Source organism: Escherichia sp. MOD1-EC6819 (genome assembly GCF_002965765.1).
Lineage (GTDB): Bacteria > Pseudomonadota > Gammaproteobacteria > Enterobacterales > Enterobacteriaceae > Escherichia > Escherichia ruysiae.
The window spans coordinates 1-56,425 of the sequence record NZ_PTRG01000011.1 but is presented as its reverse complement, the minus strand read 5'-3'; the positions used below and the strand labels follow the sequence as shown (position 1 = coordinate 56,425).

Below are 56,425 nucleotides of genomic sequence, written 5' to 3'. Positions count from 1 at the left end.
TTTTCGCCAAACAATCCCCAACGACGCGGCGTACCACGCAGACAGTGGATCTCCCGCAAGGATGATTTTGCCGGTGGCGCAAATAGCCCCCACAGACCTGCGCCCAACAGCAGTATCGCGCCGCCAGCCAGCCACGGGACAAATACATCCGGAGTAATCAGGCAGAAAAAGAACATCAGGAAGGAGGCGACAATCAGCAACGCTTCGCGCAGCCCGCGCGGCCGACTAAGCGCATACTCTTCGTGTGTTTCTTTGCGAATATTGAGCAGTTCGATTTGTTCGCTTTCTTCGCCGCGAATCGACGCCTGCGTTGACGGAACAGGCTGCAACGCATAGCCACGAGTTTCCTGAATGTACTCTTGCAGCGTATGACCGTTGAGAGAAATAACCAGCGGCAGCGAATCGGTATGGATCAGTTCAACGCTATTTTCATCGTTGATGTACTGCTCCCAGAACGGGGGCAGGTGGACTTCCACCGAATCGAGATAATAACGCCATTTGTTAGGATCGTCGGTTGAAATGCCATAACGCGTGATGGCATGTGTCAGCATCATGACGTTGTTGCTTTCCGCGTTCAGCGTCAGTGATACGGGGGCCGTGCTGGCGCCCGTCGGACCAGGAACCTGCAAAACCTGCGTCAGGCTGTCGAGATAATTTTCAACGGCGTTACGTTCTTCAGGCATGAGTTTGCGCGTTTGCGCATCAGCGAAGGCGTTAGTCCAGGGCAGTTGACGCCGTCTGGAGCGCACTTTTATCAGCCATCCCGCAAGTAGTGAGCAGGCCAGCAAAGCAGCTATAAAAATTACAATGGTGCTCATGCTTTCCCCATCTTACTTAATTTGTCAGGTGTGATTAGTCGCATCCTAGACACAATATAGGATCCTGCGGTTGGCTATCGGCAAGCGTGGAGTTGAACTTGAGCATCATTAAGCGCATCCCAGTAACCGGTGATCATAGCAAACCCTCTGAGGGCGGAATATCAGCAAATTCCTGGAGTTATTTCAACCTATTGACTTTTAATTTGATTTGAGAATGATTATTTATTAAGTTGCGTAAATGTAAATAACATGCAATTCACATTGCCGAATGCGTGTCCGATATCGCACAATAACTGCTGATTTCACAGCATAGATTCCACGATGAGCAAATCATTACAAAAACCCACCATTCTGAATGTTGAAACTGTAGCCCGTTCCCGATTGTTTACCATCGAAAGCGTGGATCTGGAGTTCAGCAACGGCGTGCGGCGTGTTTATGAACGAATGCGTCCAACCAACCGGGAAGCCGTGATGATTGTGCCGATTGTGGACGATCACCTGATTTTGATCCGCGAATACGCGGTGGGAACTGAATCCTACGAATTAGGTTTTTCGAAAGGATTAATTGATCCCGGTGAAAGTGTTTATGAAGCAGCAAACCGCGAACTCAAAGAAGAAGTGGGATTTGGCGCAAGGGATCTGACTTTTTTGAAGAAACTCAGCATGGCACCGTCTTACTTTTCCAGCAAAATGAATATCGTGGTGGCGCAAGATCTCTACCCTGAATCGCTGGAAGGCGATGAACCAGAGCCACTACCTCAGGTGCGCTGGCCACTGACGCATATGATGGATTTGCTCGAAGATCCTGACTTCAACGAAGCGCGTAATGTCAGCGCGTTGTTTCTGGTGCGCGAGTGGTTGAAGGGGCAGGGACGGTTGTAAATACGTGGAGCTTGCCTGATGCGCTACGCTTATCAGGCCTACGTGGTTCCTGCAATATATTGAGTTTCGACGATTTTGTTGGCTGGATAAGGCGTTCACGCCGCATCCAGCATGAACAACGCGCACTTTGTCTGCAAACTGAAAAGGCGCCGAAGCGCCTTTTTAATCAGAACAATTCCTGAGCCTCACCATTATCGATGATGGTTGTCCCTACCTCGCATACTGCTTGCTGTGTAGGCTGCGTACCTTCGATGAAATACTCTTCGCGGCTGTTACCACCGTTGGCCAGTTGCCCGGTGCTGCGATCGATATTCACCGTCACAATACCCGGCGGCGGCGTCAGCGGTTGTTCCGGTACACCTTCCAGAACGGCTTTCATATAAGCATCCCAGGCTGGCTGGGCGCTCTTCGCACCGCCTTCGTAACCGGAGATCTGATCTTTAATCGCCCCGGAAGCCGTAGTGTGACCGAGATTACGGCGGTGATCATCAAAGCCAATCCATACCGATGTCACAACGCCCGGTCCGTAACCCGAAAACCATGCATCCTTCGAACTGTTGGTCGTCCCTGTTTTCCCGCCGATATCATGACGTTGCAAATCACGACCTGCGCGCCAGCCAGTGCCCTGCCAGCCAGGTTCACCAAAGATATTGGTGTTCAGGGCGCTCTTAATCAGGAACGCCAGCGGTGTGCTGATGACGTGTGGTGCGTATTCTGGCGCACCAGTCTTCGCCACTAATGCCTGATTAGCCTGCTCCAGTTGTGGCATTGGCACAGAAACATTCTGCTGTTCGCGAGAGATAGCCACGTCTTCAACGTCGCTGTTTTCCAGCACGTTCGATTTTTGCGTATCACCGTAAATCACCGGAATATCACATTCCGGGCAGGCTACTTTCGGTTTCGCTTCGAAAATCACGCCGCCCTGATCGTTTTCAATTTTGCTGATAAACCAGGGGTCGACCAGGAAGCCACCATTAGCCATCACTGCGTACCCGCGCGCCACCTGTAACGGCGTGAAGGAAGCGGAACCCAGTGCCAGCGATTCAGTGTGGACAATATTTTGTGCCGGGAAGCCGAAGCGTTGCAAATACTCTGCGGCATAGTCCACGCCCATTGCTCGCATTGCGCGTACCATTACCACGTTTTTCGACTGGCCCAACCCCTGACGTAAACGGATTGGACCGGCGTACTGCGGCGGTGAGTTTTTCGGCTGCCAGTCAGAACCCGCGCCTGCGTCCCAGCGGGAAATTGGCACATCGTTCAGCATACTTGCCAGCGTCAGACCTTTATCCATCGCTGCGGTGTAGAGGAACGGCTTGATATTCGAACCCACCTGACGCAGTGCCTGGGTGGCGCGGTTAAACTTGCTCTGATTGAAATCAAAACCACCGACCAGCGCCATAACTGCGCCGTTTTGCGGATTGATCGATACCAGCGCCGAGTTCACTTCCGGCACCTGTGCCAGCCACCAGGCATCGCCCACCTGGCGAACCCAGATTTGCTGACCTGTTTGCACAACATCGGTCACTTTACGCGGCGTCGGTCCCTGCTGTGTATCGGAGCGATAAGGCCGTGCCCAGCGAATCCCTTCCATACGCAGCGTCACAGATGTTCCGTCCGCCAGCATTGCTGTTGCTTCCTGCGGGTTGGCGCGGGTGACTGCGGCAGGTAGCAGCGGACCATAGGTTGGCAGCGCCTTCAGCGTATCGGTAATCTTTTTGTCATCCCACGCTGATTCACCTACTTTCCACAGCACATTGGCCGGGCCGCGATAGCCGTGACGCATGTCGTAGTCCAGTACGTTATTACGCACGGCTTGCTGTGCGGCCTGCTGCACTTTGCGGGTAATGGTAGTGTAAATGCGATAGCCGTCTTCATAAGCGTTTTCGCCGTAACGGTTATACATCTCCTGACGTACCATTTCGGTGAGATATGGCGCTGAGAAGGCGATCTCCGGTGCGTGATAGTTGGCGTTAATCGCTTCGGTGCGTGTCTCATCGAGCTGCTGTCGGGTGATATACCCTTCGTCCAGCATTCGCGACAGCACGACGTTACGCCGCGCGACGGCTCGATCCATTGAATAGAGCGGGTTGAAGGTGGAAGGGGCTTTAGGCAGCCCGGCAATCACCGCCATTTCGTTCAGTGTCAATTGGTCGACGGTTTTACCGAAATAGACTTGTGCCGCAGCACCGACACCATAGGCGCGGTAACCGAGGTAAATCTTGTTCAGATAAAGCTCGAGGATCTCGTCTTTCGTCAGCAACTGTTCAATACGAATTGCGAGGAAGACTTCCTTAATTTTACGCATTAGCGTGCGTTCTGGACTCAGGAAGAAGTTTCTCGCCAGTTGTTGGGTGATGGTGCTCGCCCCTTGCGATGCGTGACCGGAGAACAGCGCCACGCTTGCCGCACGGAAGATCCCCACTGGGTCAACGCCGTGATGCTCGTAGAAGCGGCTGTCTTCCGTCGCAATAAAGGCTTTCACCATCTCCGGCGGGATTTGATCCAATGTAACCGGAATACGACGTTTTTCACCGTATTGAGCAATCAGCTCGCCATCGGCGCTGTAAATCTGCATCGGAATTTGCAGGCGAACATCTTTTAATGTCGCCACATCCGGCAGTTGTGGCTCGATGTAGCGGTAGAGGCCATAAATCGAGCCTGCTCCCAGCAGAATGCAACAGACTGCAAGGATCAATAAATACTTTACGAACTTCACTGGAAATTTCCCATTTAGTTTCATTTGGGCAGTTTATAAACAAACGCGCGGTAGTATAAAGGCAAGCCAGACGCATTGATATACCCGTCAGAGTGACGGGGGATAAGGAGATCATCACAATGGCATTTAAGACCTGGCAAATTGGTTTGCATTTACAACAGCAAGAAGCGGTGGCGGTTGCTATCGTGCGTGGCGCGAAAGAATGCTTTTTGCAACGCTGGTGGCGTTTGCCGCTGGCGACCGACATTATCAAAGATGGGCGCATTATTGACGCGGAACGGCTGACTAAAACGTTGTTACCGTGGAGTCGTGAACTGCCACACCGTCATCACATTATGTTGGCATTTCCCGCTAGCCGAACGTTACAAAGGGCATTTCCGCGTCCGGCAATGTCCCTGGGCGAACGGGAGCAAATGGCCTGGTTGACAGGTACGATGGCTCGCGAGCTGGATATGGAACCGGACTCCCTGCGCTTTGATTACAGCGAAGATTCGCTAAGTCCCGCTTATAACGTGACCGCCGCGCAAAGCAAAGAGCTGGCAACGCTGCTTAGCCTGGCAGAAAGATTGCGTATTCACGTTAGTGCGATTACCCCAGACGCCTGCGCTTTGCAGCGATTCCTGCCTTTTTTACCTTCTCATCAGCAATGTCTGGCCTGGCGTGATAACGAACAGTGGTTATGGGCGACGCGTTATAGCTGGGGACGCAAACTGGCGGTGGGGATGACAAGCACGAATGAACTGGCCGCGACGTTAGCCATTAATTCTGAAAGTCTCGCGATATGCGGCGAAGGCGGATTTGACCCCTGGAATGCGGTTTCTGTGCGTCAGCCGCCACTACCGCCACCAGGTGGAAACTTTGCTATCGCGCTGGGGCTGGCGCTTGGGGAGGGGTACTGATGAATCCGCCAATCAATTTTTTGCCCTGGCGAGAGCAACGCCGGACGGCCTTTCTTCGCTTCTGGTTGCTGATGTTCGTTGCTCCTCTGCTGCTGGCTGTCGGGATAACGCTCATGCTGCGTTTGACAACCAACGCTGAAGTACGCGTTGACGCTGTTTTGCTTCAGGCGGAACAACAACGCGCCAGCACCCTACAAACCAGTAAACCACGTTTGCTGGAACGGCAACAATTACGCGAACAGCGTTTGCAACGTCAGCGCCAGCGACAATTTACCCGCGACTGGCAATCTTCGCTGGAGTCACTGGCGGCACTTTTACCCGAACACGCCTGGCTGACAACGATAAGCTGGCAGCAGGAAACGCTGGAGGTAAAGGGATTTGCGACGAACATTACTGCGTTAAACGCACTGGAAAAAGCACTCCGCCAGGATACTTCTTTTCAGCTCAACCAGCGCGGAGCCACGCAGCAGGATGCTCAAGGTCGCTGGCAATTTGAGTATCAGTTAACAAGGACGGTTAACGATGAACACTCTTTTTGACTGGTGGTTCGCGACATCACTCCGTATCCGCCAGTTTTGCTGGGCAGTCTGGTTGCTGATGTTAGTTACGCTCATTTTTCTTTCCTCGGCACACCAGGAAGAGAGTGACGCATTAATTCGACTGCGGGCAAGTCATCACCAGCAATGGACTGCACTTTATCGCCTGGTAGACACCACTCCCATCAGCGAAGAAAAAACGCTGTCCTTTTCGCCACTGGATTTTCAGTTGCCCGGCGCGCAACTGCTTTACTGGCATCCATCCGCTCAGGGAGGCGAGTTGGCGTTGAAAACGTTCTGGGAAGCGGTGCCGTCGGCATTTACACGGCTGGCAGAGCGCAACGTCAGCGTGAGCCGTTTTTCATTAAGCGTGGAAGGTGATGATCTTTTGTTCACGCTACAACTGGAGATGCCGCATGAGGGTTAAACGCGGGTTGTTGGCAGGTATTGCCTTGTGCCTTTTAACCGGTATGCGTGACCCTTTTAAGCCGCCGGAAGATCTATGCCGGATTAGCGAACTTACCCAGTGGCGTTATCAGGGGATGGTAGGGCGAGGCGAGCGCGTTATTGGCGTAATAAAAGATGGGCAAAAAAAATGGCGACGGGTGGAGCAAAACGATGTGCTGGAGAATGGCTGGACAATTTTACAACTGACGCCAGAAACATTAACGCTGGGAACTGGAAAAAACTGCGAACCGCCACAGTGGTTGTGGCAACGGCAAGGAGATAAAAATGAAGCAATGGATAGCCGCACTACTGTTGATGATGATACCCAGCGTACAGGCGGCAAAGCCGCAAAAAGTGACGCTGATGGTGGATGACGTTCCGGTGGCTCAGGTGTTACAGGCGCTGGCTGAACAGGAGAAGTTAAACCTGGTGGTTTCGCCAGACGTCAATGGTACGGTGTCGTTACATCTCACTGACGTTTCCTGGAAACAGGCACTACAAACCGTAGTGAAAAGCGCCGGGCTGATAACGCGCCAGGAAGGCAACATTCTTTCAGTGCATTCTGTTGCCTGGCAGAATGACAATATCGCCCGTCAGGAGGCTGAACAGGCGCGGGTGCAGGCAAATCTGCCGCTGGAAAATCGCAATATTACTCTGCAATACGCCGACGCCGGAGAGCTGGCGAAAGCAGGAGAAAAGCTACTTAGCGCCAAAGGCAGCATGACTGTCGATAAACGTACTAATCGCCTTTTGCTGCGTGATAACAAAACGGCGTTAAGCGCACTGGAGCAGTGGGTAGCGCAAATGGATTTGCCGGTCGGGCAGGTTGAACTGTTGGCGCACATTGTCACCATTAATGAAAAAAGTCTGCGCGAGTTAGGCGTGAAATGGACGCTGGCCGATGCGCAACAAACCGGCGGCGTTGGGCAAGTGACCACGCTCGGCGGCGATCTCTCTGTGGCAACGGCAACGACGCATATCGGTTTTAACATTGGGCGTATCAACGGGCGTTTACTGGATCTGGAGCTTTCCGCGCTCGAACAAAAACAGCAACTGGATATTATCGCCAGCCCGCGTCTGCTGGCCTCACATCTCCAGCCTGCCAGCATTAAACAGGGAAGCGAGATCCCGTATCAGGTTTCCAGTGGTGAAAGCGGCGCGACGTCGGTGGAATTTAAAGAGGCCGTACTGGGAATGGAAGTCACGCCCACGGTGTTACAAAAAGGTCGCATCCGACTGAAATTACACATCAGCCAGAACGTTCCGGGACAGGTGCTACAACAAGCTGATGGCGAAGTGCTGGCGATTGATAAGCAGGAGATCGAAACGCAGGTTGAAGTAAAAAGCGGAGAAACGCTGGCACTGGGTGGTATTTTTACCCGTAAAAATAAATCGGGTCAGGATAGCGTACCGCTGTTGGGCGACATCCCCTGGTTCGGGCAATTATTTCGTCATGACGGAAAAGAAGATGAACGACGCGAGTTAGTGGTATTTATCACGCCACGGTTGGTTTCCAGTGAGTAAACTGCCGCAAAAACGGCGATGTTTTCATGCTGAACATGTTTCATCTATTTGACGTGCGCAGGTATTTAGCATACAAGGAGTACCGATTTGAGAGTCGGTGCTCTTTGTTACCTGCGTTTTATGATGGTGATTTATCTTTCACGCGGCATTTTGCTGTCTTTTTTACGCTAATCTTACCCGGTGATTTATCGCCAGAGCGGTGATAGCAAGGCAGTGCACCTGCAGCGACCAGATATGCAGAGGGATGGGCAATTTATTCAGTTGCCAAACCCGCTGGAGTATTGAGATAATTTTCAGTCTGACTCTCGCAATATTTTATGAGGTTTCAGTTCATGTCCTGCGGCGCTCTCTGAGCGAAGCGGGTTTATCATTAACGAATAGTCTTAGTAGTACCGAAAAAATGGCAGAGAAACGCAATATCTTTCTGGTTGGGCCTATGGGTGCCGGAAAAAGCACTATTGGGCGCCAGTTAGCTCAACAACTCAATATGGAATTTTACGATTCCGATCAAGAGATTGAGAAACGAACCGGAGCTGATGTGGGCTGGGTTTTCGATTTAGAAGGCGAAGAAGGCTTCCGCGATCGCGAAGAAAAGGTCATCAATGAGTTGACCGAGAAACAGGGTATTGTGCTGGCTACTGGCGGCGGCTCTGTGAAATCCCGCGAAACGCGTAACCGTCTTTCCGCACGTGGCGTTGTCGTTTATCTTGAAACGACCATCGAAAAGCAACTTGCGCGCACGCAGCGTGATAAAAAACGCCCGTTGCTGCACGTTGAAACACCGCCGCGTGAAGTTCTGGAAGCATTGGCTAATGAACGCAATCCGCTGTATGAAGAGATTGCCGACGTGACCATTCGTACTGATGATCAAAGCGCCAAAGTGGTCGCAAACCAGATTATTCACATGCTGGAAAGCAACTAATTCTGGCTTTATATACACTCGTCTGCGGGTACAGTAATTAAGGTGGATGTCGCGTTATGGAGAGGATAGTCGTCACTCTCGGGGAACGTAGTTACCCAATTACCATCGCATCTGGTTTGTTTAACGAACCAGCTTCATTCTTACCGCTGAAATCGGGTGAGCAGGTGATGTTGGTCACCAACGAAACCCTGGCTCCTCTGTATCTCGATAAGGTTCGCAGCGTACTTGAACAGGCGGGTGTTAACGTCGATAGCGTTATCCTCCCTGACGGCGAGCAGTATAAAAGCCTGGCAGTACTCGACACCGTTTTTACGGCGTTGTTGCAAAAACCGCACGGTCGCGATACGACGCTGGTGGCGCTTGGCGGCGGCGTAGTAGGCGATCTTACCGGTTTTGCAGCGGCGAGCTATCAGCGCGGCGTTCGCTTCATTCAAGTCCCGACGACATTGCTGTCGCAGGTGGACTCTTCCGTTGGCGGAAAAACCGCAGTCAACCATCCCCTCGGTAAAAATATGATTGGCGCTTTTTATCAGCCAGCATCAGTGGTGGTGGATCTCGACTGTCTGAAAACGCTTCCTCCGAGAGAGTTAGCATCGGGGCTGGCGGAAGTCATCAAATACGGCATTATTCTTGACGGTGAGTTTTTCAACTGGCTGGAAGATAATCTGGATGCGCTGCTCAATCTGGATGGTCCGGCAATGGCGTACTGTATTCGTCGTTGCTGTGAGCTGAAAGCAGAAGTTGTCGCTGCCGACGAGCGCGAATCCGGCTTACGTGCTTTACTGAATCTGGGACATACCTTTGGTCATGCTATTGAAGCGGAAATGGGGTATGGCAATTGGTTGCACGGTGAAGCAGTCGCGGCGGGTATGGTGATGGCGGCGCGGACGTCGGAACGTCTCGGGCAGTTTAGTTCTGCCGAAACGCAGCGTATTATTACCCTGCTTACGCGGGCTGGATTACCGGTTAATGGGCCGCGCGAAATGTCCGCGCAGGCGTATTTACCGCATATGCTGCGTGACAAGAAAGTCCTTGCGGGAGAGATGCGCTTAATTCTTCCGCTGGCAATTGGTAAGAGTGAAGTTCGCGGCGGCGTATCGCACGAACTTGTTCTTAACGCTATTACCGATTGTCAATCAGCGTAACAACAAGAAAGGTCCGGCCGCTTATCAGCGGTCTATTAGCTTCAGGTTAATTGCAACGTGGTAAGCATTAACCTTTTAGTGGGGTGTTAAATGGATGAATTCAAACCAGAAGACGAGCTGAAACCCGATCCCAGCGATCGTCGTACTGGTCGTTCTCGTCAATCTTCTGAGCGTTCAGAACGTACTGAACGTGGCGAACCGCAGATCAATTTTGATGATATTGAACTTGATGAAACTGACGATCGCCGTCCGACTCGTGCGCAAAAAGAGCGCAATGAGGAACCGGAAATCGAAGAAGAAATTGATGATTCCGAAGATGACGCTGTGGATGAAGAGCGTGTAGAGCGTCGTCCGCGTAAGCGCAAAAAAGCAGCCAGCAAACCGGCTTCTCGTCAGTATATGATGATGGGCGTCGGTATTCTGGTTCTGCTGCTGTTGATCATCGGTATCGGTTCTGCGCTAAAAGCCCCCTCGACCTCTTCCAGCGATCAAACCGCGTCTGGTGAGAAGAGTATTGATCTTGCTGGCAATGCGACTGATCAGGCAAATGGCGTGCAGCCAGCGCCGGGAACCACGTCTGCGGAAAATACCCAGCAGGATGTTTCTCTGCCGCCGATTTCTTCTACGCCGACCCAGGGGCAAACCCCGGCGGCAACGGATGGTCAACAACGTGTTGAAGTGCAGGGTGACCTGAATAACGCGCTGACCCAGCCGCAAAATCAGCAACAGCTGAACAATGTGGCGGTGAACTCTACGCTGCCGACTGAACCCGCGACTGTAGCGCCAGTTCGTAATGGCAACGCATCGCGTGATACGGCGAAAGCGCAAACCGCTGAACGTCCGGCCACTACGCGTCCGGCACGTCAGCAGGCGGTGATTGAACCGAAAAAACCACAAGCAACTGTGAAAACGGAACCGAAGCCGGTAGCACAGACGCCGAAGCGTACTGAACCGGCTGCACCTGTGGCGAGCACAAAGGCACCGGCTGCGACTTCTACGCAAGCCACAACGCCAGCAGCACCAAAAGAGACGGCGACTACGGCTCCAGTACAGACGGCATCTCCGGCGCAAACCACGGCAACACCAGCCGCTGGAGCGAAGACCGCAGGTAATGTTGGTTCGTTGAAATCGGCACCGTCCAGCCATTACACTCTGCAGCTGAGCAGTTCTTCTAACTACGACAACCTGAACGGTTGGGCGAAGAAAGAGAATCTGAAAAACTACGTTGTCTATGAAACGACGCGTAATGGTCAGCCGTGGTATGTACTGGTTTCTGGCGTGTACGCTTCGAAAGAAGAGGCGAAAAAAGCGGTATCTACATTGCCAGCAGATGTTCAGGCCAAAAACCCGTGGGCGAAACCGCTGCGTCAGGTACAGGCCGATCTGAAGTAATCAAGGTTATCTCCCGCAATGGTTTATCGTTGCGGGAGTTGCCTGAAGCGCTGGATGCTGTCGGAGCTTTCTCCACAGCCGGAGAAGGTGTAATTAGTTAGTCAGCATGAAGAAAAATCGCGCTTTTTTGAAGTGGGCAGGGGGCAAATATCCCTTGCTTGATGATATTAAACGGCATTTGCCTAAGGGTGAATGTCTGGTTGAACCTTTTGTGGGTGCCGGGTCGGTGTTTCTCAACACCGACTTTTCTCGTTATATCCTTGCCGATATCAATAGCGACCTGATTAGTCTCTACAACATTGTGAAGATGCGTACTGATGAGTACGTACAGGCTGCCCGCGAGCTGTTTGTTCCTGAGACAAATTGCGCCGAGGTTTACTATCAGTTCCGCGAAGAGTTCAACAAAAGCCAGGATCCGTTCCGTCGGGCGGTACTGTTTTTATATTTGAACCGCTACGGTTACAACGGCCTGTGTCGTTACAATCTGCGCGGTGAGTTTAACGTGCCGTTTGGCCGCTACAAAAAACCCTATTTCCCGGAAGCTGAGTTGTATCACTTCGCTGAAAAAGCGCAGAATGCCTTTTTCTATTGTGAGTCTTATGCCGATAGCATGGCGCGCGCAGATGATGCATCTGTCGTCTATTGCGATCCGCCTTATGCACCACTATCTGCGACCGCCAACTTTACGGCGTATCACACAAACAGTTTTACTCTTGAACAACAGGCGCATCTGGCGGAGATCGCCGAAGGTCTGGTTAACCGTCAGATCCCGGTACTGATTTCTAACCATGATACGGCGCTAACGCGCGAGTGGTATCAACGCGCAAAATTGCATGTCGTCAAAGTTCGACGCAGTATAAGCAGCAACGGCGGCACACGTAAAAAGGTGGACGAACTGCTGGCTTTGTACAAACCAGGAGTCGTTTCACCCGCGAAAAAATAATTCTCAAGGAGAAGCGGATGAAACAGTATTTGATTGCCCCCTCAATTCTGTCGGCTGATTTTGCCCGCCTGGGTGAAGATACCGCAAAGGCCCTGGCAGCTGGCGCTGATGTCGTGCATTTTGACGTCATGGATAACCACTATGTTCCCAACCTGACGATTGGACCAATGGTGCTGAAATCCTTGCGTAATTACGGCATTACCGCCCCTATCGATGTACATCTGATGGTGAAACCGGTTGATCGCATTGTGCCGGATTTCGCCGCCGCAGGTGCCAGCATCATTACCTTTCATCCTGAAGCCTCCGAGCATGTTGATCGCACGCTGCAACTGATTAAAGAAAATGGCTGTAAAGCGGGGCTGGTATTTAACCCGGCGACACCGCTGAGCTATCTGGATTACGTGATGGACAAACTGGATGTGATCCTGCTGATGTCCGTCAACCCTGGTTTTGGCGGTCAGTCTTTCATTCCACAAACGTTAGATAAACTGCGCGAAGTACGTCGTCGTATCGACGAGTCTGGCTTCGACATTCGACTGGAAGTGGACGGTGGCGTGAAGGTGAACAATATTGGCGAAATCGCTGCGGCGGGCGCGGATATGTTTGTCGCTGGCTCCGCTATTTTCGACCAGCCAGACTATAAAAAAGTCATTGATGAAATGCGCAGTGAACTGGCAAAGGTAAGTCATGAGTAAGTTTGAAGATATTCGCGGCGTTGCCTTCGATCTCGATGGCACGCTGGTTGACAGTGCTCCCGGTCTGGCTGCTGCGGTAGATATGGCGCTGTATGCGCTGGAGTTGCCCGTTGCAGGCGAAGAGCGTGTTATTACCTGGATTGGTAATGGCGCAGATGCGCTGATGGAGCGGGCATTGACCTGGGCGCGTCAGGAACGTGCGACGCTGCGTAAAACGATGGGCAAACCGCCCGTTGATGACGATATTCCGGCAGAAGAACAAGTACGTATTCTGCGTAAGCTGTTTGATCGTTACTATGGCGAAGTTGCTGAAGAAGGCACGTTTTTGTTCCCGCACGTTGCCGATACGCTGGGCGCATTGCAGGCTAAAGGCCTGCCGCTAGGTCTGGTTACCAACAAACCAACGCCGTTCGTCGCCCCGCTGCTGGAAGCCTTAGATATCGCAAAATACTTTAGCGTGGTTATCGGCGGCGATGACGTACAAAACAAAAAACCCCACCCGGATCCGCTGCTACTGGTGGCTGAACGTATGGGCATTGCCCCGCAACAGATGCTGTTTGTCGGCGATTCTCGCAATGATATTCAGGCAGCAAAAGCAGCCGGTTGCCCTTCAGTTGGCTTAACCTACGGATATAACTACGGCGAGGCTATCGATCTCAGCCAGCCTGATGTAATTTATCACTCTATAAATGACCTTCTGCCCGCATTAGGGCTTCCGCAAAGCGAAAATCAGGAATCGAAAAATGACTAAGCCCATCGTTTTTAGTGGCGCACAGCCTTCAGGTGAATTGACCATTGGTAACTACATGGGTGCGCTGCGTCAGTGGGTAAACATGCAGGATGATTACCATTGCATTTACTGCATCGTTGACCAACACGCCATCACCGTTCGCCAGGATGCGCAGAAGCTGCGTAAAGCGACGCTGGATACGCTGGCGTTGTACCTGGCTTGCGGTATCGATCCTGAGAAAAGCACTATTTTTGTTCAGTCTCACGTGCCGGAACATGCGCAGTTAGGCTGGGCACTGAACTGCTATACCTACTTCGGCGAACTGAGCCGCATGACGCAGTTTAAAGATAAATCTGCGCGTTATGCCGAGAACATTAACGCTGGTCTGTTTGACTATCCGGTGCTGATGGCTGCGGACATCCTGCTGTATCAAACCAATCTGGTGCCGGTCGGCGAAGACCAGAAACAGCACCTGGAACTGAGCCGCGATATTGCCCAGCGTTTCAACGCGCTGTATGGCGATATCTTTAAAGTACCGGAGCCGTTTATTCCGAAATCTGGCGCGCGCGTAATGTCGTTGCTGGAGCCGACCAAGAAGATGTCCAAGTCTGACGATAACCGCAATAACGTTATCGGTCTGCTGGAAGATCCGAAATCGGTAGTGAAGAAAATCAAACGTGCGGTCACTGACTCCGACGAGCCGCCGGTAGTTCGCTACGACGTGCAGAACAAAGCGGGCGTTTCTAACCTGCTGGATATCCTTTCTGCTGTAACGGGCCAAAGCATTCCGGAACTGGAAAAACAGTTCGAAGGCAAGATGTATGGTCACCTGAAAGGCGAAGTGGCTGAAGCGGTTTCCGGTATGCTGACTGAATTGCAGGAGCGTTATCACCGTTTCCGCAATGATGAAGCCTTCTTGCAACAGGTAATGAAAGACGGCGCAGAAAAAGCCAGCGCACACGCTTCCCGCACGTTGAAAGCGGTTTACGAAGCGATTGGTTTTGTGGCGAAGCCTTAATTCACTATTGATACCAAAAACCGGGGAAACCCGGTTTTTTTACGTCGTTATTTGCAATAACCCAAAAAAATGTGAAGCATCTCGCCGTTTCCACATCTGCTTGTTGCGCTTTATCTTCATTTTCATGAAGATATAAATATTCATTTTATTGAAAATTTATTATGCGTCGAACGTTTATCAAAAAAGAAGGCGTCGTCATCACGACGCTGGCTCGTTATTTGTTAGGTGAAAAGTGTGGTAATCGCCTGAAAACTATAGATGAACTGGCAACTGAATGCCGTTCGTCCGTCGGCCTGACGCAGGCCGCGTTAAAAAATCTGGAGTCAAGCGGCGCGATACGGATTGAACGTCGCGGGCGCAATGGCAGTTATCTGGTAGAGATGGATAACAAAGCACTGCTGACCCATGTTGATATCAACAATGTGGTATGTGCGATGCCCTTGCCCTATACCCGCTTGTACGAAGGTTTAGCGAGCGGATTAAAAGCTCAGTTTGATGGCATTCCTTTTTACTATGCGCATATGCGTGGTGCGGATATTCGCGTGGAGTGTTTGCTTAACGGTGTCTATGACATGGCGGTAGTTTCGCGACTGGCGGCAGAAAGTTATCTCACGCAAAAAGGATTATGTCTTGCGCTGGAGTTGGGGCCGCATACCTACGTTGGCGAGCACCAGTTGATTTGCCGTAAAGGGGAGTCCGGTAACGTGAAGCGCGTGGGGCTGGATAACCGTTCGGCAGATCAGAAAATCATGACCGATGTCTTTTTTGGCAGTAGCGATGTGGAGCGAGTCGATCTCTCTTATCACGAGAGTTTACAGCGCATTGTTAAAGGTGATGTCGATGCGGTTATCTGGAACGTGGTGGCGGAAAACGAACTGACCATGCTGGGATTAGAAGCCACGCCGCTAACAGACGATCCGCGATTTTTACAGGCAACTGAAGCCGTGGTTTTGACGCGAGCCGATGATTACCCGATGCAACAATTGCTGCGTGCGGTTGTTGATAAACACGCCCTGCTTGCCCATCAACAGCGAGTGGTCAGTGGGGAACAGGAACCCAGTTATTAAACGAAAGGCATCTAAAATGGAAACCAGACTCAACCTGCTTTGCGATGCAGGGGTCATCGATAAGGACATCTGCAAAGGCATGATGCAGGTCGTCAACGTACTGGAAACAGAGTGCCATCTACCAGTGCGCAGCGAGCAGGGAACGATGGCAATGATACATATGGCGAGTGCGCTGATGCGCAGTCGTCGCGGCGAACAGATCCAGCCACTGGATGACGAGTTGCTGGCTGAACTGTCGCAATGTCGCCACTGGCCAGCGATCATGCAGTTGCACCAGGTGTTATTGCAGGGATTCGCGCTGGAAGTTAACCCGTGTGAAGAAGGCTATTTGCTGGCCAACCTTTATGGATTATGGATGGCCGCTAACGAAGAGGTCTGAAGCCCACAACAAATCCACGTCGCATATCTTAAATATTCAAAAAAATGAATATTTGACTCAAGGAACAGAAACGAGGCAACAAGATGTTTGTAGAAGCATTGAAACGCCAGAACCCGGCACTGATTTCTGCCGCACTAAACCTGTGGCAGCAGGGCAAGATAGCCCCGGACAGTTGGGTTATCGACGTGGATCAGGTACTGGAAAACGGTAAGCGGTTGATTGAGACGGCGCGGCTTTATGGTATTGAGCTGTATCTGATGACCAAACAGTTCGGTCGCAATCCGTGGCTGGCGGAAAAACTGCTGGCGCTGGGCTACAGCGGTATTGTGGCGGTGGATTACAAAGAGGCGCGAGTGATGCGCCGCGCAGGTTTGCCGGTGGCGCATCAGGGGCATCTGGTGCAAATCCCTTGTCACCAGGTCGCTGATGCCGTTGAACAGGGCACCGACGTCATCACCGTGTTTACCCTTGCCAAAGCGCGGGAAGTGTCTGCGGCAGCGGTGAAAGCGGGGCGGATTCAGTCTGTGCTGCTCAAAGTTTATAGCGACGATGATTTTCTTTATCCGGGACAGGAAAGTGGTTTTGCTCAACATTCGTTGCAGGAAATTGTCGCTGAAATCCAAAAACTGCCAGGACTCCATTTAGCGGGACTTACCCATTTCCCTTGCCTGCTATGGAATGAGAGTGCCGGGAAGGTTTTGCCGACGCCGAACCTCCAGACGTTGGTCAATGCCCGCAACCAGCTGGCGGAATCTGGTGTTGCTGTTGAGCAATTAAACGCGCCTTCAGCAACCAGCTGTACTTCACTGCCAATGCTGGCGGAATACGGTGTTACTCATGCCGAACCTGGTCATGCGCTGACGGGCACCATTCCGGCAAACCAACAGGGTGACCAGCCTGAACGCGTAGCCATGCTCTGGTTAAGCGAAATATCCCATCATTTTCGTGGCGATAGCTACTGCTATGGCGGCGGCTATTACCGTCGTGGTCATGCGCAACATGCGCTGGTGTTTACGCCAGAAAATCAAAGCATTACTGAAACATATCTCAACGCCGTGGATGACAGCAGCATCGACTACACCTTGCCTTTGGCGGGAGAGTTTCCGGTGAGTAGCGCGGTGGTGCTCTGTTTTCGTACACAAATTTTTGTTACCCGCAGTGATGTCGTGCTGGTGTCCGGTATTCAGCACAGAGCGCCGGAAATCGTAGGCCGTTATGACAGCCTCGGCAACCTTCTGGAGGCGTAAATGGCGCGATTTGTGGTGTTAGTGATTGATAGCTTCGGCGTGGGAGCAATGAAAGATGTCACGCGGGTACGCCCGCAAGATGCCGGAGCTAATACTTGCGGTCACATTCTTTGTGAGTTACCGCATTTACAACTGCCGATGCTGGAGACGTTAGGGCTTATTAATGCTCTGGGCTATGCCCCCGGAGATATGCAGCCATCGGATTCCGCAGTCTGGGGTGTGGCGGAACTGCAACATGAAGGTGGCGATACCTTTATGGGACATCAGGAAATTTTAGGTACACGACCACTGCCGCCGCTGCGGATGCCCTTTCGTGATGTTATTGACCGTGTTGAGCAAGCATTAATTACTGCGGGCTGGCAAGTAGAGCGCCGTGGCGATGAGTTGCAGTTTCTGTGGGTTAACCAGGCCGTGGCAGTTGGTGACAATCTCGAAGCGGATTTAGGCCAGGTCTATAACGTTACCGCCAATCTCTCCGTAATACCGTTCGATGAAGTCATCAAAATAGGTCGTGTGGTGCGTGAGCAAGTTCAGGTTGGCAGAGTGATCACATTTGGGGGGCTGTTAGCGGACAGCCAGCGCATTCTTGATGCCGCAGAAAGCAAGGAAGGACGTTTTATTGGCATCAATGCGCCGCGTTCTGGCGCTTATGACAACAGCTTCCAGGTCGTGCATATGGGCTACGGTGTCGATGATAAAGTGCAGGTGCCACAAAAACTGTATGAAGTGGGCGTACCAACCGTGCTGGTGGGGAAAGTGGCGGATATTGCCAGCAATCCTTATGGCGTGAGCTGGCAAAACCTGGTGGATAGCCAGCGGATTATGGATATCACCCTCGACCAGTTTAACGCTCATCAGACCGCGTTTATTTGCACCAATATCCAGGAAACCGATCTTGCCGGTCATGCAGAAGACGTCGCACGTTATGCCGAACGTTTGCAGGTCGTTGACCGTAACCTTACTCGCCTTGTTGAGGCGATGCAGCCGGATGATTGCCTGATCGTGATGGCTGATCACGGTAACGACCCGACCATTGGACATAGCCACCATACCCGCGAAGTGGTGCCGGTACTGGTTTATCAGCAAGGGCTGGTTGCAACTCGTCTGGGGGTTTGTTCCACGCTCTCTGACGTAGGAGCCACAGTATGTGAATTTTTCCGCGCATCGCCGCCACAAAACGGCACTTCCTTTTTATCGTCCTTTCGCTTTCAGGGTGACTCTTTATGACCATCGACTCGACCGGCTACACCCTTGCCCATGAGCATCTGCATATTGATCTCTCCGGCTTTAAAAACAACGTAGATTGCCGCCTTGATCAATATGCGTTCATTTGTCAGGAGATGAACGACCTGATGGCGCAGGGCGTGCGTAATGTGATTGAGATGACCAACCGCTACATGGGGCGCAATGCGCAATTCATGCTTGATGTGATGCGCGAGACGGGGATCAACGTGGTGGTCTGTACCGGTTATTACCAGGACGCGTTTTTCCCGGAACATGTGGCGACCCGTAGCGTGCAGGAACTGGCGCAAGAGATGGTCGATGAAATTGAACAGGGTATCGATGGCACCGACCTGAAAGCCGGGATCATCGCAGAGATTGGTTCCAGCGAAGGAAAGATTACGCCGCTGGAAGAGAAGGTGTTTATTGCCGCCGCGCTGGCGCATAACCAGACCGGATGTCCGATCTCCACGCATACCTCTTTTAGCACGATGGGGCTGGAACAACTGGCGCTACTGCAAGCCCACGGAGTTGATCTTTCGCGCGTCACCGTTGGTCACTGCGATCTGAAAGACAACCTCGACAACATTTTGAAGATGATCGATCTCGGCGCGTATGTGCAGTTCGACACCATTGGCAAGAACAGTTACTACCCGGACGAAAAGCGTATTGCGATGCTTCATGCACTACGCGACCGTGGGTTGCTTAACCGCGTCATGCTGTCGATGGATATCACGCGTCGCTCTCATTTAAAAGCCAACGGTGGTTATGGCTATGACTATTTATTTACCACCTTTATTCCGCAATTGCGCCAGTCAGGATTCAGTCAGGCCGATGTGGATGTGATGTTACGTGAAAATCCCTCTCAATTTTTCCAATAAGGACAGACTCATGAAAAAGATTGGCGTTGCAGGCTTACAGCGTGAGCAGATTAAAAAAACTATTGAAGCGACGGCTCCTGGCTGTTTTGAAGTTTTCATTCATAACGACATGGAAGCGGCAATGAAAGTGAAATCCGGGCAACTGGATTACTACATCGGCGCGTGTAATACCGGTGCGGGTGCGGCATTGTCGATTGCCATCGCGGTGATTGGCTATAACAAAAGTTGCACTATTGCCAAGCCGGGCATTAAAGCGAAAGACGAACATATCGCCAAAATGATCGCCGAAGGGAAAGTGGCGTTTGGGCTTTCCGTTGAGCACGTCGAACATGCGATTCCGATGCTGATTAACCATCTGAAATAAAAGGCACGACTATGGATCTGTATATCCAGATTATCCTGGTGGCGTGCCTGACCGGTATGACATCATTTCTGGCGCATCGCTCGGCGGCTGTTTTCCATGATGGTATTCGCCCGATCCTGCCGCAACTGATTGAAGGCTATATGAACCGTCGCGAGGCGGGGAGTATCGCTTTTGGTCTGAGCATTGGTTTTGTGGCCTCGGTGGGGATCTCTTTTACCCTGAAAACCGGCCTGCTCAATGCATGGCTGCTTTTTCTTCCTACCGATATTCTCGGCGTACTGGCGATAAACAGCCTGATGGCGTTTGGTCTTGGCGCGATCTGGGGGGTACTGATCCTCACCTGCCTGTTGCCGGTAAACCAGTTGCTGACTGCGCTGCCGGTAGATGTATTAGGTAGCCTTGGGGAACTCAGCTCGCCGGTGGTTTCTGCTTTTGCGCTGTTCCCGCTGGTGGCGATTTTCTACCAGTTTGGCTGGAAGCAAAGCCTGATCGCCGCTGCCGTCGTGCTGATGACCCGTGTGGTAGTAGTGCGCTATTTCCCACATCTCAATCCGGAATCCATCGAAATCTTTATTGGCATGGTAATGCTGCTGGGGATCGCGATAACTCACGACCTGCGTCATCGTGATGAAAATGACATCGATGCCAGCGGGCTTTCGGTGTTTGAAGAACGCACGTCGCGGATTATCAAAAACTTACCGTATATCGCCATCGTGGGAGCATTGATTGCTGCCGTTGCCAGCATGAAGATTTTTGCCGGTAGCGAAGTTTCTATTTTCACCCTTGAGAAAGCGTACTCCGCAGGCGTAACGCCGGAACAATCGCAAACGCTGATTAATCAGGCGGCACTGGCGGAATTTATGCGCGGGCTGGGTTTTGTACCGTTGATTGCCACCACCGCGTTAGCCACTGGTGTGTATGCGGTTGCGGGCTTTACCTTTGTTTATGCGGTGGGCTATCTCTCGCCGAATCCGATGATTGCGGCGGTATTAGGCGCCGTAGTTATTTCGGCGGAAGTCCTGTTACTTCGTTCGATCGGCAAATGGCTGGGACGCTACCCGTCAGTGCGTAATGCGTCGGATAACATCCGTAACGCCATGAATATGTTGATGGAAGTGGCGCTGCTGGTCGGCTCGATTTTCGCGGCAATCAAAATGGCAGGCTATACCGGATTCTCCATCGCGGTTGCCATTTACTTCCTCAACGAATCTCTCGGTCGTCCGGTACAAAAAATGGCGGCACCAGTGGTGGCAGTAATGATTACCGGTATTCTGCTGAATGTACTTTACTGGCTTGGCCTGTTTGTTCCGGCTTAAGGAATGCACTTATGAAGACGTTTCCTCTGAAAAGTCTGACCATTGCTGAAGCGCAGCAGAAGCAGTTTGCGCTGGTGGATAGCATTTGTCGCCATTTTCCTGGTAGCGAATTTCTTACCTGGGGTGATTTGGGATTAACGCCGGGGCTGAATCAGCCTCGCATTACCCAGCGTGTGGAGCAGGTGCTGGCAGATGCGTTTCATGCGCCAGCGGCGGTGCTGGTGCAAGGCGCTGGCACAGGAGCGATTCGTGCCGGGCTGGCGGCTTTGCTTAAACCAGGGCAGCGTCTTCTGGTGCATGACGCGCCCGTTTATCCGACGACACGCGTCATCATTGAACAGATGGGGCTGACGCTTATTACTGTTGATTTCAATGACCTGTCGGCACTTAAGCAGGTCGTAGACGAGCAACAACCTGATGCGGCGCTGGTGCAGCATACGCGCCAGCAGCCGCAGGATCGCTACATTCTGGCAGAGGTGCTGGCAACGTTGCGCTCGGCTGGCGTTCCTGCGTTAACCGATGATAACTATGCGGTAATGAAGGTGGCGCGAATCGGCTGCGAATGCGGGGCGAATGTCTCGACATTTTCCTGCTTCAAGCTATTTGGGCCAGAGGGTGTTGGTGCGGTGGTAGGCGATGCCGACGTTATCAACCGTATTCGCGCTACGCTCTATTCCGGCGGTAGTCAGATCCAGGGCTCTCAGGCGCAGGATGTCTTGCGTGGGCTGGTTTTCGCGCCGGTGATGCATGCGGTACAGGCGGGCGTTTCTGAACGGCTGCTGGCTTTACTTAACGGCGGCGCGGTGCCGGAAGTTAAAAGTGCCGTCATTGCCAATGCGCAGTCGAAGGTGTTGATTGTGGAGTTTCATCAGCCGATTGCCGCCAGGGTGCTGGAAGAAGCGCAGAAACGCGGTGCGTTACCGTATCCGGTGGGCGCGGAGTCGAAATATGAGATCCCGCCGCTCTTTTATCGCCTTTCCGGAACGTTTCGCCAGGCGAATCCGCAATTAGAACATTGTGCGATTCGCATTAATCCGAATCGTAGTGGTGAAGAGACGGTGCTGCGGATTTTGCGTGAGAGTATTGCCAGTATTTAATGCTGGATAGCACCGTTCGGCAATCAAGCTAAATTCAGCGCCGGACGGTTCCCTCAACGCGCCAGCATCGCCGGATGCGATGCTGGCGCATCTTATCTGGCCTACGGTTAATGTCTTTTATTATCAATCGTTAAGGTGATGCGATTGGCGCGGCAGAAGAGTTCGGAGACGTGCACCGGTTTGTCATTCTGATCAAAGGCGATTTTGCTGATGCGAAACAAGGGTTCGCCCAGTTCACACTTCAGCCATTTTGCCTGCGCGCGCGTAGCGGCAAAGATATCAATGGTCTTTTTGTCGCTGACCACTCGCGTGTCAAAACGCTCTTGAAATAACTGATAGGTGGAGCTGCCTTCGACATAAATCGCATCAAAATCAGGATAACGTGACAATGGGATCCACGAGCTATCAATAAACAGCGGCTCTTTATCAAGATACATCACCCGGCTGAGACGGAACACTTTGCTGTTGCCAGGAATATTCAGCTTCTCGCAAAACGGCGCGGCGCTGACCTGCTCTTGCTCGATCACTTTCTCTTTCGTCGGTTTACCTTGCGAAACACCAAAGTCGGTAAAGCCGCTAACGGTCAGCAGGGCGTTTTCAACTTTCTGACTTTGCACAAAGGTGCCTTTACCCTGCCAGCGGATCAGTATACCGTCCGACACTAAGTCGCTGATGGCTTTACGAATGGTGATGCGGCTGACGTTGTACTGCGTACACAGCTCGTTTTCAGTTGGGATCTGTTGCCCAGCCTGGTAAACTCCCTGCGCGATATCATCCAGCAGCCGCTGGCGGACGGTGGCATAGAGCAGTTGATGAGAGTAGCGGTCCGTAGCTGACATAATCGACCCTGAAATAAAGAATGAATTACACGGATTATAGGGTCGTTTTCCGGCAAGTAACAGCACGTTGGCGTGAAGATCCTCACGCCAACGTTATGCCTACCAGGCACCGTGATACTGAATGGTTTGCGCTGCACACGCCGTTCCCTGCGCCATCGCCTGTGGTAATGTCATCCCCGCAGACCAGCCGCAAAGGAATCCGGCAATGAACGAATCTCCGGCACCCATGGTGTCGATAACCGTCACCGGTTCAGGAGACTGACGCCAGAACTGTTCGCCATCCCAGGCAATGCTGCCGTTTTCGCCCAGCGTGACAATCACTGTTCCTGCGCCACGGGCAACAATCGCCTTCATCTTCAGACGTAACGCTTCGTCTTCTTGCGGTGCGGAGGCAAAGGCAAAATCGAGATGCGGCACCAGTGTCTGCCAGAGCGGGCTGTCCCACTTGTCGGAGAAGTCGAAAGCGGTAAGTTTGCCCGCTGCGTGCAGGTGCGGGAATGCGTCCTCCGCATGTCCCCAGATTGCCGCGTGCACAATGTCATACTGCGCCAGCCAGGCGTAATCCTCTTCGCTCAGGGCAAAGTCGGCCATCACGCCTTCGGTGTAGTCGCCAAAAACGCGATCGTTGTCGTGCAGTTCCACCTGAGTTTGTGCGGTAACGCCGTGTTTCGTATGGACATGGCTGATATCGACGCCCATGCGGGCAATATCCTGCTTCAGCGTTGTACCGTAGTCATCATCGCCCACCCAGGTAATGCATCCTGGCTTTATGCCGTAGCGAGTGCAATACACCGCCACGTTCACCGCATTACCGCCAGAAAATGCTTTATTCAGTTGCGGGTAAATGTCGACGCAGTTATCGCCGATTGTCGCCAGGGTTTTCATCACGCATCCTCCGGCAGCAGCGCGCGAAAGCGTTCCAGCGCCTGGCGGGCGTAGAGTCTGGGTTCGTTCATATACATCGTCACCAGTTCCACCGTACAGTAACCGTCATAACCTCTGTCGATGATATCGCGCATCAGCTCCCGCAACGGCATTTTGCCTTCACCGGGGATGTAATGGGTGTCGCTGGCTCCGTCGCTGTCGACAATATGCAGATGACGCAGTTTATCGCCCAGTTTGTAGAAATAACTCATCACCGGCTCTGCCTGGACATACGGCGCGCAGATGTCGACCATGCTGAACAGACGCGGCGAAGGCACCAGCGCCAGCGCATGAAGCACATCGTTGGCGTTACACACGACGTTCGATTCATACGGCGTTAACGGTTCGAGGATCAAATCCATACCGATGTTTTCCGCGTACTCGCACAGTTCGCTTAAGTTCTCTGCCAGCCGCCCCCAGATAACATCAGGCGGCGTGAGATAACCCGCGTGAGCCGCAGAAATCAGCGTATAACCGGCGTTCATCTCTTTCGCCATATCCATCGCCAGCTTGATCATGTCGAGGCTTTCGCGACGCATATGCTCATCGCCCAGCATCATGTTATACGGATAACCATTGGTTTCTGGCGTGTAACCGATAATCGGCATCTGATACGTCTGCGCCAGTGCCTTAATGTGTTTGATGCCGCCTGCTTTTAAGTCCGGCGCGAAGGCATGCGGACGCCCGCCCCAAATTTCAATGCCATCGTAACCCAGCTCGCTTGCGTCACGGAATGCGTGTTCAATAGGCAGCCGCTGGTGGCCGCAGGTAAACATACCTGTTTTCATCGGATAACTCCTTGCGTAAATCCGGCCCGTTGCCAGGCCGGGAGAGGGGATTAATATTCCACCAGACCACCGTAATAGCGGCGTTCATCCGGGTTGTGATCTTTGTAAATAGACAGGTAGTAGCAGAGCCACTCCATCGGCACGAACATCAGGAACGGCGCCAGCCACGGATGTAGCCCTTGCGAAATTTCGGCGTAATCGATGACGATCACGTTGTCGGTACGCTGTTTGACAAAGTTAATGGCGCGTTCGGTGGTACGGCGGCTTTCGTCATTGCCGAGCAGGAACAGGAATGGAACGCCCGGTTCAACAATCTCCAGCGGGCCGTGGCGGAACTCACCGCTCTCAATCACACAGCCGTGGGTCCAGGTAAATTCCATCAGCGTTACAATGCCTTCTTTGTAACCCAGCGGACGCAGCGGTCCCGCAGAAACCGTGTAAATCATCGGCCACTGGCTGGCCTGTTCACCGAGCTGGCGACCTTTCTCTTCCCATGTACGCACCAGATGACCGAGCGCATCCGGCAATTGCTTAAGATCGTTTTTGATCTTGCCAATTTCCGCGTTTGGCGCGAGGCGGGTGATCATCTCCAGCACCACGCTGTAGCAGAGCAGCAGGTGAATTTCCCAGATGCAGTCGGCCTGATAATCAATGGTAAACTCTGCCGCCGAAGTAATCGGGCTGTCCGCGCGTTTGGTGAACGCCGCAGTGAGTGCACCGCAGGCCCGGCCCAGTTCCAGCGCCTTGATTACCTCTTCGGTTTTACCGTAGTCAGAAACGCCAATCACTGCACAACGATCGTCGAGGCGATGCGGGGTGTTATCGCAGAACTCCCAGCCGGAAATAGCGTAGACCTGAAGATCGGAAAAACGATCCGCCAGATGTTTCGCCGTTTGCGCCGCGTTGAGCGGCGATCCGCAGGCAACGAAATAAATACGATCAATGTCGCGCTTCACCATCTCTTCCACGATGGTATGTACCAGCGGAACGTCATGGGTGAGTACTTTTTCTACTTCCTGAACCATATTTTCGGTGACCAGAAAGTCCACGGTGCTTTTATCAATATCTAACATTTCACTTTTCTCCAGATAACATTACGACAAAGCATTTAGCTGGCGGCTCCGCTTCGCCCAGAAGGCGTAAGCAGGCAGACCAGTAGCAATAACGATGACGGCGCAGATAAGGCCGGGAATAGGTGCCCAGACAAAAGTTGAGGCAACCAGAATGAGGCTTGATGCAATGGCGAGGGTAGTCATCAGCCCGAAAGCCGGAGTACGCCACAGCGGTTTGTAATCGTCGCGTTTACGACACCAGATGATGGAGCCGAAGGTGAGGGTGTTTTTGAAACACATCACCAGCGTGAAGTAGCCCAGCAGGCTGGTGAGATCGGAAACGAAGATGAAGAAGATCCCAAGCGCCCCTTGCAGGATGATGGAAACATCTGGCGTGTTGTATTTCGGATGCACATGCCCGAAGCATTTGAAGAATAAATTGTCTTTCGCCATTGCGTATTCCAGGCGCGGCTGGTACATCACGCAACTGGAAAGCGAGCCGAGAATGACGATCATCGCCGTGACGGCAACGAAGATCCCGGCGGTGCTGCCGAGTGCGGGGATCCAGGTCAGGGCGTCGGAAATCGGCGTTTCAGAGTTGGCGAGTTTATCGAAGGGCATCAGCCCGGAAATCACCAGCGCCAGCAGGGTGTAAAGCACTAAAACCAGCAGGCAGGAGCCAATCAGCGCTCGCGGCATGGTTTTGCCGGGGTTTTTGATTTCACCAGTCATATAGCAGATGGAGGCCATGCCGGTATACGACCAACTGGTGGCAGATATCCCCGCCAGTAGCGCCATAAAGCTGCCCGTCGCGCCAATCGAGGTGGTGGAAGGGGCGGTAAAATTCTCCGCTTTAAACCAGAAGATCCCAAGGCCAATGACGATAGTGAACGGGATAATTTTGGCGATGGTAATCAGCGTCTGAAACGCTGCGCCGCCTTCGACGGATCGCAGATGCAGCAGCATAAAGGCGATAATTAACCCGGCGGCGATAAATTTACCGAGCAGAGGATCGATAGGCGTTAAAAAGCCAAGATTGCTGACAATCGCCAGCGCCATGATTGACAGTGAAGGCGCATCGTTGGCCCAGAAGCTGGCCCAGCCGGAGAGAAAAGCCAGCGGTCGGCTACCGGCATTTTTTAAATAAACATAATCTGCGCCATTTTCCGGATAAGCGGTTGATAGCTCCGCATAGACGCACATTTGCGGGATCACAATTAACCCGCCGATGACAAAAGCGAGCACCGTCAACCACGGCGTTCCCGCCGCTTTAGCGACTTCACCCACGGAGACGAAAATACCGGAGCCGACGGTTGTCCCGACGGCGATTGCAAGAACGGCCCAAAATCCGAGCTTGCGTTGGAGTTCCTGGCTTCCCATAGCGATACCTTTTTCTTGTCCAACACGTTGTAGGGGAGAGTTTGCAGTCATTTAAAAGGTAACATGACAATGCATGATGAATATAACAACATATAATGTTGTGTATTGTGGAGGAAGATCACAAAATTTTGCACAGGATCGTGTTGTGGCGGGAGTGAATGACTATCGCATTGAAATTAAAATGAAATTATTTTTACAGGCAGGGGGAAAGAAGGGCATAGAAACAAATACGCCCTCGGGGGATCCAGAGGGCGTCAGGCAATTAAACCGACATTAACCGATTTCTATTAAGAGATTACTGTGCAGTAGGACCGCAGCCGCCAATGATTTTAGAAATAGAAATTGCCGGGTGCAGCAGGTAGTCGTAAGAGCAGTTTTTATCACGGTTTTCGATATGACCAGTACATGCAGTCAATGTAGCCAGTACCGCACCTACCAGTGCTACTTTAATAAATTTGTTCATTTTCATTCCCTATGTAAAATATATCGAGTAATATTCATTAATTATATGAATATAAGCAAACAGCTCGTTAGAGACAATACAGGAATATCTATTACACGTCAGTGAGTGGGCTATTAATATTTCGATTATATTTGTAAGCCCCTGTAACTGTAGGTAGTTATTAAAATAAGGAATTAGTTAAAAAGTTGTTTTATGTCTACTGAAGATAAAAATTAATATGGTGATTATTGTAAATAAAAAAAGGTCAGAAATATCTGACCTTAATTAAATTTGTTTAAATTAATGGTTTGAGAACCAGTTTAATTTATCGCGCAAACCAACAACCCGGCCAATAATAATTAATGATGGGCTGTTCATTTGCTGCGCCAGATCGCCCAGCTGCGCGAGCGTACCGTCAATCACGCGTTGCGTAACCGCCGTCCCGTTTTCGACAATCGCCACTGGCATTTCGCCTGGCATTCCGTGTTCAATCAATTTTTGCTGAATGGTCGCAGCCTGATTTAGTCCCATATAGAATACCAGCGTCTGTTTTTCTGCTGCCAGGTTTTCCCAGTCCAGCTCACCACCGGTTTTTAAGTGTCCGGTAATTAAGCGTACGCTCTGAGCATAATCGCGATGCGTAAGTGGAATACCCGAATAAGCAGAGCAACCAGAAGCTGCAGTAATACCCGGAACTACCGAGAACGGAATACCCGCGTTGCACAGTGTTTCCAGCTCTTCGCCACCACGGCCAAAAATAAACGGATCGCCGCCTTTCAGACGCACCACGCGTTTGCCTTTTTGCGCTTCCCGCAGCAGGATCTGGTTAATCTCTTCCTGGGGTACGCAGTGGTATCCCGCGCGTTTGCCGACGAAAACGCGATCAGCATCGCGGCGTACCAGATTCATAATATCGTCAGAAACCAGACGGTCGTAGACCACCACATCTGCCTGCTGAATTTGTTGCAGACCCTTCAGTGTCAGCAGCCCGGCATCGCCTGGACCTGCACCAACCAGCACCACTTCACCGCGATGATCGAGCGGTTCATTGATTAACTGTTCGGTCGTTTCAGTAATGGCTTTCTGATCGTTGTTTGCCAGCGACTGTGCCAGACGGTCATTAACGAACAGTTTTTCCCAGAAACGGCGACGTTCACCCATTGTAGCGAACTGCTGTTTTACCCGACCACGTAACTGCCCGGCATATTTCGCCACCTGACCCAGATGCAGCGGCAGCAGTGATTCAAGTTTTTCACGCAACAGGCGCGCCAGAACCGGAGAGGTGCCGCCAGAGGAGACCGCTACCATGAGCGGTGAGCGGTCAATAATTGACGGCATAATAAAGCTGGCGGCTTTCGGCGCATCGACCACGTTACAGAAGATGCGACGAGCTTCAGCGGTTTCACTGACGCGCTGGTTAAGCGCGTCATCATCCGTCGCAGCAATCGCCAGCCAGCAGGAGTCGAGAAGGCTTTCATCAAATGGCCCTTCGACGAGGGTTAACATGCCTGCATCTGCCCATGCGGTGAACTGTGGAATAAACGCTAATGCATTCACCGTTAAGCGAGCGCCCGCGTCTAACAGCAACCTTGCTTTGCGTTCCGCAACATCACCACCGCCGACAATCAGACAGTCGCGATCGCGTAATTGGCAAAATATAGGCAAATGATCCACGTAAAAACCCCTTACTGATTAACCTGCAGCCGTTTCAGTTTGATTAAATTTGTCCGCAACCGGACGATTCGCTTTCGGCGTAGCATACCAATAACCCAATCCCATGAATACGGCGCCCGATAAAGTATTACCCAGCGTCACCCACAGCAGGTTATGCCCAATACCTGCCAGCGTGTAGGCTTCGCTGTGGTTGCCGAACCAGGAGAGCGCGAACAGCGTCATGTTAGCGATGGAGTGCTCATAGCCAGACGCGATAAATGCCAGCAGACACCACCAGATAGCGATAAATTTCGCCGCCCCTTCAGTGCGCAGCGCCATCCAGATAGCCAGGCAAACCAGCCAGTTACACAATGCGCCTTTGAAGAACAGTACCATTGCCGGTGCAGTGGTTTTAGCCAGCGCGACGGAGTGAACGATGCTGGTATCTACCGGCAGCAGGCTACCGCCGCCCCAGCTATAAAGCATGGCAACGAAGATGGAACCTACCAGGTTACCCAGCCAGGTTTGCGGCAGGATTGCCCACATTTGCCCGTGGCTAATGGTGCCCGCTTTCACCCCAAAGGTGAGGAACATGGTGTGTCCGGTGAACAGTTCAGAACCGGCGATAATTACCAGCGTTAAGGCGATACCAAAGGTCGCGCCCATCACCAGAGGACGAACAGATGGATCGAGCAGGTTACCGAGCGTGAAAATCAGGATGATCCCAAGACCCACATACGCGCCCGCCATGGCGGAGCTGACCCAAAAGCCGAGCGGGTTATTTGCCGACAGGCGTGCAATGCGCGCAGCGTTAGCCGCACACTTATTAATAGTGTCTGTAAACATTTGATTATCCTTTAAAAAATAAAACAAAAAATAAAACAAAAAGTTTAAAAAATGTCCTGCAATATACCGAAGGTTATTACAGGACCATGCAAAAAGGGGAGGCATTGCGCCTCCCGTTAAAACATTAACCGCGTAGCTGTACCACGCCGTCTTTCACTCGCGCTTCGTAATGCTTGACGGAAAACTGTTCGTCTTCCATGCACAAGCCGTCGCTTAAGCGAAAACGCTGTTTTTTCAGCGGGCTGGCTACCCACAGCTCGCCCTGGTGTTCCGCAATCAGCCCGCGTGACAGCACGCTGGATTCGAAGAACGGATCGATGTTGCTGATCGCAAACACCTGGTCGCTGTGATACGGGCGGAAAATTGCCACCTGCTCGTCACCTAACAGCGCGCAGACGCCGGTTTCAGGCAGGATGTCATCGATTTTGCAGATGTCTTTCCACTGGCTCATGCGTTGTCCTCCACCAGAGTTACCGGGATACGTTCATACGGCGTTGCCGGACGGTGCTGTTCGCGTTCTGGCACCATCTGCACGTTCGGGTCACGCTTGTCGCTGTTGATGAAGTGTTTGAAGCGAGTCTGCGCGGACGGTGTATTGACCGTTTCAGTCCACTCACACACTACCGCTTCACGCAGGCGCGCCATCTCTTCTTCCAGATGTGCGTTCAGCCCCAGTTTGTCGTCAATGATCACCGCTTTCAGGTAATCGATGCCGCCTTCAAGGTTTTCTAACCACGGCGCGGTACGCGTCAGTTTGTCGGCGGTACGGATGTAGAACATCATGAAGCGGTCAAGATATTTGATCAGCGTTTCGCGATCGATATCCGCCGCCAGCAGATCCGCATGACGCGGTTTCATGCCGCCGTTACCGCAAACGTACAGGTTCCAGCCTTTTTCGGTGGCGATGATACCCACGTCTTTACCCTGAGCTTCTGAACATTCACGGGTACAGCCAGAGACACCGAACTTCATTTTGTGCGGAGTACGGATGCCTTTGTAGCGGTTTTCCAGTTCCACGCCGAGACCCACGCTGTCGCCAACGCCGTAGCGGCACCAGGTGCTACCCACGCAGGTTTTCGCCATACGCAGTGCTTTCGCATAGGCATGACCGGTTTCGAAGCCGGCTTCAATCAGCTGACGCCAGATCTCCGGCAGATCGTCTTTCTGTGCGCCAAACATCGCCAGGCGCTGGGAGCCGGTGATTTTGGTGTAGAGATTAAATTCACGCGCGATACGACCTACCGCCATCAGCCCTTCCGGGGTGATTTCACCGCCCGGAGAACGCGGGATCACCGAGTAGGTGCCGTCTTTCTGGATGTTAGCGAGGAAGTTGTCGTTAGAATCCTGCAGCGGAGTATGTTCCGGCTTCAGAATGTATTCGTTCCAGCAGGAGGCCAGCAGCGAACCGACGGTCGGTTTACAAACTTCACAACCGTAGCCTTTGCCGTGTTTCGCCAGCAGTTCTTCGAAGGTTTTAATGCCTTCAACGCGGATCAAATGGAACAGTTCCTGACGCGAATAAGCAAAGTGTTCGCACAGGTTGTTGTTAACTTCGATACCCTGTTTCGCCAGTTCCGCATTCAGTACCTGAGTGACCAGCGGGATACAGCCGCCGCAGCCAGTACCGGCTTTGGTTTCGGCTTTCAGCGCCGCAACGGTGTGGCAGCCTTTGTTGATAGCAGCAATCAGGTCGCCTTTGGTGACGTCGAAGCAGGAGCAGATTTGTGCGCTGTCCGGCAGTTTATCTACACCGATAGATGGCTTACCGCTACCGGAGTGCGCTGGCAGGATCAGGGAATCCGGGTTTTCTGGCAGTTCGATAGCGTTCAGCACCAGTTGCAGCAGGTTGCCGTAATCGCTGGTATCGCCCACCAGTACCGCACCGAGCAGGGTTTTGTTGTCTTCGCTGACAACCAGGCGTTTGTAGATCTCTTTGCTTTCGTCGAGGTAAACATAGCTACGAGCGCCTGGTGTACGGCCATGCGCATCGCCAATACCGCCAACGTCCACGCCCAGCAGTTTCAGCTTGGCGCTAAGGTCAGCGCCTTCAAAGGCGTTTTCGCTACCGAGAATGTGGTCAACGGCGACCTGCGCCATTTTGTAGCCTGGTGCGACCAGACCAAAGACACGGTTGTTCCAGCTTGCGCATTCACCGATAGCGTAGATATCCGGATCGGAAGTCTGGCAGGAATCATTGATTACGATACCCCCACGCGGAGCAACGTCCAGACCACACTGGGTCGCCAGCTTATCGCGCGGACGGATACCGGTAGAGAAGACGATAAAGTCAACTTCCAGCTCGCTACCGTCGGCAAAACGCATGGTTTTACGCGCTTCGACACCTTCCTGCACAATTTCAAGGGTGTTTTTGCTGGTGTGAACGCGCACGCCCATACTTTCGATTTTGCGACGCAGCTGCTCGCCGCCCATCTGATCAAGCTGTTCCGCCATCAGCATAGGGGCAAATTCGATAACGTGGGTTTCAATGCCTAAGTTTTTCAGCGCGCCAGCGGCTTCCAGACCTAACAAGCCACCGCCAACAACGGCACCGCGCTTGCTGCGACGGGCGCAGGATTCAATCGCGTTGAGGTCTTCAATGGTGCGATAGACAAAGCAATCCTGGGTATCAGAACCTTTGATCGGCGGGATCCACGGGTAGGAACCGGTCGCCATGATCAGCTTGTCATAATAAACGGTACGCCCGGCGCTGGAGTGAATCACCTTCTCCTGACGGTTGATGGTGATAGCGCGTTCGCCGACCAGAACTTTAATGCCGTGTTTCTCGTAAAAGCCTTCGCGCACCAGCGACAGCTCTTCGGCGGTGTGGTGAGAGAAGTAAGACGAGAGGTGTACGCGGTCATAAGCGATGCGCGGTTCTTCACAGAAAACGGTAATATCAAAGTTGGCCGCATCAGATTTATCAAGAAGATCTTCGATAAAGCGATGGCCGACCATACCGTTACCGATAATTGCGAGTCTGACTTTGCTCATTTTTGCCTCGATTTCTTTTCTATTACCGCCTACCTTAACGATTCAGCAACCCCACTTATTGATGCAAATCAAATTCACCTTTATATACTCCTTAAGAGGTATATTGCTGATTTGTATAAATATTCTTAAGTCACGGAATTGTCTGACATTTCATGTTTGTGCAAAAAACAGACAAAATAAAAGCATTTATAGAGATGAAGGCACGTTGCGGGAGATGAGAGGAAAAAGCCGGATGACAAAAGTGCCGCCCGGCATTGGCAATTAATGAGAGGTCAGGTTGTTGTGCTGACGGTGACGGCTGACAAAACCTAACAGGAAGCACATCACGAATACCACAGCGTACAGACCGTTTGCAGTGAGCAGTGCCGCCTGTGGACCGCTATGTTCTACGATCGGACCGGTAACCACAAAGGTCAGCATGGTGCCGATGGTTCCACAGGTGAGTACGAAGTTAACCAGTTTTGGCGATGGTACTTTTGTCTGCTGGGAACCCAGCGTGATGATGGTGGTATAGATTGCGCTGGAGAAGAAGCCCAGAGCAAGAATAGACCATGCCATATGCGCTGGTGTTCCGGTGTTAAAGACGTACATCAGAATCGCAGCCAGGCCTGCCAGCACGGTCAGAATACGTTGCAGGTCAAAGAAACGCAGAATAAAGCTGAACGCCCACATGCCGACCATGTACGACATCCAGAAGTTGCTTACCAGCGTACCCGCGTCGTTCAGGCTCATGCCCAGACCTTTGGCGTACTCTGGCACCCAGGAGATAAAACCTAGCTGACCGAGGATGTAGCACAGCGCAGCAATAGAGAGAAACAGCACGCCGATCCCCCACTTTTCTTTCGCTACCGGGGCGTCAGCTTTTGGCGCATGTTTGCCCAGCGCCGGGAACTCACAGCCGAAGGTCAGAATAAAAATAGCGACGTACACCAACCCGATGCAGGCATAAACCCAGTACCACTCAATGCTGCGCGCCAGCAGAAATGCGGCGATCATCGGGAAAATCATCCCGGCCATACTGAAGAAGGAGTCGGTAAACAGCAGACGGGAACCGCGCTGGCGCCCTTCATACATTTGCGTTACCAGGAATGTACCAATCGACATGGTGATACCGCTGACCACCCCAAGGATGAACATCGCCGCCGAGAACAGCGCCAGGCTGTGGCTGAACATCAAACCGGCAACCGCCAGCACCATCAGGAGAAAGCCAAAACGTAACTGCGTTTTCAACGGGACGATTTCCATCAGCCAGGCGTTGAGGAAGATAGAGATTAAAATGCCGGCGTTGAGGAAGGTGAAGGTATTACTCATACTGGAAACGGGCAGATTGAAATAATCGGCGATATTTCCCATCACCATCCCGGTGACAATAACCAACGCACCGGTCAGTGCGTAGGAAAGAAAGCTAATCCATGTGAGCTTGATGCGATTGCTGTTAGTCATGATTGGCCTGCGTTAAAAGATAAATGGCATAGTGGATATGCTGTGAGCGGGCGATTTTAGGTGATTTTGTGATCTGATTAAATATTTAATTGCAAACGGTTGCTAATTTGCAAACATTAAAGTGATTCTGATCACGAAATAAAAGTGATCATCAGGTTACATATATTTCAAGTACGTAAAATTAGGTAAAGGAATGGCCTTGTCATTGAAGGCTATTTAGAATCTCTCCACTTGCTTTTTTTCTGCTCTGTTTGTTAAGGAAATCTCATGTTCAAATCGACCCTGGCGGCGATGGCTGCTGTTTTCGCTCTTTCTGCTCTCTCACCCGTAGCAATGGCAGCGAAAGGGGATCCGCACGTATTGTTAACAACCTCTGCTGGTAATATCGAACTGGAGCTGGATAGCCAGAAAGCGCCGGTATCAGTGCAAAACTTTGTCGATTATGTGAACAGTGGTTTTTATAACAACACCACCTTTCACCGCGTTATCCCTGGCTTTATGATTCAGGGCGGCGGATTTACCGAGCAGATGCAGCAGAAAAAACCAAACCCGCCAATCAAAAATGAAGCCGATAACGGCCTGCGCAATACGCGCGGCACTATTGCTATGGCGCGAACTGCGGACAAAGACAGCGCAACCAGTCAGTTCTTTATCAACGTAGCCGACAATGCCTTCCTTGACCACGGTCAGCGTGATTTCGGCTACGCCGTCTTTGGTAAAGTGGTGAAAGGTATGGACGTTGCCGATAAGATTTCCCAGGTGCCGACTCATGACGTTGGTCCATACCAGAATGTGCCGTCAAAGCCGGTCGTTATCCTTTCCGCTAAAGTCCTGCCGTAACGATTTCTCGCGCGGGCAAAATTGTCCGCGCATCTGCTCTTCCGGCGTAACCCGGATTTGCCGCTTATACTTGTGGCAAATGGACACGTTCAGGGAGGCATCCAGTGAAGAAACTCACCGATAAGCAAAAGTCCCGTCTCTGGGAGCTTCAGCGTAATCGTAATTTCCAGGCCAGTCGCCGTCTTGAAGGCGTCGAGATGCCATTAGTCACTCTTACTGCCGCTGAGGCTTTGGTGCGCCTTGAAGAGCTAAGGAGGCACTATGAGCGATAAATTCGGCGAAGGGCGCGACCCGTATCTCTATCCTGGCCTCGATATCATGCGTAATCGGCTGGATATCCGCCAACAGCAGCGGCTGGAGCAGGCGGCTTACGAAATGACGGCGCTGCGTGCCGCGACCATTGAGCTTGGTCCGTTGGTGCGTGGTTTACCGCATTTGCGCGCTATTCATCGCCAGCTGTATCAGGATATTTTCGACTGGGCGGGGCAACTGCGTGAAGTCGATATTTATCAGGGGGATACGCCGTTCTGCCACTTTGCTTATATCGAAAAAGAGGGCAATGCCCTGATGCAGGATCTGGAGGAAGAAGGTTATCTGGTCGGCCTTGAGAAAGCGAAGTTCGTCGAGCGACTGGCGCACTACTATTGTGAAATCAATGTCCTGCATCCATTCCGTGCGGGAAGTGGCCTGGCACAGCGGATCTTCTTCGAGCAACTGGCTATTCATGCGGGCTATCAACTGAGCTGGCAGGGTATCGAAAAAGAGACCTGGAATCAGGCAAATCAGAGCGGGGCTATGGGCGATCTCTCTGCGCTGCAGACGATATTTAGCAAAGTGGTAAGCGAAGCCGGGGAATCTGAGTAAAATAGCGCGGTTCTTTCGTACCGGAGCCGCCATGATCCTGCTTATTGATAACTACGATTCTTTCACCTGGAACCTCTACCAGTACTTTTGTGAACTGGGGGCGGATGTGCTGGTTAAGCGCAACGATGCGTTGACGCTGGCGGATATCGACGCCCTTAAACCGCAGAAAATTGTCATCTCACCTGGCCCCTGTACGCCTAATGAAGCCGGGATCTCCCTTGAGACTATTCGTCACTATGCCGGACGCTTGCCGATTCTTGGCGTCTGCCTCGGTCATCAGGCGATGGCGCAGGCTTTTGGCGGCAAAGTCGTGCGCGCCGCAAAGGTCATGCACGGCAAAACTTCACCGATTACGCATAACGGCCAGGGGGTATTTCGCGGTCTGGCAAATCCACTCACCGTGACGCGCTACCATTCGCTGGTGGTAGAACCTGACTCATTGCCAGCGTGCTTTGACGTGACTGCCTGGAGCGAAACCTGCGAGATTATGGGGATTCGCCATCGCCAGTGGGATCTTGAAGGTGTGCAGTTCCACCCGGAAAGCATTCTCAGCGAACAGGGGCATCAATTGCTGGCGAATTTCCTGCATCGCTGATTTCTGGTTGCTATCTAGTGATTTTTTATGCATATTTTGTGATTATAATTTCACATTGATTTATGCGTAACAGGGTGAGCATGAGATGGCAACTGAACAAGCAGCAATTACACGCGCGACTTTCGATGAAGTGATCCTGCCGATTTATGCACCGGCAGAGTTTATTCCGGTAAAAGGTCAGGGCAGCCGAGTCTGGGATCAGCAAGGCAAAGAGTACGTCGATTTCGCGGGTGGCATTGCGGTTACGGCATTAGGCCATTGCCATCCGGCGCTGGTGGAAGCGTTAAAAACCCAGGGGGAAACGCTATGGCATATCAGCAACGTTTTCACCAACGAACCGGCGCTGCGTCTTGGGCGTAAGCTGATCGAGGCAACCTTTGCCGAACGCGTGGTGTTTATGAACTCCGGGACGGAAGCCAACGAAACGGCCTTTAAACTGGCGCGTCATTACGCTTGCGTGCGCCATAGCCCGTTCAAAACCAAAATTATTGCCTTCCATAACGCCTTTCATGGACGCTCGCTGTTTACCGTCTCGGTAGGCGGGCAGCCGAAATATTCCGACGGCTTTGGGCCAAAACCGGCAGATATTATCCACGTGCCTTTTAATGATCTTCACGCAGTGAAAGCAGTGATGGATGATCACACCTGCGCGGTGGTGGTTGAGCCGATTCAGGGCGAGGGGGGCGTGACGGCAGCGACGCCAGCGTTTTTGCAGGGCTTGCGTGAGCTGTGCGATCAGCATCAGGCATTGCTGGTATTTGATGAAGTGCAGTGTGGGATGGGGCGCACCGGCGATCTGTTTGCTTATATGCACTATGGCGTGACGCCGGATATTCTGACTTCCGCGAAAGCGTTAGGTGGTGGCTTTCCGATTAGCGCCATGCTGACTACGGCGGAGATTGCTTCTGCGTTTCATCCTGGTTCGCATGGTTCCACCTACGGCGGTAATCCGCTGGCCTGTGCAGTAGCTGGCGCGGCCTTTGATATCATCAATACCCCTGAAGTGCTGGAAGGCATTCAGGCGAAACGCCAGCGTTTTGTTGACCATTTGCAGAAGATAGATCAGCAGTTTGATGTGTTTAGCGATATTCGCGGTATGGGGTTGTTGATTGGTGCCGAGCTTAAGCCACAGTACAAAGGTCGGGCGCGCGATTTCCTTTATGCGGGCGCCGAGGCTGGCGTAATGGTGCTGAACGCCGGGACAGATGTGATGCGTTTTGCACCATCGCTGGTGGTGGAAGATGCGGATATCGATGAAGGGATGCAACGTTTTGCCCGCGCGGTGGCGAAGGTGGTTGGGGCGTAATAAGACGTGTCATCGTCGCATCAGGCAAAGCATGTCGGATGCGGCGTGAACGCCTAATCCGACCTACGGTTTGCTTCTGGCAATAATGATATTACGCCTTCGAATCCCGTAACTTCCGACTCAACCAAATCCCGTGATGCGGTCGCTGCCGCCAGGCCATCGCTGAAATGGTGTGCATTGTATTCAGATGGCCAATAACGCGTTGTAAATGCTGCTCCAGCGTGCCAGACGCGCCTTCGTGTGGCAGCATCTCTGGCGAGTCTATGATATTGGCGTCACCAGAACTCCCCGGTTCATCATATTCCAGCCGCTGCTGACAGCGTTGAATAGCGATTTCACAAGACTGCAAATACTCCTGCGCCAGTTCCGGCGGCAATGTCCGGTGCTCCCGCGCCAGCGTGGTCATGGCATTAATATGCTCAACAATAAACTGACTATGCGTAACCCACAGTTTCATATCTGCCAGATAATGGCTGTTAAACGCCGGTTCCTGCATCGCCTGGTTCAATGAGTTATACAAGGTGTTATGCGCCTGATTAACCCGCATTCGTTGCCAGGCTAGTGGCGTAGGTTGCGGATCTTTACTGAGGATCAGACGAATGGCCTCCTGGTAAGTTTCTAAGGCATCATGGGCGTTCTTGCGCAATAAGCCGCTCTGCCACTGCGGCCACAGCCAAACTGTGCCGCCGAAGGCAATCAGACAACCGATGATAGTATCGATTAGACGGGGGATGATGTACTGCTCGCCATTCAGCCATAACAGTTGCAGGGTATATACAGCGGTAATGGTAAAACCGACTGTCGCCCAGCCGTAGTTTTTGCGCAATATCAGGTAACTGGCGAGCGTGGTGAAAAGCATCAGCGTCAGGGTGTAACCTTCAGGGATTTTAAAGTGCAGTGCAACACCTGCAATAATTAATCCAACCACGGTTCCGACAGAACGATTCACAATTCGCAGACGAGTCGCGCCATAACCATTTTGCGTCACCAGCAATACCGTCATTAGTATCCAATAGGATTTCGGCAGATGCAGCGCGGTGCCCATCAGGCTGGCAACGCTTAACATCACACTCAGTCGTCCTGCATTACGCAGTGCTGGCGATTTCAGGGAAAGATAGCTTTTCAGCGCCGGGAGTAACGGCATTCGGCGCTGTTTATCGGCCAGTAAGTCACGGGTATAGAGTGGTTTTTGCGTTCGCAGCACGCGGGCGATGCGGCTGAAATGCCAGTAGCAGAATTGCCCTACAGGGTTATCCGGATGCTGGCGGGCGATTTTTTCCAGTGCGCCAATTTGCTTATCCATCGTAAAACGCGTCGGCAGTCGATGGTAAAGAATGTCATCAGCCAGCACGCGCAGGCGAGCGGCGACGGTTTGCGCATTCCAGCGGATAACTTCCTCCGCATGGCTACGCTCGACCAGCTTTTGCACCTCTTCTGGCTGATGCAAACTGACCGAGATGTGTTCCTGTAAATCCAGCGCCTCCTGGAAAATGCGCAGCATCCGCTTGTAATCGGTATTATTTTGCGCGGAAAGCATATGCATTTGCTGATAGCACTGAGTAATTAAATCGACCGCTTTTTGCTGGCGTTCCAGCAGCGGTGGCAACGCTTTCTCAGGATCGGTGTGCTGGGTAAGCAGGCTGTATTTGGCTTCGCAATAATCTGCCAGTTCACGGTACAGCAGGCTAAGTGACTCGCGTAGCGGTTGTTCGCGCCAGAGCCAGAACCAAAACCAGTTAAACAGCCCATACCAGAGTGTACCCAACGCATAGATGAGCAACGGTTCCCAGACGGGCATGTATCCCGCCAGACTTAAGGTAAAAATGGCTGCCAGCAGCGATGCGGGAAGTAATTTTGCGTGTAATGGCCCTAACTCGGCAGTAACGCCAAGTATCAACGTTAACCCTGTCAGCAGAAATGGCAGGGGGATATCTTTTTCCAGCAGCAGTTGTGTTAGCAAGCTGCACGTGGCAAACAGCGACGCACCAATAATTAAACGTTTGAAAAAGCGTTTATGGGGCGTATCAAGCCCCGCAATATTGCAACAGGCGGGGACGAGGGAAAAGAGCAGCCCAAGCCTTAATTCGCCAAGCAATAGACCAACGGCCACGGGCAAACATAGCACCAGCGTTTGTCGTAGTGCATAGTTGATATCAGGATGGTAAATCAGTCTGCGCCACATCGGGTTAAACAAAATGGCGCGCTACTCAGTAACGCGCCACTCCGACGGGATTAACGAGTGCCGTAAACGACGATGGTTTTACCGTGTGCGGAGATCAGGTTCTGATCTTCCAGCATCTTCAGAATGCGCCCCACGGTTTCACGAGAACAGCCGACAATCTGACCGATTTCCTGACGGGTAATTTTGATTTGCATACCGTCCGGGTGAGTCATGGCATCCGGTTGTTTTGCCAGGTTCAGCAGAGTCTGTGCAATGCGGCCTGTTACATCGAGGAATGCCAGGTTGCCCACTTTCTCTGAAGTGACTTGCAGGCGACGTGCCATCTGTGCGGAGAGACGCATCAGAATATCCGGGTTTACCTGAATTAATTGGCGGAATTTTTTGTAGGAAATTTCAGCCACTTCACAGGCGGTTTTCGCACGTACCCATGCGCTACGTTCCTGGCCTTCTTCAAACAGGCCCAGTTCGCCAATGAAATCACCCTGATTCAGATAAGAGAGGATCATTTCTTTACCCTCCTCGTCTTTGATCAGCACTGCCACAGAGCCTTTAACGATGTAGTACAGCGTTTCCGCTTTTTCACCCTGGTGAATAAGCGTGCTCTTGGATGGGTACTTATGAATGTGGCAATGAGACAAGAACCATTCGAGAGTCGGGTCTGTTTGCGGTTTGCCAAGCACCATGCGCGGTTATCCTCTGTTATAAGCTTTCTCCAGAGCCAGAAAACGCCGCTGTCTCTGGATTGCCGAAATGTGCTTCCCGCTACCTGGGAAGGGGCTATCAACTGAACTGCACGGTAATGTGACGTCCTTTACATACATGCAGTACATCAATGTATTACTGTAGCATCCTGACTGTTTTAGCATAGCTTTCGCGTTGTGTCTCCTGGTGTCTCGCTTCAGCATGACCCAGGTCGCCTTCCGTTGCGCGATTTGGTCAGTACGCGTACTCTGTCAGGAAAATTGACGCAATGGAGTTTCGATTATGCAAGCGCGTGTGAAGTGGGTCGAAGGGTTAACCTTTCTGGGCGAATCCGCCTCTGGTCACCAGATTTTAATGGACGGCAACTCAGGCGATAAAGCGCCAAGTCCGATGGAAATGGTGTTGATGGCGGCGGGTGGTTGCAGCGCCATTGATGTGGTTTCTATCCTGCAAAAAGGGCGTCAGGATGTGGTCGATTGTGAAGTAAAATTGACCTCTGAACGCCGCGAAGAGGCACCACGCCTGTTTACGCACATTAATCTGCATTTTATCGTCACCGGTCGCGACCTGAAGGATGCAGCGGTTGCGCGTGCGGTTGATCTCTCAGCCGAGAAGTATTGCTCAGTCGCGTTGATGCTGGAAAAAGCGGTAAATATTACTCACTCGTATGAAGTGGTTGCCGCGTGATTTAACTATCCCGTTGTGAAGCCGGAGAGTATTTTATCCGGCTTAATAGCAGAGTTACTCGATTTTCTTCCCTTCCATCAGTCGTTGCACCAGCGGCAGCATAATTAACTCCATTGCCAGACCCATTTTGCCGCCCGGCACCACTAATGTATTGATGTGGGAAATGAACGAGCCTTGCAGCATCGCCAACAGCCAGGGGAAATCGATTCCTTCCAGATTTCGAAAATGGATTACCACAAAGCTTTCATCCAGCGATGGGATGCCTTTTGCGGCGAAGGGGTTTGAGGTGTCAACGGTGGGGACGCGCTGGAAGTTAATATGGGTGCGAGAAAACTGCGGTGTGATGTAGTTGATATAGTCTTCCATTGAGCGAACTACCGAGTCCATCACCGCTTCTCGCGAGTGCCCGCGCTCGCTGGTGTCGCGGATGAGTTTTTGAATCCACTCCAGGTTAACGATAGGCACTACACCAACCAGTAAATCCACATGCTGCGCGACGTTATGTTGTGGTGTGACCACGCCGCCGTGCAAACCTTCATAAAACAGCACATCGGTGGGTTCTGGCAGCGCCTGCCACGGGGTAAACGTACCTGGCACCTGATTCCACGGTACGGCTTCGTCGTAGGTATGCAGATATTTGCGAGATTTCCCTTTGCCGCTCAGGCCGTATTCAATGAAGGTTTGTTCCAGCAGGCCGAAGTCGTTAGCTTCGGGGCCGAAGTAACTGATATGCCGCCCGGCGTCGCGCGCTTTGCGGATCGCCATGTCCATTTCCGGGCGGGTGTAACGGTGAAAACTGTCGCCTTCTACCTCGGCTGAGCGCAGATTTAACTGCGCGAAGATTTTTCGAAACGCGAGGCTGGTAGTGGTGGTTCCCGCGCCGCTGGATCCTGTTACCGCAATGACCGGATGTTTGGCAGACATAGTAACTCCATGACTTAGCTATCATTATTATCTCGTCCGCCGACGGTTGCAGGTTATTCGCGAAACTGACTGCGCGGCATGATATTGACCGTTTCGTGCAGCTCCGACCATACCAGCACCGCTTCTCCGCACTGTAGTTGGCGTTTGACGTCGGCGACTTTCTGTTCAAGTGTACGCTCATGTTCACCATAATCGGTGCCTTCGCGTAACACAAAGCTTTCAATTAAATTTTCCAGCGTTTCGGGGGAGATGTCTTGCCACGGAATCAACATGATTTCGCCTCCAGATACGTTGATAACCAGTCAGGAATGCGTGACTCCAGCCACATTTGCGGATGAAGTAATGTACCGCCAATAAAGCCAACATGACCGCCATGTTCCGTCAGTTGATACTCCACCTGTGGTGGGAGATTTTCCGGTTTCGGGATCACCTGATGATCCATAAACGGATCGTCTTTGGCGTGAATAATCAGCGTGGGTTTGGCGATCCGATTGAGCATCGGCATGGCGCTACACTGACGATAATAGTCGATAGCGTCGGCGTAGCCGTGAATTTTGGCGGTGATCAGATCGTCAAATTCGCGGATGCGGCGTACCGATTTCAACTGTGCGAGATTAATCGGCAGCGTTCCGGGGTAGGCCGCCAGTTTGCGCGCAGCATTGGCTTTTAACAAGTTCAGCAAGTAACGCTGATAAACGCGGGAGAAGCCTTTATCCATGTGATAACTACAGGCTTCCAGCATAAACGGTGCAGAGACAATCGCCGCCGCATCAATCGGGAGGTCATTGCCTTCTTTGGCCAGCAAACAGGCCAGCATATTACCGCCGAGCGAATAGCCGACGGCAGCCGTTGGCGCATGACCAAATTCGCGTTGCAGCCAGCGTAAAAACCAACTGGCATCTTCGGTTTCGCCCGAATGGTAAATGCGGTGCATCCGGTTTGGTTCACCGCTGCACCCGCGAAAATGCATCACCACGCCCAGCCAGCCGCGCTTTTGCGCTGCCTCAACCAGACCATGCGCATAAGGACTATTGAGGCTGCCTTCGAGACCGTGGAAGACCACCAGACGCGGTTTATGCTTCGCTTGTGTGGGGTCTTCACTCCACGCGAGATCGACAAAGTCTCCGTCGGGCAACTCCAGCCGCTGCCAGTGCGGGATGAATTTCACCTGACGACGAAACAGACGCGGCAGCATGGTTTGGAGATGACAATTGCTGAAACCGCGCATAGGGGTAAATTCAGCACTGCTGCTGAATACATTGGCATCGGTCGTCGTTATCTGCGCCATCAGTTGCTTTGGCCTTCCAGGAGCATCTGTTCCAGTTGCTCCTGGGCTTCCAGCCACGCCATTTCGCACTCTTCCAGGCCGGATTTGGCGCTGGCTTGCTGTTGCAGGCAGGCGGTCAACTCCGCTTTACGGCTCTGGTCATACAGTTCGCTGTCGCCAAGTTTCTCTTCCGCCTGCGCCAGTTGCGCGTTCAGCTTCTCCATCTCTTTTTCCAGACGTGCGATCTCTTTACGCAGCGGCTGGGTTTGCGCACGCAACTCTGCTTCCCGACGCTTTTGATCTTTACGTGCCTGGGCGCTGTTCGCGTTCTCTTTTGGCGCTTCGTCGGTCTGGTTTTCCTGCTTTTGTACGTCGCTTAACCACTGTTGATAATCTTCCAGATCGCCGTCGAACGGTTCGACTTTACGATCGTGAACCAGATAGAGATCGTCAGTGGTGGAACGCAGCAAATGACGGTCGTGCGAGACGACAACCAGTGCGCCTTCAAACTCGATCAATGCTTCGGTGAGTGCCTGGCGCATGTCGAGGTCAAGGTGGTTGGTCGGTTCGTCGAGCAGCAGCAGATTCGGGCGCTGCCAGACAATTAAAGCCAGCACCAGGCGCGCTTTTTCGCCACCGGAGAAGCGGCGCGTTTCTTCCGTCACTTTATCGCCCTGGAAACCAAAACCGCCGAGATAGTCACGCAGTTTTTGCTCCAGTTCCTGCGGTGCTAAACGCGCCAGATGCTGAATAGGCGATTCGTCAGCGCGCAGGTATTCCAGTTGATGCTGGGCGAAGTAGCCGAGTTTGATCCCTTTCGCCAGGCCAATTTCTCCGCTGACTGGCGCAAGTTCACCGGCTAACAGTTTGATTAATGTCGATTTACCCGCGCCGTTTCGGCCTAACAGACCAATGCGCGAACCCGGCACCAGATTCAGTTTTATCGAATCGAGAATAATGCGATCGCCATAGCCCGCACTGACTTTTTCCATCTTCAACAACGGATTAGGCAGGCTTTCCGGCGCGCGGAATCTAAAGCGGAACGGGTTATCGACGTGCGCGGGGGCAATCAGCTCCATGCGCTCAAGCATCTTAATGCGGCTCTGTGCCTGCTTCGCTTTAGTGGCTTTGGCACGGAAACGGTCGATATAACTTTGCAGATGCGCTACACGTTCTTGTTGGCTTTCATACATCGCCTGTTGCTGCGCCAGGCGGGTGGCGCGCTGCACTTCAAACGAGCTGTAGTTACCTGTGTACTCGAACATGCTTTGCTGTTCGATATGAATAATTTTATCGACGATCGGATCGAGGAAGTCGCGGTCGTGAGAGATCAGGATCAGCGTGCCCTGATAGCTCTTCAGCCATTTTTCCAGCCAGATAACCGCATCAAGATCGAGGTGGTTAGTCGGTTCGTCGAGCAGCAGCAAGTCTGAACGGCAAATCAGCGCCTGGGCGAGGTTAAGACGCATACGCCAGCCACCGGAGAAATCACTCACCGGGCGCTCCAGTTGTTCGTTGCTGAAACCGAGGCCGTGCAGCAGGCTGGCGGCGCGGGAGCGAATACTCCACGCGTCGATAGCATCCAGCTTGCCATGAATGGTGGCGATGGCGTGCCCGTCGTTACGTTCGTTGGCGTCGTGCAACTGCGCTTCCAGTTGGCGATATTCGCGGTCGCCATCAATGACATATTCCAGCGCAGGTTGCGGTAGCGCCGGCGTTTCCTGATTCACCCACGCCAGTTGCCAGTTACCAGGAAAGGTGTAGCTGCCGCCGTCGGCGCTGATTTCATTTTTCAGCAATGCCAGCAGGGTAGATTTACCACAGCCGTTTTTACCCACCAGGCCGACTTTCTGCCCAGGGTTGATGGTGGCGGTGGCATTATCCAGCAGGACGCGCACGCCGCGACGAATTTGTAACGAGGAGAAAACAATCATAAGGCGCCGTATGTTCAGACTATGTTAACTTATCATTATGATAATGTAATGTATGGGCGAGCTGCCGCACCGGGCGCAATGGTAGCCCAAAACAGCGACTATACACAAAAACCATACCGGGAGGGGGATGATGTCTCAGCCAGCGAAAGTTTTGCTGCTGTATGCCCATCCGGAATCTCAGGACTCGGTGGCAAACCGGGTACTGCTTAAACCGGCCACGCAGCTCAGCAATGTTACCGTGCACGACCTTTACGCGCACTATCCCGATTTTTTTATTGATATCCCCCGTGAGCAGGCATTACTGCGCGAGCACGAGGTGATTGTCTTTCAGCATCCTCTTTATACCTATAGCTGCCCGGCGCTACTGAAAGAGTGGCTGGACCGGGTATTAAGCCGTGGTTTTGCCAGCGGGCCGGGGGGAAACCAACTGGCGGGAAAGTACTGGCGTAGCGTGATCACCACTGGCGAGCCGGAAAGTGCTTACCGTTATGACGCGTTGAATCGCTACCCGATGAGCGATGTTCTGCGCCCCTTTGAACTGGCGGCGGGCATGTGCCGGATGCATTGGTTAAGCCCCATTATTATTTACTGGGCGAGACGGCAAAGCGCACAGGAGCTGGCGAGTCACGCCAGAGCCTACGGCGACTGGCTGGCAAATCCACTGCCCCCAGGAGGCCGCTGATGGAAGGTTCCGATTTTTTACTCGCGGGAGTGCTGTTTCTCTTCGCGGCGGTGGCTGCGGTGCCGCTAGCATCGCGGCTGGGTATTGGCGCTGTGTTGGGATATTTGCTGGCAGGGATTGCGATTGGCCCATGGGGGCTTGGGTTTATTAGCGACGTCGATGAGATCCTCCACTTTTCGGAACTCGGCGTGGTGTTCCTGATGTTTATCATTGGGCTGGAGTTGAATCCCTCCAAGCTTTGGCAATTGCGACGCTCGATTTTTGGCGTAGGCGCGGCACAGGTACTGTTAAGCGCGGCGTTGCTGGCGGGATTATTGATGCTGACGGATTTCGCCTGGCAGGCGGCGGTGGTGGGTGGCATTGGTCTGGCGATGTCTTCAACCGCAATGGCGTTGCAACTGATGCGTGAGAAAGGGATGAATCGAAGCGAATCCGGGCAGCTCGGGTTTTCGGTTCTGCTATTTCAGGATCTGGCGGTGATCCCGGCGCTGGCGTTAGTGCCATTGTTGGCGGGTTCGGCAGACGAACATTTCGACTGGATGAAGATCGGCATGAAGGTGCTGGCATTTGTCGGTATGTTGATTGGTGGGCGCTATTTACTGCGCCCGGTATTCCGTTTTATTGCAGCTTCTGGCGTGCGGGAAGTGTTCACCGCCGCGACGCTGCTGCTGGTGCTGGGTTCCGCATTGTTTATGGATGCGCTGGGGCTGTCGATGGCGCTCGGTACGTTTATTGCGGGCGTGCTGCTGGCGGAAAGTGAATATCGCCATGAACTGGAAACGGCTATCGATCCGTTTAAGGGCTTGTTGCTCGGGCTATTTTTTATCTCCGTCGGGATGTCGCTTAACCTCGGGGTGCTTTATACCCATCTGTTGTGGGTAGTGATAAGCGTGGTCGTGCTGGTGGCGGTGAAAATTCTTGTGCTGTATCTGTTAGCGCGCCTGTATGGCGTGCGCAGTTCTGAGCGGATGCAGTTTGCTGGCGTGCTGAGCCAGGGCGGTGAATTTGCCTTTGTGCTCTTTTCTACCGCTTCTTCACAACGCTTATTCCAGGGCGACCAGATGGCGCTGTTACTGGTGACGGTGACGCTTTCCATGATGACCACGCCGCTGCTGATGAAGTTGGTGGATAAATGGCTATCCCGCCAGTTTAACGGATCGGAAGAAGAGGATGAAAAACCGTGGGTCAACGATGATAAACCGCAGGTCATTGTCGTGGGCTTTGGGCGTTTTGGACAGGTGATTGGTCGTTTGCTGATGGCGAATAAAATGCGCATTACCGTGCTGGAGCGGGACATCAGCGCCGTGAACCTGATGCGCAAATATGGCTACAAAGTTTATTACGGCGACGCTACGCAGGTAGATCTTTTACGTTCTGCGGGTGCAGAGGCCGCTGAGTCTATCGTCATTACCTGTAACGAGCCGGAAGACACCATGAAGCTGGTGGAAATATGCCAGCAGCACTTCCCGCATTTGCATATTCTTGCGCGAGCGCGCGGACGTGTCGAAGCACATGAGTTATTACAAGCAGGGGTGACACAGTTTTCCCGTGAAACATTCTCCAGTGCGTTAGAGCTGGGGCGCAAGACGTTAGTGTCGCTAGGTATGCATCCACACCAGGCGCAGCGGGCGCAACTGCATTTTCGTCGCCTGGATATGCGAATGCTGCGGGAACTTATCCCGATGCACGCTGATACCGTACAAATTTCTCGCGCCAGGGAAGCCCGACGCGAACTGGAAGAGATTTTCCAGCGTGAAATGCAACAAGAACGACGCCAAATGGATGGCTGGGATGAATTTGAGTAGAGGGTGAAGATGGCAATCCGAAAACGTTTTATTGCTGGCGCGAAATGTCCAGCCTGTCAGGCGCAAGACTCAATGGCGATGTGGCGCGAAAATAATATTGATATTGTTGAATGTGTTAAGTGTGGGCATCAGATGCGTGAAGTCGATAAAGAAGCCCGCGATCACGTTCGCAAAGATGAGCAAGTGATTGGGATTTTTCATCCGGACTAGCGATATGCGCCGAGTTTTTTTAAGCTAGTGAGTACACGGCAGCAGAATTCCGATACAATCTGCGCCACTATTCTTCCCATGCTCAGGAGATATCATGAAAGTAGCAAAAGACCTGGTGGTCAGCCTGGCCTATCAGGTACGTACAGAAGACGGTGTGTTGGTTGATGAGTCTCCGGTGAGTGCGCCGCTGGACTACCTGCATGGTCACGGTTCCCTGATCTCTGGCCTGGAAACGGCGCTGGAAGGTCATGAAGTTGGCGACAAATTTGATGTAGCTGTTGGCGCGAACGACGCTTACGGCCAGTACGACGAAAACCTGGTGCAGCGCGTTCCTAAAGACGTATTTATGGGCGTTGATGAACTGCAGGTAGGTATGCGTTTCCTGGCTGAAACCGACCAGGGCCCGGTGCCGGTTGAGATCACTGCGGTTGAAGACGATCACGTCGTGGTTGATGGTAACCACATGCTGGCGGGTCAGAACCTGAAATTCAACGTTGAAGTTGTGGCGATTCGCGAAGCGACTGAAGAAGAACTGGCTCATGGTCACGTTCATGGCGCGCACGATCATCACCACGATCACGACGGTTGCTGCGGCGGTCATGGTCACGATCACGGTCATGAACACGGTGGCGAAGGCTGCTGTGGTGGTAAAGGTAACGGCGGTTGCGGTTGCCACTAATACCGTAACGGTATCAAAAAAGCGGGAATTACCCGCTTTTTTTTCGCCTCAGTAATGTGGCGGTGGCGTTTCTTCAGCCTGCGACGCGATGTTCGACGGCTGGCTGGCTTTTAACTTCTCAGTAAGCAGACGCAGATGATCGCGCAGTTTTGCCATCTCCATTTCATGAGCGGTCACCGTGACGTTCAGTTCTTCAATGGTGATTTCCTGAAAAGCCAGTCGGCTCTCCAGCTCTGCCAGGCGTGCTTCCATCGATAAATCCTGCATGGTTCACCTCTTTGGTCGAATGATCGCTGCGGATTCTACTTAACTTTGCTGCCAGAGACAGCACTCATTTCGCGACATCGAAACTAATTTAAACAAAAAGAGTCTGAAAATAGATGATAATAGGGCGTGTCTGTATGTAGATTTATCCGACAACGCTTTATAGTACCCTTCTGATAATAGTTAACCCTGGGGTGAGATGCCCCGAGCCTGGAGATATGGATGAAATCACTGTTTAAAGTAACGCTGCTGGCGACCACAATGGCCGTTGCCCTGCATACACCAATTACTTTTGCTGCCGAAGCGGCGAAACCTGCCACAACTGCTGACAGCAAAGCAGCGTTCAAAAATGACGATCAGAAATCAGCTTACGCACTGGGTGCTTCGCTGGGTCGTTACATGGAAAATTCTCTGCAAGAACAAGAAAAGTTGGGCATTAAGCTGGATAAAGATCAGCTGATCGCCGGTGTCCAGGATGCGTTTGCCGATAAGAGCAAACTTTCCGATCAAGAGATCGAACAGACTCTGCAAGCGTTTGAAGCACGCGTGAAGTCTTCTGCTCAGGCGAAGATGGAAAAAGATGCGGCTGATAACGAAGCTAAAGGCAAAGAGTACCGCGAGAAATTTGCTAAAGAGAAAGGTGTGAAAACCTCTTCGACTGGCCTGGTTTATCAGGTAGTAGAAGCCGGTAAAGGCGAAGCACCGAAAGACAGCGATACTGTTGTAGTGAACTACAAGGGTACGCTGATCGACGGTAAAGAGTTCGATAACTCTTACACCCGTGGTGAACCGCTCTCTTTCCGTCTGGACGGCGTTATCCCAGGCTGGACCGAAGGCCTGAAGAACATCAAGAAAGGTGGCAAGATCAAATTGGTTATTCCACCAGAGTTGGCTTACGGTAAAGCGGGTGTTCCGGGGATCCCACCAAACTCTACTCTGGTATTTGACGTAGAGTTGCTGGATGTGAAACCAGCGCCGAAGGCTGATGCGAAGCCAGAAGCCGATGCGAAAGCCGCAGATTCTGCTAAAAAATAAGCATTAAGAACCGCCGCCTGACCAGGCGGCGGTTTTTTTTATTACAGGCCGGATATAATTAGTGCTGGAAAGCGGAACCTCCGCTGTATTAATTTAGTTACCCGCATCATTAATGAGCCTGCCCTGAAAAGTTAACGACAGGCTCCTGAAAAGGAGTGTTTTTTTTCATGTCCAGGTCGCTTTTAACCAATGAAACCAGTGAGTTGGATTTACTGGATCAACGTCCTTTCGACCAGACCGATTTTGATATTCTGAAATCCTACGAAGCTGTGGTGGACGGGTTAGCGATGCTCATTGGCTCCCACTGTGAAATCGTTTTGCACTCTTTGCAGGATTTGAAATGTTCAGCCATTCGTATTGCCAACGGTGAACATACAGGCCGGAAGATTGGTTCGCCGATTACCGATCTGGCGCTGCGTATGCTGCACGATATGACGGGGGCGGATAGCAGCGTTTCTAAATGCTATTTTACTCGCGCCAAAAGCGGTGTATTAATGAAGTCCCTGACTATCGCCATTCGTAACCGCGAACAGCGTGTAATTGGTCTGCTGTGCATCAATATGAATCTTGATGTTCCCTTCTCGCAGATCATGAGTACCTTTGTGCCGCCAGAAACCCCGGATGTCGGTTCAAGCGTCAACTTTGCGTCTTCTGTCGAAGATCTGGTTACCCAAACGCTGGAGTTCACCATCGAAGAAGTGAATGCCGATCGCAATGTTGCCAATAACGCCAAAAATCGTCAGATCGTGCTGAATCTCTACGAGAAAGGGATCTTCGATATTAAAGACGCGATCAACCAGGTTGCAGATCGTCTGAACATCTCCAAGCACACTGTTTATCTCTATATCCGTCAGTTCAAGAGCGGTGATTTCCAGGGGCAAGAGAAGTAATGCGTTTTGCCATCGTGGTAACCGGGCCAGCATACGGTACGCAACAGGCGAGTAGTGCTTTTCAGTTTGCGCAGGCGCTGATAGCAGAAGGCCATGAGTTAAGCAGCGTCTTTTTCTATCGTGAAGGGGTCTATAACGCTAACCAATTGACCTCACCGGCAAGCGATGAATTTGACCTTGTGCGTGGCTGGCAACAACTGAATACACAACATGGTGTGGCGCTGAACATTTGCGTGGCGGCAGCATTACGTCGCGGTATCGTCGATGAAACTGAAGCTGGAAGACTCGGTCTGGCATCTGCAAATCTCCAGCCGGGCTTTACCTTAAGTGGTCTTGGCGCTCTGGCTGAAGCCTCGCTGACTTGCGACAGGGTGGTACAGTTCTGATGAAACGAATTGCGTTTGTTTTTTCTACTGCACCTCATGGTACAGCTGCTGGCCGTGAAGGATTAGATGCTTTATTGGCGACTTCCGCATTAACTGACGAGCTCGCCGTCTTCTTTATTGCCGATGGCGTTTTTCAGCTTCTGCCTGGGCAAAAGCCCGATGCGGTGCTGGCGCGTGATTATATCGCAACCTTTAAACTGCTGGGGCTGTATGATATTGAACAGTGCTGGGTTTGTGAGGTGTCACTACGTGAACGTGGGTTAGATCCGCAGACCCCCTTTGTTGTCGACGTCACTCCGCTCGAAGCAGAAGCATTACGTCGGGAACTCGGCAACTACGATGTTATTTTGAGATTTTGAGGCTTACATGCTGCATACATTACATCGCTCACCCTGGCTGACGGATTTTCCTGCGCTGCTGCGTCTGCTCAGCGAGGGGGATGAACTGCTGTTATTGCAGGATGGCGTAACTGCCGCAGCTGATGGTAACCGCTACCTTGAAAGTTTGCGTAATGCCCCCATTAAGGTCTATGCCCTGAACGAAGACCTCATCGCTCGTGGTTTGGTTGGTCGAATTTCGAACGATATCACTCCCATTGACTATACTGATTTCGTCAGACTTACGGTTAAGCACACCAGCCAGGTCGCCTGGTAACGGTGGGATCGTTGTATATTTCTTGACACCTTTTCGGCATCGCCCTAAAATTCGGCGTCCTCATATTGTGTGAGGACGTTTTATTACGTGTTTACGAAGCAAAAGCTAAAACCAGGAGCTATTTAATGGCAACAGTTAACCAGCTGGTACGCAAACCACGTGCTCGCAAAGTTGCGAAAAGCAACGTGCCTGCGCTGGAAGCATGCCCGCAAAAACGTGGCGTATGTACTCGTGTATATACTACCACTCCTAAAAAACCGAACTCCGCACTGCGTAAAGTATGCCGTGTTCGTCTGACTAACGGTTTCGAAGTGACTTCCTACATCGGTGGTGAAGGTCACAACCTGCAGGAGCACTCCGTGATCCTGATCCGTGGCGGTCGTGTTAAAGACCTCCCGGGTGTTCGTTACCACACCGTACGTGGTGCGCTTGACTGCTCCGGCGTTAAAGACCGTAAGCAGGCTCGTTCCAAGTATGGCGTGAAGCGTCCTAAGGCTTAATGGTTCTCCGTTAAGTAAGGCCAAACGTTTTAACTTAAATGTCAAACTAAACTCGTAGAGTTTTGGACAATCCTGAATTAACAACGGAGTATTTCCATGCCACGTCGTCGCGTCATTGGTCAGCGTAAAATTCTGCCGGATCCGAAGTTCGGATCAGAACTGCTGGCTAAATTTGTAAATATCCTGATGGTAGATGGTAAAAAATCTACTGCCGAATCTATCGTATACAGCGCGCTGGAGACCCTGGCTCAGCGTTCTGGTAAATCTGAACTGGAAGCATTCGAAGTAGCTCTCGAAAACGTGCGCCCGACTGTCGAAGTTAAGTCTCGCCGCGTTGGTGGTTCTACTTATCAGGTACCAGTTGAAGTCCGTCCGGTTCGTCGTAATGCTCTGGCAATGCGTTGGATCGTTGAAGCTGCTCGTAAACGCGGTGATAAATCCATGGCTCTGCGCCTGGCGAACGAACTTTCCGATGCTGCAGAAAACAAAGGTACTGCAGTTAAGAAACGTGAAGACGTTCACCGTATGGCCGAAGCCAACAAGGCGTTCGCACACTACCGTTGGTAATCCCTTCGGAGTTTTAGTCACCAGGCGGGCGCTTCCAGTAAGCAGCCCGCTTTGGGCTACTTAAATTGAACGCCTAAAAGATAAACGAGGAAACAAATGGCTCGTACAACACCCATCGCACGCTACCGTAACATCGGTATCAGTGCGCACATCGACGCCGGTAAAACCACTACTACCGAACGTATTCTGTTCTACACCGGTGTAAACCATAAAATCGGTGAAGTTCATGACGGCGCTGCAACCATGGACTGGATGGAGCAGGAGCAGGAACGTGGTATTACCATCACTTCCGCTGCGACTACTGCATTCTGGTCTGGTATGGCTAAGCAGTATGAGCCGCATCGCATCAACATCATCGACACCCCGGGGCACGTTGACTTCACAATCGAAGTAGAACGTTCCATGCGTGTTCTCGATGGTGCGGTAATGGTTTACTGCGCAGTTGGTGGTGTTCAGCCGCAGTCTGAAACCGTATGGCGTCAGGCAAACAAATATAAAGTTCCGCGCATTGCGTTCGTTAACAAAATGGACCGCATGGGTGCGAACTTCCTGAAAGTTGTTAACCAGATCAAAACCCGTCTGGGCGCGAACCCGGTTCCGCTGCAGCTGGCGATTGGTGCTGAAGAACATTTCACCGGTGTTGTTGACCTGGTGAAAATGAAAGCTATCAACTGGAACGACGCTGACCAGGGCGTAACCTTCGAATACGAAGATATCCCGGCAGACATGGTTGAACTGGCTAACGAATGGCACCAGAACCTGATCGAATCCGCAGCTGAAGCTTCTGAAGAGCTGATGGAAAAATACCTGGGTGGTGAAGAACTGACTGAAGCAGAAATCAAAGGTGCTCTGCGTCAGCGCGTTCTGAACAACGAAATCATCCTGGTAACCTGTGGTTCCGCGTTCAAGAACAAAGGTGTTCAGGCGATGCTGGATGCGGTAATTGATTACCTGCCATCCCCGGTTGACGTACCTGCGATCAACGGTATCCTGGACGACGGTAAAGACACTCCGGCTGAGCGTCACGCAAGTGATGACGAGCCGTTCTCTGCACTGGCGTTCAAAATCGCTACCGACCCGTTTGTTGGTAACCTGACCTTCTTCCGTGTGTACTCCGGTGTGGTTAACTCTGGTGATACCGTACTGAACTCCGTGAAAGCTGCACGTGAGCGTTTCGGTCGTATCGTTCAGATGCACGCTAACAAACGTGAAGAGATCAAAGAAGTTCGCGCGGGCGACATCGCTGCTGCAATCGGTCTGAAAGACGTAACTACTGGTGACACCCTGTGTGACCCGGATGCGCCGATCATTCTGGAACGTATGGAATTCCCTGAGCCGGTAATCTCCATCGCAGTTGAACCGAAAACCAAAGCTGACCAGGAAAAAATGGGTCTGGCTCTGGGCCGTCTGGCTAAAGAAGACCCGTCTTTCCGTGTATGGACTGACGAAGAATCTAACCAGACCATCATCGCGGGTATGGGTGAGCTGCACCTCGACATCATCGTTGACCGTATGAAGCGTGAATTCAACGTTGAAGCGAACGTAGGTAAACCGCAGGTTGCTTACCGTGAAACTATCCGCCAGAAAGTTACCGATGTTGAAGGTAAACACGCGAAACAGTCTGGTGGTCGTGGTCAGTATGGTCATGTTGTTATCGACATGTACCCGCTGGAGCCGGGTTCTAACCCGAAAGGCTACGAGTTCATCAACGACATTAAAGGTGGTGTAATCCCTGGCGAATACATCCCGGCCGTTGATAAAGGTATCCAGGAACAGCTGAAAGCAGGTCCGCTGGCAGGCTACCCGGTAGTAGACATGGGTATTCGTCTGCACTTCGGTTCTTACCATGACGTTGACTCCTCTGAACTGGCGTTTAAACTGGCTGCTTCTATCGCCTTTAAAGAAGGCTTTAAGAAAGCGAAACCAGTTCTGCTTGAGCCGATCATGAAGGTTGAAGTAGAAACTCCGGAAGAGAACACCGGTGACGTTATCGGTGACTTGAGCCGTCGTCGTGGTATGCTCAAAGGTCAGGAATCTGAAGTTACTGGCGTTAAGATCCACGCTGAAGTACCGCTGTCTGAAATGTTCGGATATGCAACTCAGCTGCGTTCTCTGACCAAAGGTCGCGCATCATACACTATGGAATTCCTGAAGTATGATGAAGCGCCGAGTAACGTTGCTCAGGCCGTAATTGAAGCCCGTGGTAAATAAGCCTCAGGGTTAATACCAAAGTCCCGTGCTCTCTCCTGAAGGGGAGAGCACTATAGTAAGGAATATAGCCGTGTCTAAAGAAAAATTTGAACGTACAAAACCGCACGTTAACGTTGGTACTATCGGCCACGTTGACCACGGTAAAACTACTCTGACCGCTGCAATCACCACCGTACTGGCTAAAACCTACGGCGGTGCTGCTCGTGCATTCGACCAGATCGATAACGCGCCGGAAGAAAAAGCTCGTGGTATCACCATCAACACTTCTCACGTTGAATATGACACCCCGACCCGTCACTACGCACACGTAGACTGCCCGGGGCACGCCGACTATGTTAAAAACATGATCACCGGTGCTGCTCAGATGGACGGCGCGATCCTGGTAGTTGCTGCGACTGACGGCCCGATGCCGCAGACTCGTGAGCACATCCTGCTGGGTCGTCAGGTAGGCGTTCCGTACATCATCGTGTTCCTGAACAAATGCGACATGGTTGATGACGAAGAGCTGCTGGAACTGGTTGAAATGGAAGTTCGTGAACTTCTGTCTCAGTACGACTTCCCGGGCGACGACACTCCGATCGTTCGTGGTTCTGCTCTGAAAGCGCTGGAAGGCGACGCAGAGTGGGAAGCGAAAATCCTGG

General features: G+C 52.1%; 60 protein-coding genes (1 of these 60 cut by a window edge). 40 read left to right on the top strand and 20 right to left on the bottom strand.

The window, feature by feature from the left end; genetic code table 11:
* Positions 1–818 carry the 5' end (the start) of an intracellular growth attenuator protein IgaA gene (gene igaA / locus A7Z06_RS16595; RefSeq protein WP_000104494.1) on the bottom strand. The gene continues 1,318 nt to the left of window position 1, outside the view, so only the first 818 of its 2,136 coding nucleotides appear in the window; it begins with the start codon at positions 816–818; its stop codon lies off the left edge, out of view.
* A 321-nt stretch (positions 819–1,139) separates the two neighbouring features.
* On the opposite strand from igaA, the gene nudE reads away from it, so the two are divergent.
* Positions 1,140–1,700, top strand: coding sequence for an ADP compounds hydrolase NudE (gene nudE / locus A7Z06_RS16590; protein ID WP_000045734.1), 561 nt, complete (start codon positions 1,140–1,142; stop codon positions 1,698–1,700).
* Positions 1,701–1,866: 166 nt separating this feature from the next.
* Here the strand turns inward: nudE and mrcA are convergent, their stop codons facing one another.
* Positions 1,867–4,419 carry a peptidoglycan glycosyltransferase/peptidoglycan DD-transpeptidase MrcA gene (gene mrcA / locus A7Z06_RS16585; RefSeq protein WP_105279499.1) on the bottom strand — a complete coding sequence of 851 codons (2,553 nt, stop codon included), beginning with the start codon at positions 4,417–4,419 and terminating at the stop codon, positions 1,867–1,869.
* Between the two features lie 119 nt (positions 4,420–4,538).
* Between mrcA and hofM the strand changes: the two genes are divergently transcribed.
* The 20 genes from hofM to A7Z06_RS16485 all read left to right on the top strand — a co-directional run bounded on the left by hofM (position 4,539) and on the right by A7Z06_RS16485 (position 22,242).
* Entirely contained in the window at positions 4,539–5,318 is a 780-nt protein-coding gene (gene hofM / locus A7Z06_RS16580; protein WP_010348370.1) for a DNA utilization protein HofM, read from the top strand.
* Entirely contained in the window at positions 5,318–5,857 is a 540-nt protein-coding gene (locus A7Z06_RS16575) for a PilN domain-containing protein (RefSeq protein ID WP_001069302.1), read from the top strand. Before hofM ends, A7Z06_RS16575 begins: the two co-directional genes overlap by 1 nt.
* Positions 5,841–6,281 carry a DNA utilization protein HofO gene (hofO, locus tag A7Z06_RS16570; protein WP_001093899.1) on the top strand — a complete coding sequence of 147 codons (441 nt, stop codon included), beginning with the start codon at positions 5,841–5,843 and terminating at the stop codon, positions 6,279–6,281. Before A7Z06_RS16575 ends, hofO begins: the two co-directional genes overlap by 17 nt.
* Entirely contained in the window at positions 6,271–6,675 is a 405-nt protein-coding gene (locus tag A7Z06_RS16565; protein WP_001264128.1) for a DUF2531 family protein, read from the top strand. The genes hofO and A7Z06_RS16565 overlap by 11 nt, the downstream gene beginning before the upstream one ends.
* Positions 6,587–7,825 (top strand): DNA uptake porin HofQ, encoded by a 1,239-nt coding sequence (hofQ, locus tag A7Z06_RS16560; protein ID WP_000816024.1) that lies wholly within the window; start codon positions 6,587–6,589, stop codon positions 7,823–7,825. The genes A7Z06_RS16565 and hofQ overlap by 89 nt, the downstream gene beginning before the upstream one ends.
* Positions 7,826–8,225: 400 nt before the next feature.
* Entirely contained in the window at positions 8,226–8,747 is a 522-nt protein-coding gene (gene aroK / locus A7Z06_RS16555) for a shikimate kinase AroK (RefSeq protein ID WP_000818618.1), read from the top strand.
* Between the two features lie 56 nt (positions 8,748–8,803).
* Positions 8,804–9,892 carry a 3-dehydroquinate synthase gene (gene aroB / locus A7Z06_RS16550; protein ID WP_000439868.1) on the top strand — a complete coding sequence of 363 codons (1,089 nt, stop codon included), beginning with the start codon at positions 8,804–8,806 and terminating at the stop codon, positions 9,890–9,892.
* A gap of 90 nt (positions 9,893–9,982) precedes the next feature.
* A complete protein-coding gene (gene damX / locus A7Z06_RS16545; RefSeq protein WP_000343228.1) occupies positions 9,983–11,284 on the top strand; it encodes a cell division protein DamX in 1,302 nt (433 codons plus the stop codon).
* 106 nt (positions 11,285–11,390) lie between these two features.
* A complete protein-coding gene (dam, locus tag A7Z06_RS16540) occupies positions 11,391–12,227 on the top strand; it encodes an adenine-specific DNA-methyltransferase (protein ID WP_000742146.1) in 837 nt (278 codons plus the stop codon).
* Between the two features lie 17 nt (positions 12,228–12,244).
* Positions 12,245–12,922: a ribulose-phosphate 3-epimerase gene (gene rpe / locus A7Z06_RS16535; RefSeq protein ID WP_000816280.1), complete on the top strand. Its 678-nt coding sequence runs from the start codon at positions 12,245–12,247 to the stop codon at positions 12,920–12,922.
* Entirely contained in the window at positions 12,915–13,673 is a 759-nt protein-coding gene (gene gph / locus A7Z06_RS16530; protein WP_000032686.1) for a phosphoglycolate phosphatase, read from the top strand. Before rpe ends, gph begins: the two co-directional genes overlap by 8 nt.
* Entirely contained in the window at positions 13,666–14,670 is a 1,005-nt protein-coding gene (gene trpS, locus A7Z06_RS16525; protein WP_000165546.1) for a tryptophan--tRNA ligase, read from the top strand. Before gph ends, trpS begins: the two co-directional genes overlap by 8 nt.
* A gap of 161 nt (positions 14,671–14,831) precedes the next feature.
* Positions 14,832–15,737 carry a GntR family transcriptional regulator YhfZ gene (gene yhfZ / locus A7Z06_RS16520; RefSeq protein WP_001254799.1) on the top strand — a complete coding sequence of 302 codons (906 nt, stop codon included), beginning with the start codon at positions 14,832–14,834 and terminating at the stop codon, positions 15,735–15,737.
* A gap of 16 nt (positions 15,738–15,753) precedes the next feature.
* Positions 15,754–16,116: a hypothetical protein gene (locus A7Z06_RS16515; RefSeq protein ID WP_010348351.1), complete on the top strand. Its 363-nt coding sequence runs from the start codon at positions 15,754–15,756 to the stop codon at positions 16,114–16,116.
* Between the two features lie 83 nt (positions 16,117–16,199).
* A complete protein-coding gene (locus A7Z06_RS16510; protein ID WP_000497311.1) occupies positions 16,200–17,363 on the top strand; it encodes a YhfX family PLP-dependent enzyme in 1,164 nt (387 codons plus the stop codon).
* The gene (locus tag A7Z06_RS16505; protein WP_000090656.1) at positions 17,364–18,590 is read left to right on the top strand and encodes a phosphopentomutase; all 1,227 of its coding nucleotides are present in this window, start codon (positions 17,364–17,366) and stop codon (positions 18,588–18,590) included.
* The gene (locus tag A7Z06_RS16500; RefSeq protein ID WP_000151145.1) at positions 18,587–19,465 is read left to right on the top strand and encodes a phosphotriesterase-related protein; all 879 of its coding nucleotides are present in this window, start codon (positions 18,587–18,589) and stop codon (positions 19,463–19,465) included. Before A7Z06_RS16505 ends, A7Z06_RS16500 begins: the two co-directional genes overlap by 4 nt.
* Positions 19,466–19,475: 10 nt before the next feature.
* Complete coding sequence (locus A7Z06_RS16495) at positions 19,476–19,829, top strand: DUF2620 domain-containing protein (protein ID WP_000719728.1); 354 nt, start codon at positions 19,476–19,478, stop codon at positions 19,827–19,829.
* A gap of 11 nt (positions 19,830–19,840) precedes the next feature.
* Positions 19,841–21,145, top strand: a complete 1,305-nt coding sequence (locus tag A7Z06_RS16490) for a YhfT family protein (protein ID WP_000366827.1) — start codon at positions 19,841–19,843, stop codon at positions 21,143–21,145.
* Between the two features lie 11 nt (positions 21,146–21,156).
* The gene (locus tag A7Z06_RS16485; RefSeq protein WP_000847119.1) at positions 21,157–22,242 is read left to right on the top strand and encodes an aminotransferase class I/II-fold pyridoxal phosphate-dependent enzyme; all 1,086 of its coding nucleotides are present in this window, start codon (positions 21,157–21,159) and stop codon (positions 22,240–22,242) included.
* A gap of 107 nt (positions 22,243–22,349) precedes the next feature.
* On the opposite strand, the gene frlR is transcribed toward A7Z06_RS16485, so the two are convergent.
* From frlR to tsgA, 11 genes are all read right to left on the bottom strand, one after another.
* Complete coding sequence (frlR, locus tag A7Z06_RS16480; RefSeq protein WP_001276848.1) at positions 22,350–23,081, bottom strand: DNA-binding transcriptional regulator FrlR; 732 nt, start codon at positions 23,079–23,081, stop codon at positions 22,350–22,352.
* A 99-nt stretch (positions 23,082–23,180) separates the two neighbouring features.
* Positions 23,181–23,966 (bottom strand): fructoselysine 6-kinase, encoded by a 786-nt coding sequence (gene frlD, locus A7Z06_RS16475; protein ID WP_085461327.1) that lies wholly within the window; start codon positions 23,964–23,966, stop codon positions 23,181–23,183.
* Positions 23,966–24,793 carry a fructoselysine 3-epimerase gene (gene frlC, locus A7Z06_RS16470; RefSeq protein WP_105279498.1) on the bottom strand — a complete coding sequence of 276 codons (828 nt, stop codon included), beginning with the start codon at positions 24,791–24,793 and terminating at the stop codon, positions 23,966–23,968. Before frlC ends, frlD begins: the two co-directional genes overlap by 1 nt.
* 50 nt (positions 24,794–24,843) lie before the next feature.
* Complete coding sequence (gene frlB, locus A7Z06_RS16460; RefSeq protein WP_000884080.1) at positions 24,844–25,866, bottom strand: fructoselysine 6-phosphate deglycase; 1,023 nt, start codon at positions 25,864–25,866, stop codon at positions 24,844–24,846.
* Positions 25,867–25,887: 21 nt separating this feature from the next.
* Positions 25,888–27,225, bottom strand: coding sequence for a fructoselysine/psicoselysine transporter (gene frlA, locus A7Z06_RS16455; RefSeq protein ID WP_000535516.1), 1,338 nt, complete (start codon positions 27,223–27,225; stop codon positions 25,888–25,890).
* A gap of 295 nt (positions 27,226–27,520) precedes the next feature.
* Positions 27,521–27,688 carry a YhfL family protein gene (locus A7Z06_RS16450; protein WP_001031834.1) on the bottom strand — a complete coding sequence of 56 codons (168 nt, stop codon included), beginning with the start codon at positions 27,686–27,688 and terminating at the stop codon, positions 27,521–27,523.
* 279 nt (positions 27,689–27,967) lie between these two features.
* Positions 27,968–29,341, bottom strand: a complete 1,374-nt coding sequence (gene cysG / locus A7Z06_RS16445; RefSeq protein ID WP_000349844.1) for a siroheme synthase CysG — start codon at positions 29,339–29,341, stop codon at positions 27,968–27,970.
* Positions 29,342–29,359: 18 nt separating this feature from the next.
* Positions 29,360–30,166 carry a nitrite transporter NirC gene (gene nirC / locus A7Z06_RS16440; protein ID WP_000493560.1) on the bottom strand — a complete coding sequence of 269 codons (807 nt, stop codon included), beginning with the start codon at positions 30,164–30,166 and terminating at the stop codon, positions 29,360–29,362.
* A gap of 124 nt (positions 30,167–30,290) precedes the next feature.
* Entirely contained in the window at positions 30,291–30,617 is a 327-nt protein-coding gene (gene nirD / locus A7Z06_RS16435; protein WP_000084764.1) for a nitrite reductase small subunit NirD, read from the bottom strand.
* Positions 30,614–33,157, bottom strand: a complete 2,544-nt coding sequence (gene nirB, locus A7Z06_RS16430) for an NADPH-nitrite reductase large subunit (RefSeq protein WP_000049233.1) — start codon at positions 33,155–33,157, stop codon at positions 30,614–30,616. Before nirB ends, nirD begins: the two co-directional genes overlap by 4 nt.
* A gap of 261 nt (positions 33,158–33,418) precedes the next feature.
* The gene (gene tsgA / locus A7Z06_RS16420; protein ID WP_000185240.1) at positions 33,419–34,600 is read right to left on the bottom strand and encodes an MFS transporter TsgA; all 1,182 of its coding nucleotides are present in this window, start codon (positions 34,598–34,600) and stop codon (positions 33,419–33,421) included.
* 267 nt (positions 34,601–34,867) lie between these two features.
* Here tsgA and ppiA point away from each other — a divergent pair, with 267 nt between their 5' ends.
* From ppiA to argD, 5 genes are all read left to right on the top strand, one after another.
* Positions 34,868–35,440: a peptidylprolyl isomerase A gene (ppiA, locus tag A7Z06_RS16415; RefSeq protein ID WP_000477233.1), complete on the top strand. Its 573-nt coding sequence runs from the start codon at positions 34,868–34,870 to the stop codon at positions 35,438–35,440.
* A gap of 104 nt (positions 35,441–35,544) precedes the next feature.
* Complete coding sequence (locus A7Z06_RS16410; RefSeq protein ID WP_000736864.1) at positions 35,545–35,712, top strand: YhfG family protein; 168 nt, start codon at positions 35,545–35,547, stop codon at positions 35,710–35,712.
* The gene (locus A7Z06_RS16405) at positions 35,702–36,304 is read left to right on the top strand and encodes a putative adenosine monophosphate-protein transferase Fic (RefSeq protein ID WP_001280620.1); all 603 of its coding nucleotides are present in this window, start codon (positions 35,702–35,704) and stop codon (positions 36,302–36,304) included. The genes A7Z06_RS16410 and A7Z06_RS16405 overlap by 11 nt, the downstream gene beginning before the upstream one ends.
* A 31-nt stretch (positions 36,305–36,335) precedes the next feature.
* Positions 36,336–36,899: an aminodeoxychorismate synthase component 2 gene (pabA, locus tag A7Z06_RS16400; protein WP_000601865.1), complete on the top strand. Its 564-nt coding sequence runs from the start codon at positions 36,336–36,338 to the stop codon at positions 36,897–36,899.
* Positions 36,900–36,984: 85 nt separating this feature from the next.
* On the top strand, positions 36,985–38,205 hold the full coding sequence (gene argD / locus A7Z06_RS16395; RefSeq protein WP_000190003.1) for a bifunctional acetylornithine/succinyldiaminopimelate transaminase: 1,221 nt from the start codon (positions 36,985–36,987) through the stop codon (positions 38,203–38,205).
* Between the two features lie 91 nt (positions 38,206–38,296).
* On the opposite strand, the gene A7Z06_RS16390 is transcribed toward argD, so the two are convergent.
* A complete protein-coding gene (locus tag A7Z06_RS16390; RefSeq protein ID WP_000269294.1) occupies positions 38,297–40,387 on the bottom strand; it encodes a YccS/YhfK family putative transporter in 2,091 nt (696 codons plus the stop codon).
* A 50-nt stretch (positions 40,388–40,437) separates the two neighbouring features.
* Positions 40,438–41,070 carry a cAMP-activated global transcriptional regulator CRP gene (crp, locus tag A7Z06_RS16385; RefSeq protein WP_000242755.1) on the bottom strand — a complete coding sequence of 211 codons (633 nt, stop codon included), beginning with the start codon at positions 41,068–41,070 and terminating at the stop codon, positions 40,438–40,440.
* A 301-nt stretch (positions 41,071–41,371) separates the two neighbouring features.
* Between crp and A7Z06_RS16375 the strand changes: the two genes are divergently transcribed.
* Positions 41,372–41,776 carry an OsmC family protein gene (locus A7Z06_RS16375; protein WP_001148908.1) on the top strand — a complete coding sequence of 135 codons (405 nt, stop codon included), beginning with the start codon at positions 41,372–41,374 and terminating at the stop codon, positions 41,774–41,776.
* Positions 41,777–41,830: 54 nt separating this feature from the next.
* Here A7Z06_RS16375 and A7Z06_RS16370 read toward each other — a convergent pair whose 3' ends face one another.
* From A7Z06_RS16370 to A7Z06_RS16355, 4 genes are read right to left on the bottom strand one after another with little or no spacing between them, the layout of a single operon-like run.
* The gene (locus A7Z06_RS16370) at positions 41,831–42,700 is read right to left on the bottom strand and encodes a phosphoribulokinase (RefSeq protein WP_001274699.1); all 870 of its coding nucleotides are present in this window, start codon (positions 42,698–42,700) and stop codon (positions 41,831–41,833) included.
* Between the two features lie 53 nt (positions 42,701–42,753).
* Positions 42,754–42,972: a YheU family protein gene (locus tag A7Z06_RS16365; protein WP_000907080.1), complete on the bottom strand. Its 219-nt coding sequence runs from the start codon at positions 42,970–42,972 to the stop codon at positions 42,754–42,756.
* The gene (locus A7Z06_RS16360; protein WP_000057417.1) at positions 42,966–43,988 is read right to left on the bottom strand and encodes a hydrolase; all 1,023 of its coding nucleotides are present in this window, start codon (positions 43,986–43,988) and stop codon (positions 42,966–42,968) included. The genes A7Z06_RS16365 and A7Z06_RS16360 overlap by 7 nt, the downstream gene beginning before the upstream one ends.
* Complete coding sequence (locus A7Z06_RS16355; protein ID WP_000634773.1) at positions 43,988–45,901, bottom strand: ABC transporter ATP-binding protein; 1,914 nt, start codon at positions 45,899–45,901, stop codon at positions 43,988–43,990. The genes A7Z06_RS16360 and A7Z06_RS16355 overlap by 1 nt, the downstream gene beginning before the upstream one ends.
* 130 nt (positions 45,902–46,031) lie before the next feature.
* Here A7Z06_RS16355 and kefG point away from each other — a divergent pair, with 130 nt between their 5' ends.
* From kefG to slyD, 4 genes are all read left to right on the top strand, one after another.
* Positions 46,032–46,583: a glutathione-regulated potassium-efflux system ancillary protein KefG gene (gene kefG, locus A7Z06_RS16345; protein ID WP_001411441.1), complete on the top strand. Its 552-nt coding sequence runs from the start codon at positions 46,032–46,034 to the stop codon at positions 46,581–46,583.
* On the top strand, positions 46,583–48,388 hold the full coding sequence (kefB, locus tag A7Z06_RS16340; RefSeq protein WP_000399132.1) for a glutathione-regulated potassium-efflux system protein KefB: 1,806 nt from the start codon (positions 46,583–46,585) through the stop codon (positions 48,386–48,388). The genes kefG and kefB overlap by 1 nt, the downstream gene beginning before the upstream one ends.
* Before the next feature lie 9 nt (positions 48,389–48,397).
* Positions 48,398–48,598, top strand: a complete 201-nt coding sequence (locus A7Z06_RS16335) for a YheV family putative zinc ribbon protein (protein ID WP_001007734.1) — start codon at positions 48,398–48,400, stop codon at positions 48,596–48,598.
* Positions 48,599–48,692: 94 nt separating this feature from the next.
* Positions 48,693–49,277 (top strand): peptidylprolyl isomerase, encoded by a 585-nt coding sequence (gene slyD, locus A7Z06_RS16330; protein WP_000861331.1) that lies wholly within the window; start codon positions 48,693–48,695, stop codon positions 49,275–49,277.
* Between the two features lie 48 nt (positions 49,278–49,325).
* Here slyD and A7Z06_RS16325 read toward each other — a convergent pair whose 3' ends face one another.
* The gene (locus A7Z06_RS16325) at positions 49,326–49,544 is read right to left on the bottom strand and encodes a protein SlyX (RefSeq protein WP_001153620.1); all 219 of its coding nucleotides are present in this window, start codon (positions 49,542–49,544) and stop codon (positions 49,326–49,328) included.
* 219 nt (positions 49,545–49,763) lie between these two features.
* Here A7Z06_RS16325 and fkpA point away from each other — a divergent pair, with 219 nt between their 5' ends.
* The 9 genes from fkpA to A7Z06_RS16280 form a co-directional block, all read left to right on the top strand.
* Positions 49,764–50,576 carry an FKBP-type peptidyl-prolyl cis-trans isomerase gene (gene fkpA / locus A7Z06_RS16320; RefSeq protein WP_000838278.1) on the top strand — a complete coding sequence of 271 codons (813 nt, stop codon included), beginning with the start codon at positions 49,764–49,766 and terminating at the stop codon, positions 50,574–50,576.
* A gap of 167 nt (positions 50,577–50,743) precedes the next feature.
* On the top strand, positions 50,744–51,466 hold the full coding sequence (locus tag A7Z06_RS16315; RefSeq protein ID WP_010348315.1) for a helix-turn-helix transcriptional regulator: 723 nt from the start codon (positions 50,744–50,746) through the stop codon (positions 51,464–51,466).
* The gene (tusD, locus tag A7Z06_RS16310; protein WP_001209694.1) at positions 51,466–51,852 is read left to right on the top strand and encodes a sulfurtransferase complex subunit TusD; all 387 of its coding nucleotides are present in this window, start codon (positions 51,466–51,468) and stop codon (positions 51,850–51,852) included. Before A7Z06_RS16315 ends, tusD begins: the two co-directional genes overlap by 1 nt.
* Positions 51,852–52,211: a sulfurtransferase complex subunit TusC gene (gene tusC / locus A7Z06_RS16305; RefSeq protein WP_105279497.1), complete on the top strand. Its 360-nt coding sequence runs from the start codon at positions 51,852–51,854 to the stop codon at positions 52,209–52,211. The genes tusD and tusC overlap by 1 nt, the downstream gene beginning before the upstream one ends.
* A gap of 7 nt (positions 52,212–52,218) precedes the next feature.
* A complete protein-coding gene (tusB, locus tag A7Z06_RS16300) occupies positions 52,219–52,506 on the top strand; it encodes a sulfurtransferase complex subunit TusB (RefSeq protein ID WP_000903390.1) in 288 nt (95 codons plus the stop codon).
* Positions 52,507–52,631: 125 nt separating this feature from the next.
* On the top strand, positions 52,632–53,006 hold the full coding sequence (gene rpsL, locus A7Z06_RS16295) for a 30S ribosomal protein S12 (RefSeq protein ID WP_000246815.1): 375 nt from the start codon (positions 52,632–52,634) through the stop codon (positions 53,004–53,006).
* Positions 53,007–53,102: 96 nt separating this feature from the next.
* Entirely contained in the window at positions 53,103–53,573 is a 471-nt protein-coding gene (gene rpsG / locus A7Z06_RS16290; protein WP_001138043.1) for a 30S ribosomal protein S7, read from the top strand.
* A 96-nt stretch (positions 53,574–53,669) separates the two neighbouring features.
* Positions 53,670–55,784, top strand: a complete 2,115-nt coding sequence (fusA, locus tag A7Z06_RS16285; protein ID WP_000124700.1) for an elongation factor G — start codon at positions 53,670–53,672, stop codon at positions 55,782–55,784.
* 70 nt (positions 55,785–55,854) lie between these two features.
* The coding region (locus A7Z06_RS16280; protein ID WP_000031750.1) for a GTP-binding protein at positions 55,855–56,425 on the top strand (571 nt) is incomplete at its 3' end.

What these genes read in the sequence shown, in the direction of transcription:
- A7Z06_RS16355 (WP_000634773.1), bottom strand. Translation starts at nt 45,901, where the DNA reads ATGATTGTTTTCTCCTCGTTACAAATTCGTCGCGGCGTGCGCGTCCTG.
- frlA (WP_000535516.1), bottom strand. Translation starts at nt 27,225, where the DNA reads ATGGGAAGCCAGGAACTCCAACGCAAGCTCGGATTTTGGGCCGTTCTT.
- frlR (WP_001276848.1), bottom strand. Translation starts at nt 23,081, where the DNA reads ATGTCAGCTACGGACCGCTACTCTCATCAACTGCTCTATGCCACCGTC.
- A7Z06_RS16485 (WP_000847119.1), top strand. Translation starts at nt 21,157, where the DNA reads ATGAAGACGTTTCCTCTGAAAAGTCTGACCATTGCTGAAGCGCAGCAG.
- A7Z06_RS16490 (WP_000366827.1), top strand. Translation starts at nt 19,841, where the DNA reads ATGGATCTGTATATCCAGATTATCCTGGTGGCGTGCCTGACCGGTATG.
- A7Z06_RS16505 (WP_000090656.1), top strand. Translation starts at nt 17,364, where the DNA reads ATGGCGCGATTTGTGGTGTTAGTGATTGATAGCTTCGGCGTGGGAGCA.
- nirB (WP_000049233.1), bottom strand. Translation starts at nt 33,157, where the DNA reads ATGAGCAAAGTCAGACTCGCAATTATCGGTAACGGTATGGTCGGCCAT.
- rpsL (WP_000246815.1), top strand. Translation starts at nt 52,632, where the DNA reads ATGGCAACAGTTAACCAGCTGGTACGCAAACCACGTGCTCGCAAAGTT.
- A7Z06_RS16375 (WP_001148908.1), top strand. Translation starts at nt 41,372, where the DNA reads ATGCAAGCGCGTGTGAAGTGGGTCGAAGGGTTAACCTTTCTGGGCGAA.
- A7Z06_RS16495 (WP_000719728.1), top strand. Translation starts at nt 19,476, where the DNA reads ATGAAAAAGATTGGCGTTGCAGGCTTACAGCGTGAGCAGATTAAAAAA.
- rpe (WP_000816280.1), top strand. Translation starts at nt 12,245, where the DNA reads ATGAAACAGTATTTGATTGCCCCCTCAATTCTGTCGGCTGATTTTGCC.
- dam (WP_000742146.1), top strand. Translation starts at nt 11,391, where the DNA reads ATGAAGAAAAATCGCGCTTTTTTGAAGTGGGCAGGGGGCAAATATCCC.
- hofQ (WP_000816024.1), top strand. Translation starts at nt 6,587, where the DNA reads ATGAAGCAATGGATAGCCGCACTACTGTTGATGATGATACCCAGCGTA.
- damX (WP_000343228.1), top strand. Translation starts at nt 9,983, where the DNA reads ATGGATGAATTCAAACCAGAAGACGAGCTGAAACCCGATCCCAGCGAT.
- argD (WP_000190003.1), top strand. Translation starts at nt 36,985, where the DNA reads ATGGCAACTGAACAAGCAGCAATTACACGCGCGACTTTCGATGAAGTG.
- hofO (WP_001093899.1), top strand. Translation starts at nt 5,841, where the DNA reads ATGAACACTCTTTTTGACTGGTGGTTCGCGACATCACTCCGTATCCGC.
- tusC (WP_105279497.1), top strand. Translation starts at nt 51,852, where the DNA reads ATGAAACGAATTGCGTTTGTTTTTTCTACTGCACCTCATGGTACAGCT.
- tsgA (WP_000185240.1), bottom strand. Translation starts at nt 34,600, where the DNA reads ATGACTAACAGCAATCGCATCAAGCTCACATGGATTAGCTTTCTTTCC.
- A7Z06_RS16405 (WP_001280620.1), top strand. Translation starts at nt 35,702, where the DNA reads ATGAGCGATAAATTCGGCGAAGGGCGCGACCCGTATCTCTATCCTGGC.
- ppiA (WP_000477233.1), top strand. Translation starts at nt 34,868, where the DNA reads ATGTTCAAATCGACCCTGGCGGCGATGGCTGCTGTTTTCGCTCTTTCT.
- A7Z06_RS16565 (WP_001264128.1), top strand. Translation starts at nt 6,271, where the DNA reads ATGAGGGTTAAACGCGGGTTGTTGGCAGGTATTGCCTTGTGCCTTTTA.
- slyD (WP_000861331.1), top strand. Translation starts at nt 48,693, where the DNA reads ATGAAAGTAGCAAAAGACCTGGTGGTCAGCCTGGCCTATCAGGTACGT.
- A7Z06_RS16315 (WP_010348315.1), top strand. Translation starts at nt 50,744, where the DNA reads ATGTCCAGGTCGCTTTTAACCAATGAAACCAGTGAGTTGGATTTACTG.
- tusD (WP_001209694.1), top strand. Translation starts at nt 51,466, where the DNA reads ATGCGTTTTGCCATCGTGGTAACCGGGCCAGCATACGGTACGCAACAG.
- rpsG (WP_001138043.1), top strand. Translation starts at nt 53,103, where the DNA reads ATGCCACGTCGTCGCGTCATTGGTCAGCGTAAAATTCTGCCGGATCCG.
- gph (WP_000032686.1), top strand. Translation starts at nt 12,915, where the DNA reads ATGAGTAAGTTTGAAGATATTCGCGGCGTTGCCTTCGATCTCGATGGC.
- A7Z06_RS16510 (WP_000497311.1), top strand. Translation starts at nt 16,200, where the DNA reads ATGTTTGTAGAAGCATTGAAACGCCAGAACCCGGCACTGATTTCTGCC.
- kefG (WP_001411441.1), top strand. Translation starts at nt 46,032, where the DNA reads ATGTCTCAGCCAGCGAAAGTTTTGCTGCTGTATGCCCATCCGGAATCT.
- A7Z06_RS16515 (WP_010348351.1), top strand. Translation starts at nt 15,754, where the DNA reads ATGGAAACCAGACTCAACCTGCTTTGCGATGCAGGGGTCATCGATAAG.
- kefB (WP_000399132.1), top strand. Translation starts at nt 46,583, where the DNA reads ATGGAAGGTTCCGATTTTTTACTCGCGGGAGTGCTGTTTCTCTTCGCG.
- pabA (WP_000601865.1), top strand. Translation starts at nt 36,336, where the DNA reads ATGATCCTGCTTATTGATAACTACGATTCTTTCACCTGGAACCTCTAC.
- nirC (WP_000493560.1), bottom strand. Translation starts at nt 30,166, where the DNA reads ATGTTTACAGACACTATTAATAAGTGTGCGGCTAACGCTGCGCGCATT.
- A7Z06_RS16365 (WP_000907080.1), bottom strand. Translation starts at nt 42,972, where the DNA reads ATGTTGATTCCGTGGCAAGACATCTCCCCCGAAACGCTGGAAAATTTA.
- A7Z06_RS16370 (WP_001274699.1), bottom strand. Translation starts at nt 42,700, where the DNA reads ATGTCTGCCAAACATCCGGTCATTGCGGTAACAGGATCCAGCGGCGCG.
- fusA (WP_000124700.1), top strand. Translation starts at nt 53,670, where the DNA reads ATGGCTCGTACAACACCCATCGCACGCTACCGTAACATCGGTATCAGT.
- A7Z06_RS16390 (WP_000269294.1), bottom strand. Translation starts at nt 40,387, where the DNA reads ATGTGGCGCAGACTGATTTACCATCCTGATATCAACTATGCACTACGA.
- frlC (WP_105279498.1), bottom strand. Translation starts at nt 24,793, where the DNA reads ATGAAAACAGGTATGTTTACCTGCGGCCACCAGCGGCTGCCTATTGAA.
- fkpA (WP_000838278.1), top strand. Translation starts at nt 49,764, where the DNA reads ATGAAATCACTGTTTAAAGTAACGCTGCTGGCGACCACAATGGCCGTT.
- A7Z06_RS16325 (WP_001153620.1), bottom strand. Translation starts at nt 49,544, where the DNA reads ATGCAGGATTTATCGATGGAAGCACGCCTGGCAGAGCTGGAGAGCCGA.
- A7Z06_RS16450 (WP_001031834.1), bottom strand. Translation starts at nt 27,688, where the DNA reads ATGAACAAATTTATTAAAGTAGCACTGGTAGGTGCGGTACTGGCTACA.
- A7Z06_RS16335 (WP_001007734.1), top strand. Translation starts at nt 48,398, where the DNA reads ATGGCAATCCGAAAACGTTTTATTGCTGGCGCGAAATGTCCAGCCTGT.
- nudE (WP_000045734.1), top strand. Translation starts at nt 1,140, where the DNA reads ATGAGCAAATCATTACAAAAACCCACCATTCTGAATGTTGAAACTGTA.
- aroB (WP_000439868.1), top strand. Translation starts at nt 8,804, where the DNA reads ATGGAGAGGATAGTCGTCACTCTCGGGGAACGTAGTTACCCAATTACC.
- A7Z06_RS16360 (WP_000057417.1), bottom strand. Translation starts at nt 43,988, where the DNA reads ATGGCGCAGATAACGACGACCGATGCCAATGTATTCAGCAGCAGTGCT.
- trpS (WP_000165546.1), top strand. Translation starts at nt 13,666, where the DNA reads ATGACTAAGCCCATCGTTTTTAGTGGCGCACAGCCTTCAGGTGAATTG.
- hofM (WP_010348370.1), top strand. Translation starts at nt 4,539, where the DNA reads ATGGCATTTAAGACCTGGCAAATTGGTTTGCATTTACAACAGCAAGAA.
- crp (WP_000242755.1), bottom strand. Translation starts at nt 41,070, where the DNA reads ATGGTGCTTGGCAAACCGCAAACAGACCCGACTCTCGAATGGTTCTTG.
- A7Z06_RS16575 (WP_001069302.1), top strand. Translation starts at nt 5,318, where the DNA reads ATGAATCCGCCAATCAATTTTTTGCCCTGGCGAGAGCAACGCCGGACG.
- tusB (WP_000903390.1), top strand. Translation starts at nt 52,219, where the DNA reads ATGCTGCATACATTACATCGCTCACCCTGGCTGACGGATTTTCCTGCG.
- frlB (WP_000884080.1), bottom strand. Translation starts at nt 25,866, where the DNA reads ATGTTAGATATTGATAAAAGCACCGTGGACTTTCTGGTCACCGAAAAT.
- yhfZ (WP_001254799.1), top strand. Translation starts at nt 14,832, where the DNA reads ATGCGTCGAACGTTTATCAAAAAAGAAGGCGTCGTCATCACGACGCTG.
- aroK (WP_000818618.1), top strand. Translation starts at nt 8,226, where the DNA reads ATGGCAGAGAAACGCAATATCTTTCTGGTTGGGCCTATGGGTGCCGGA.
- frlD (WP_085461327.1), bottom strand. Translation starts at nt 23,966, where the DNA reads ATGAAAACCCTGGCGACAATCGGCGATAACTGCGTCGACATTTACCCG.
- A7Z06_RS16500 (WP_000151145.1), top strand. Translation starts at nt 18,587, where the DNA reads ATGACCATCGACTCGACCGGCTACACCCTTGCCCATGAGCATCTGCAT.
- nirD (WP_000084764.1), bottom strand. Translation starts at nt 30,617, where the DNA reads ATGAGCCAGTGGAAAGACATCTGCAAAATCGATGACATCCTGCCTGAA.